Source organism: Prosthecobacter sp. Pr1 (assembly GCF_057652315.1).
The window spans coordinates 229829-276910 of record NZ_JBYFBS010000008.1 but is presented as its reverse complement, the minus strand read 5'-3'; the positions used below and the strand labels follow the sequence as shown (position 1 = coordinate 276910).

General features: G+C 61.4%; 50 protein-coding genes (1 of these 50 running past the window's edge). 30 read left to right on the top strand and 20 right to left on the bottom strand.

Going from position 1 to position 47082, the window contains the following annotated elements:
* Positions 1 to 212: 212 nt before the first annotated feature.
* Positions 213 to 497 (bottom strand): hypothetical protein, encoded by a 285-nt coding sequence (locus AC24GY_RS15635; RefSeq protein WP_487684793.1) that lies wholly within the window; start codon positions 495 to 497, stop codon positions 213 to 215.
* 94 nt (positions 498 to 591) lie between these two features.
* Here AC24GY_RS15635 and AC24GY_RS15630 point away from each other — a divergent pair, with 94 nt between their 5' ends.
* The 6 genes from AC24GY_RS15630 (at position 592) to AC24GY_RS15605 (ending at position 5894) form a co-directional block, all read left to right on the top strand.
* The gene (locus AC24GY_RS15630; RefSeq protein ID WP_487684790.1) at positions 592 to 1152 is read left to right on the top strand and encodes a hypothetical protein; all 561 of its coding nucleotides are present in this window, start codon (positions 592 to 594) and stop codon (positions 1150 to 1152) included.
* Positions 1153 to 1169: 17 nt separating this feature from the next.
* Entirely contained in the window at positions 1170 to 1781 is a 612-nt protein-coding gene (locus AC24GY_RS15625; RefSeq protein WP_487684787.1) for a hypothetical protein, read from the top strand.
* A 183-nt stretch (positions 1782 to 1964) separates the two neighbouring features.
* Positions 1965 to 2915: a hypothetical protein gene (locus AC24GY_RS15620; RefSeq protein ID WP_487684784.1), complete on the top strand. Its 951-nt coding sequence runs from the start codon at positions 1965 to 1967 to the stop codon at positions 2913 to 2915.
* 41 nt (positions 2916 to 2956) lie between these two features.
* Positions 2957 to 3676 (top strand): glycosyltransferase family 2 protein, encoded by a 720-nt coding sequence (locus AC24GY_RS15615; RefSeq protein WP_487684781.1) that lies wholly within the window; start codon positions 2957 to 2959, stop codon positions 3674 to 3676.
* A gap of 20 nt (positions 3677 to 3696) precedes the next feature.
* Positions 3697 to 4461 (top strand): hypothetical protein, encoded by a 765-nt coding sequence (locus tag AC24GY_RS15610; protein ID WP_487684778.1) that lies wholly within the window; start codon positions 3697 to 3699, stop codon positions 4459 to 4461.
* Positions 4458 to 5894, top strand: coding sequence for a class I SAM-dependent methyltransferase (locus tag AC24GY_RS15605; RefSeq protein ID WP_487684774.1), 1437 nt, complete (start codon positions 4458 to 4460; stop codon positions 5892 to 5894). The genes AC24GY_RS15610 and AC24GY_RS15605 overlap by 4 nt, the downstream gene beginning before the upstream one ends.
* Positions 5895 to 6452: 558 nt before the next feature.
* Here AC24GY_RS15605 and AC24GY_RS15600 read toward each other — a convergent pair.
* The 3 genes from AC24GY_RS15600 to AC24GY_RS15590 all read right to left on the bottom strand — a co-directional run bounded on the left by AC24GY_RS15600 (position 6453) and on the right by AC24GY_RS15590 (position 9331).
* Positions 6453 to 7337, bottom strand: coding sequence for a hypothetical protein (locus AC24GY_RS15600; RefSeq protein WP_487684771.1), 885 nt, complete (start codon positions 7335 to 7337; stop codon positions 6453 to 6455).
* 20 nt (positions 7338 to 7357) lie between these two features.
* A complete protein-coding gene (locus tag AC24GY_RS15595) occupies positions 7358 to 7972 on the bottom strand; it encodes a class I SAM-dependent methyltransferase (protein ID WP_487684768.1) in 615 nt (204 codons plus the stop codon).
* A 744-nt stretch (positions 7973 to 8716) separates the two neighbouring features.
* Entirely contained in the window at positions 8717 to 9331 is a 615-nt protein-coding gene (locus tag AC24GY_RS15590) for a class I SAM-dependent methyltransferase (protein WP_487684765.1), read from the bottom strand.
* A 631-nt stretch (positions 9332 to 9962) separates the two neighbouring features.
* Here AC24GY_RS15590 and AC24GY_RS15585 point away from each other — a divergent pair.
* From AC24GY_RS15585 to AC24GY_RS15560, 6 genes are all read left to right on the top strand, one after another.
* Positions 9963 to 10568 carry a DUF4919 domain-containing protein gene (locus tag AC24GY_RS15585; protein WP_487684762.1) on the top strand — a complete coding sequence of 202 codons (606 nt, stop codon included), beginning with the start codon at positions 9963 to 9965 and terminating at the stop codon, positions 10566 to 10568.
* Positions 10569 to 10849: 281 nt separating this feature from the next.
* Positions 10850 to 11209 (top strand): hypothetical protein, encoded by a 360-nt coding sequence (locus AC24GY_RS15580; protein WP_422315442.1) that lies wholly within the window; start codon positions 10850 to 10852, stop codon positions 11207 to 11209.
* 38 nt (positions 11210 to 11247) lie between these two features.
* The gene (locus AC24GY_RS15575) at positions 11248 to 11595 is read left to right on the top strand and encodes a hypothetical protein (RefSeq protein ID WP_422315440.1); all 348 of its coding nucleotides are present in this window, start codon (positions 11248 to 11250) and stop codon (positions 11593 to 11595) included.
* Between the two features lie 154 nt (positions 11596 to 11749).
* The gene (locus tag AC24GY_RS15570; protein ID WP_487684759.1) at positions 11750 to 12163 is read left to right on the top strand and encodes a low affinity iron permease family protein; all 414 of its coding nucleotides are present in this window, start codon (positions 11750 to 11752) and stop codon (positions 12161 to 12163) included.
* Between the two features lie 420 nt (positions 12164 to 12583).
* Complete coding sequence (locus AC24GY_RS15565) at positions 12584 to 13186, top strand: hypothetical protein (RefSeq protein ID WP_487684756.1); 603 nt, start codon at positions 12584 to 12586, stop codon at positions 13184 to 13186.
* Between the two features lie 93 nt (positions 13187 to 13279).
* Positions 13280 to 13498 carry a hypothetical protein gene (locus AC24GY_RS15560; protein ID WP_487684753.1) on the top strand — a complete coding sequence of 73 codons (219 nt, stop codon included), beginning with the start codon at positions 13280 to 13282 and terminating at the stop codon, positions 13496 to 13498.
* 109 nt (positions 13499 to 13607) lie between these two features.
* Here the strand turns inward: AC24GY_RS15560 and AC24GY_RS15555 are convergent, their stop codons facing one another.
* The 3 genes from AC24GY_RS15555 to AC24GY_RS15545 all read right to left on the bottom strand — a co-directional run bounded on the left by AC24GY_RS15555 (position 13608) and on the right by AC24GY_RS15545 (position 16727).
* Positions 13608 to 14408, bottom strand: a complete 801-nt coding sequence (locus AC24GY_RS15555) for an SMI1/KNR4 family protein (RefSeq protein ID WP_487684751.1) — start codon at positions 14406 to 14408, stop codon at positions 13608 to 13610.
* Positions 14409 to 14510: 102 nt separating this feature from the next.
* Positions 14511 to 14813, bottom strand: a complete 303-nt coding sequence (locus tag AC24GY_RS15550; RefSeq protein ID WP_487684743.1) for a hypothetical protein — start codon at positions 14811 to 14813, stop codon at positions 14511 to 14513.
* A 570-nt stretch (positions 14814 to 15383) separates the two neighbouring features.
* A complete protein-coding gene (locus AC24GY_RS15545) occupies positions 15384 to 16727 on the bottom strand; it encodes a HoxN/HupN/NixA family nickel/cobalt transporter (RefSeq protein ID WP_487684740.1) in 1344 nt (447 codons plus the stop codon).
* 726 nt (positions 16728 to 17453) lie between these two features.
* Between AC24GY_RS15545 and AC24GY_RS15540 the strand changes: the two genes are divergently transcribed.
* The 6 genes from AC24GY_RS15540 (at position 17454) to AC24GY_RS15515 (ending at position 22726) form a co-directional block, all read left to right on the top strand.
* Positions 17454 to 18062 carry a hypothetical protein gene (locus AC24GY_RS15540; RefSeq protein ID WP_487684737.1) on the top strand — a complete coding sequence of 203 codons (609 nt, stop codon included), beginning with the start codon at positions 17454 to 17456 and terminating at the stop codon, positions 18060 to 18062.
* Positions 18063 to 18633: 571 nt separating this feature from the next.
* Entirely contained in the window at positions 18634 to 19269 is a 636-nt protein-coding gene (locus AC24GY_RS15535; RefSeq protein WP_422316959.1) for an adenylate/guanylate cyclase domain-containing protein, read from the top strand.
* 133 nt (positions 19270 to 19402) lie between these two features.
* Positions 19403 to 19654, top strand: coding sequence for a helix-turn-helix domain-containing protein (locus tag AC24GY_RS15530; RefSeq protein ID WP_422316961.1), 252 nt, complete (start codon positions 19403 to 19405; stop codon positions 19652 to 19654).
* A complete protein-coding gene (locus AC24GY_RS15525; protein WP_487684733.1) occupies positions 19654 to 20955 on the top strand; it encodes a type II toxin-antitoxin system HipA family toxin in 1302 nt (433 codons plus the stop codon). The genes AC24GY_RS15530 and AC24GY_RS15525 overlap by 1 nt, the downstream gene beginning before the upstream one ends.
* A 113-nt stretch (positions 20956 to 21068) precedes the next feature.
* Positions 21069 to 22010: an alpha/beta hydrolase gene (locus AC24GY_RS15520; protein WP_487684730.1), complete on the top strand. Its 942-nt coding sequence runs from the start codon at positions 21069 to 21071 to the stop codon at positions 22008 to 22010.
* 272 nt (positions 22011 to 22282) lie between these two features.
* On the top strand, positions 22283 to 22726 hold the full coding sequence (locus tag AC24GY_RS15515; protein ID WP_487684727.1) for a hypothetical protein: 444 nt from the start codon (positions 22283 to 22285) through the stop codon (positions 22724 to 22726).
* Between the two features lie 370 nt (positions 22727 to 23096).
* Here the strand turns inward: AC24GY_RS15515 and AC24GY_RS15510 are convergent, their stop codons facing one another.
* Together AC24GY_RS15510 and AC24GY_RS15505 are read right to left on the bottom strand one after the other, a co-directional pair.
* Entirely contained in the window at positions 23097 to 23384 is a 288-nt protein-coding gene (locus tag AC24GY_RS15510) for a hypothetical protein (protein WP_487684724.1), read from the bottom strand.
* 122 nt (positions 23385 to 23506) lie between these two features.
* Complete coding sequence (locus AC24GY_RS15505) at positions 23507 to 24283, bottom strand: helix-turn-helix domain-containing protein (protein ID WP_487684721.1); 777 nt, start codon at positions 24281 to 24283, stop codon at positions 23507 to 23509.
* 155 nt (positions 24284 to 24438) lie between these two features.
* Between AC24GY_RS15505 and AC24GY_RS15500 the strand changes: the two genes are divergently transcribed.
* On the top strand, positions 24439 to 27393 hold the full coding sequence (locus AC24GY_RS15500) for an exo-alpha-sialidase (protein ID WP_487684718.1): 2955 nt from the start codon (positions 24439 to 24441) through the stop codon (positions 27391 to 27393).
* A gap of 129 nt (positions 27394 to 27522) precedes the next feature.
* On the opposite strand, the gene AC24GY_RS15495 is transcribed toward AC24GY_RS15500, so the two are convergent.
* The 5 genes from AC24GY_RS15495 to AC24GY_RS15475 all read right to left on the bottom strand — a co-directional run bounded on the left by AC24GY_RS15495 (position 27523) and on the right by AC24GY_RS15475 (position 32460).
* The gene (locus tag AC24GY_RS15495; RefSeq protein WP_487684715.1) at positions 27523 to 28374 is read right to left on the bottom strand and encodes a hypothetical protein; all 852 of its coding nucleotides are present in this window, start codon (positions 28372 to 28374) and stop codon (positions 27523 to 27525) included.
* 779 nt (positions 28375 to 29153) lie between these two features.
* The gene (locus AC24GY_RS15490) at positions 29154 to 29990 is read right to left on the bottom strand and encodes a hypothetical protein (protein WP_487684712.1); all 837 of its coding nucleotides are present in this window, start codon (positions 29988 to 29990) and stop codon (positions 29154 to 29156) included.
* Positions 29991 to 30217: 227 nt separating this feature from the next.
* Positions 30218 to 30595 carry a hypothetical protein gene (locus tag AC24GY_RS15485; RefSeq protein WP_487684709.1) on the bottom strand — a complete coding sequence of 126 codons (378 nt, stop codon included), beginning with the start codon at positions 30593 to 30595 and terminating at the stop codon, positions 30218 to 30220.
* A gap of 117 nt (positions 30596 to 30712) precedes the next feature.
* On the bottom strand, positions 30713 to 31030 hold the full coding sequence (locus AC24GY_RS15480) for a hypothetical protein (RefSeq protein ID WP_487684707.1): 318 nt from the start codon (positions 31028 to 31030) through the stop codon (positions 30713 to 30715).
* Between the two features lie 911 nt (positions 31031 to 31941).
* A complete protein-coding gene (locus tag AC24GY_RS15475; RefSeq protein ID WP_487684705.1) occupies positions 31942 to 32460 on the bottom strand; it encodes an RNA polymerase sigma factor in 519 nt (172 codons plus the stop codon).
* A gap of 143 nt (positions 32461 to 32603) precedes the next feature.
* Here AC24GY_RS15475 and AC24GY_RS15470 point away from each other — a divergent pair, with 143 nt between their 5' ends.
* The 5 genes from AC24GY_RS15470 (at position 32604) to AC24GY_RS15450 (ending at position 36731) form a co-directional block, all read left to right on the top strand.
* The gene (locus tag AC24GY_RS15470) at positions 32604 to 33071 is read left to right on the top strand and encodes an Rrf2 family transcriptional regulator (protein WP_487684702.1); all 468 of its coding nucleotides are present in this window, start codon (positions 32604 to 32606) and stop codon (positions 33069 to 33071) included.
* A gap of 33 nt (positions 33072 to 33104) precedes the next feature.
* The gene (locus tag AC24GY_RS15465) at positions 33105 to 33785 is read left to right on the top strand and encodes a class I SAM-dependent methyltransferase (RefSeq protein WP_487684699.1); all 681 of its coding nucleotides are present in this window, start codon (positions 33105 to 33107) and stop codon (positions 33783 to 33785) included.
* 612 nt (positions 33786 to 34397) lie between these two features.
* Positions 34398 to 35123: a MauE/DoxX family redox-associated membrane protein gene (locus AC24GY_RS15460; RefSeq protein ID WP_487684696.1), complete on the top strand. Its 726-nt coding sequence runs from the start codon at positions 34398 to 34400 to the stop codon at positions 35121 to 35123.
* Positions 35124 to 35845: 722 nt separating this feature from the next.
* On the top strand, positions 35846 to 36079 hold the full coding sequence (locus tag AC24GY_RS15455) for a helix-turn-helix domain-containing protein (RefSeq protein ID WP_487684693.1): 234 nt from the start codon (positions 35846 to 35848) through the stop codon (positions 36077 to 36079).
* A 67-nt stretch (positions 36080 to 36146) separates the two neighbouring features.
* Complete coding sequence (locus AC24GY_RS15450; RefSeq protein ID WP_487684690.1) at positions 36147 to 36731, top strand: HNH endonuclease; 585 nt, start codon at positions 36147 to 36149, stop codon at positions 36729 to 36731.
* 128 nt (positions 36732 to 36859) lie between these two features.
* Here AC24GY_RS15450 and AC24GY_RS15445 read toward each other — a convergent pair whose 3' ends face one another.
* Together AC24GY_RS15445 and AC24GY_RS15440 are read right to left on the bottom strand one after the other, a co-directional pair.
* Positions 36860 to 37228: a SpoIIAA family protein gene (locus AC24GY_RS15445; RefSeq protein WP_487684687.1), complete on the bottom strand. Its 369-nt coding sequence runs from the start codon at positions 37226 to 37228 to the stop codon at positions 36860 to 36862.
* Between the two features lie 133 nt (positions 37229 to 37361).
* Entirely contained in the window at positions 37362 to 37547 is a 186-nt protein-coding gene (locus tag AC24GY_RS15440) for a hypothetical protein (RefSeq protein ID WP_487684684.1), read from the bottom strand.
* Between the two features lie 185 nt (positions 37548 to 37732).
* Here AC24GY_RS15440 and AC24GY_RS15435 point away from each other — a divergent pair, with 185 nt between their 5' ends.
* From AC24GY_RS15435 to AC24GY_RS15420, 4 genes are read left to right on the top strand one after another with little or no spacing between them, the layout of a single operon-like run.
* Positions 37733 to 37960, top strand: a complete 228-nt coding sequence (locus tag AC24GY_RS15435; protein ID WP_487684681.1) for a hypothetical protein — start codon at positions 37733 to 37735, stop codon at positions 37958 to 37960.
* A 52-nt stretch (positions 37961 to 38012) separates the two neighbouring features.
* Positions 38013 to 38240 (top strand): hypothetical protein, encoded by a 228-nt coding sequence (locus tag AC24GY_RS15430; protein WP_487684678.1) that lies wholly within the window; start codon positions 38013 to 38015, stop codon positions 38238 to 38240.
* Positions 38241 to 38295: 55 nt separating this feature from the next.
* A complete protein-coding gene (locus AC24GY_RS15425) occupies positions 38296 to 38481 on the top strand; it encodes a CsbD family protein (protein ID WP_422316592.1) in 186 nt (61 codons plus the stop codon).
* A 48-nt stretch (positions 38482 to 38529) separates the two neighbouring features.
* Positions 38530 to 38724: a hypothetical protein gene (locus tag AC24GY_RS15420; protein ID WP_487684675.1), complete on the top strand. Its 195-nt coding sequence runs from the start codon at positions 38530 to 38532 to the stop codon at positions 38722 to 38724.
* A gap of 107 nt (positions 38725 to 38831) precedes the next feature.
* On the opposite strand, the gene AC24GY_RS15415 is transcribed toward AC24GY_RS15420, so the two are convergent.
* Entirely contained in the window at positions 38832 to 39143 is a 312-nt protein-coding gene (locus tag AC24GY_RS15415) for a hypothetical protein (RefSeq protein WP_487684672.1), read from the bottom strand.
* Positions 39144 to 39511: 368 nt separating this feature from the next.
* Positions 39512 to 39928 (bottom strand): hypothetical protein, encoded by a 417-nt coding sequence (locus tag AC24GY_RS15410; protein ID WP_487684669.1) that lies wholly within the window; start codon positions 39926 to 39928, stop codon positions 39512 to 39514.
* Between the two features lie 282 nt (positions 39929 to 40210).
* Between AC24GY_RS15410 and AC24GY_RS15405 the strand changes: the two genes are divergently transcribed.
* Both AC24GY_RS15405 and AC24GY_RS15400 read left to right on the top strand, forming a co-directional pair.
* Complete coding sequence (locus AC24GY_RS15405; protein WP_487684666.1) at positions 40211 to 42331, top strand: peptidoglycan D,D-transpeptidase FtsI family protein; 2121 nt, start codon at positions 40211 to 40213, stop codon at positions 42329 to 42331.
* 646 nt (positions 42332 to 42977) lie between these two features.
* Positions 42978 to 45062: a transglycosylase domain-containing protein gene (locus AC24GY_RS15400; protein WP_487684663.1), complete on the top strand. Its 2085-nt coding sequence runs from the start codon at positions 42978 to 42980 to the stop codon at positions 45060 to 45062.
* Between the two features lie 1001 nt (positions 45063 to 46063).
* On the opposite strand, the gene AC24GY_RS15395 is transcribed toward AC24GY_RS15400, so the two are convergent.
* Both AC24GY_RS15395 and dinB read right to left on the bottom strand, forming a co-directional pair.
* Positions 46064 to 46531 carry a hypothetical protein gene (locus AC24GY_RS15395; RefSeq protein ID WP_487684660.1) on the bottom strand — a complete coding sequence of 156 codons (468 nt, stop codon included), beginning with the start codon at positions 46529 to 46531 and terminating at the stop codon, positions 46064 to 46066.
* Between the two features lie 309 nt (positions 46532 to 46840).
* Positions 46841 to 47082 carry the 3' portion of a DNA polymerase IV gene (gene dinB / locus AC24GY_RS15390; protein ID WP_487684657.1) on the bottom strand. The gene runs 841 nt beyond the window's last position, so only the last 242 of its 1083 coding nucleotides appear in the window; its start codon lies off the right edge, out of view; its stop codon occupies positions 46841 to 46843.

Sequence of the window (47082 nt, the reverse complement as noted above, 5' to 3'; positions counted from 1 at the left end):
CAGTCTGACGGGTTCTCCGATGGACCATCGGACGGCTACTCGGACGGGCAGTCCGACGGGTACTCTGATGGATTCTCCGACGGATATTCGGATGGATATTCGGATGGACCTTCTGACGGTTATTCGTCAGCTTCAGATGGTTACTCCTCGGAGTCCAGTCAGAGCCTGCTTTCTTCGGAAAGCTCGCAGAGCCCACGCAGCAGCGAGTCGTCTCAGAGCAGCTTGAGCTCAAAGTCATCGGAGTCGAGTTCCAGCAGTTCATCGTCGAGCTCCAGCAGCTCGTCCTCGTCGAGTTCGAGCAGCTCCTCGTCCTCAAGCTCAAGCAGTTCGTCGTCCTCAAGCTCCAGCAGCTCGTCCTCGTCGAGCTCCAGCAGTTCGTCGTCCTCCTCAAGCTCCAGCAGTTCGTCCTCATCAAGTTCCAGCAGTTCATCATCCGAGAGCTCGCAGAGTGACACAGTCAAGGTCTCCAGCAGCAGTTCGGATGGTTGTGGCAGCAAGGGCGACCTGTATGACATCGGAGCCCCCACCATTGATAATACAAGAACGGCTGCGCAGATCTATGGGCTCTCCACGGATGGCGGCGGACTTGGAGTGACACGCTCCAGCAATTCTCGTGACAAAGTCGATGTGACGGCGAAGACCAAAAAAGACGCCAATGGCAAGTACGTGGGGTCTGTGTGCATCCCGCGCGTTCATACCAATGCCTACACCTGCTACATCGCCAAAACGCAGCTCAGCTGGACCTCGGGCAAAGCAGGCGCAGACACGGCGGACATCACCGCCAATACGGTGGCCGATGTGACGGAACACGAAAAGGCCCACGTGAAAGTCTATCAGGCAGTTGGAAGGCGAATCTCCAAATACTACGGGGAAAATGTGACCAAGATCAAGACCAAGCCTTATGCCACCAAGGAGGAGGCAGAGCGGAAGGTGAAGAGCATGGAGCAGACTTTCTGGCTCAAATGCAACAGCGCATTTGTCACGATGGCGAGCACCTACAATGCTCTTCATCTGCCTGCCAACACAAGGGCCTACAGCGGAGGATCGGGCAAGGAATGGTATGAGCCCACTCCGGACTGGTTTACCAGTCAGGGCCTGGATGCCAGGATCCAGGCGGAGCCCGTGAATGTGCCGGTGCCCACGGACCCCTGAACCTTTTGAACAAACCTATGACAACTCGTCTTCTCCTCCTCCTCCTTGCATGCTTTCTCATGACACCCCCCGGTCTCCCGGGGCAGACCCCCGGGCCGACGGTGTACACCGGTGCGCAGATCCTGCCTTTCTTGAGGCTCTATGATTTGCAGGGCCTGGGCGATTTCATCCACAAGGCGGACTCGGTCAGCTCCAAGGAGGTGGCCATTTCACTGGATGAAGACGCCTGGAACCAGGTGCCGTTCAAGAAAATGCTCGTGGCGGATGATTATGCGGCGCTCAAGACCGCTGATGACAGCTACTACGCCCTGTGCCCGTTTCTCCCGCCCACGCTGGAGAAGCTGTCAGAAGCACGCAGCTACCAGGAAGTGCTGCAGACCCTGCTGCCGCCGTCCCGCTCCGGCAATGAAGCCTTCTTTTCCATCATGGACGTTCCGACATCCACCCAGTCTCTGGAGGAGGACAAAAGCGCTTTTGATCTGAAACTGAGGGCGGCCTACCTTCAGCAGGACAGGATCGTCTGGATCGAGTGCAGCATGACCTACAAGGAGAGCCAGGTGGCGCGCTCCATGGCCACTCCCTTTTCCGAATCGGTGATCCAAATCCACGTCTCGCCAAAATACAAATGAGCCGTTGAAGGTCCATTCCGGGCACGTCTGTTCACGTCTCTGAGAGGGGCGCTGTTCTTTCCGCACAAAGAACGGGCGGGTGGACTGTCTGTTCTGACCGTCACCGCTGACTTCCAGAGTTCACTTCATTTCAAATCCAACACTTAGACAAACCGACCAATCATGAGCCTTCCCGGATCTTTGATGAAAGACCGCCCCGACCAAGTCGCCCTGCATTCGCCCGTGTGGCGGGAGCATGATGATGTGCCTGTGCGTACACCGCGTGAACACGTGCCTTTGTTTTACTCACGGGCAGGAGCGGGGCTGGCACTGGAGGGCTTGTACCGCGGAGGCCATGCCTTTCTGATGGCGGGGGGGCCTTCGGTGAAGGAGCTGGACCTGGAGCCGCTGCACCGCCGCTGGGTGATGACGCTGAACAACGGGGCGAAGACCTTCCGTGGAAACGCCAACTGCACCGTGGATGATCCCTCCCGCTTCAGCCTCTCCATGTGGATGGACCCGACCATCATGAAATTCATGCCGATGGCTCATTTTGAGAAACCGCTGTGGGACAACCGCTACCTGCATACCGAGGCCGGCTGGGTGCAGCGGTGGGGGGCTTCAAAGCTCAGGACGGGAGACTGCCCGAATGTGGTGGGCTTCCGGCGCAATGAAAAGTTTCACCCGGGCCGCTGGTTGAATGAGGAGACCATCAACTGGGGCAACCACAGCAAATTTGGCGGAGGCCGCAGTGTATTGCTGGCCTCGCTGCGCATCCTTTATTCCCTGGGCTTCCGCTCCGTCTATCTGCTGGGGGTGGACTTTGAGATGAGCGAAACGAAGCGCTACCATTTTGATGAGCAGCGTTCCGCAGGGGCCATCAAGGGAAACATGGAGACGTATGAAAAGCTCCAGACCTGGCTTGGGGAACTGCAGCCGCATTTCCTGAAGTCACGCTTCATCGTGAGGAACTGCAACCCCAACAGCAAGCTCACGGCCTTTCCCTATATGCCTTATGAGGATGCGCTGGCGCAGTCCGGACTGCGCCTGGGGGATCCTGGGCAAGAGCGCACGGAAGGCATGTATCTGGCGCCTGAAGTGAAAGCGGGGGGCGCGAGCAGTGGAGCGGCCGGAGAACAGAATGCAGCGAAATGAACCCCAAACCGGACACGCCGGCGACTGAGCTCCGACCCATCATGCATCTTGAAATTGTCACCCATTGCTTCCAGTACCAGACACTGCTGCGCTACCAGCTCAGCAGCCTCGTGGTCTGGCCCCCTGCAGGGATGCAGGTGACGATGACTGTCTTGTACACGGAGGAAGACAGGCCCACGAAGGCGGTGCTGGAATGGTTTGAAAAACAAAGTGTGCCCGGCGTCTGCTGGCAGTGGATCGCGCAGCCGGTGCTGGAGCTGTGCCGGCGCTCCATCGGGCGCAATCTGGCTGCGCTGAGGACGAAGGCGGACTGGGTGTGGTTTTGTGACGCTGACTACTGGTTTGATCATCAATGCTGGGAAAGGCTGCGCACGAAAGGACTGCCTGAAGACCAGAAACTGGTCTATCCATTTCCGATCCTGCTGCACCGCGATCACGAACATGGGGATCGTTGCATCGAGCAGGCGCGCCGGGTTGAGGGACTGGTGACAGCGGACAAGGCCGACTTTGTGCCCTTCAAGGTGGGCCGGGCCATCGGTGGCATGCAGATCGCCCGTGGAGATGTCTGCCGGAAATTGGGCTACCTGAAGAACTCCCGCACAGCCCAGTCACCGCAGGTAGAGCCGCGTTTTTTCAAGACGGTGGAGGACAAATGGTTCCGCCACAAGCTGGGCACCAGCGGCACCAGGGTGAGAATCCCTGGCATCTACCGCATCCGCCACTCGCAGGCGGGACATGAAACGCCGGGGATCACCCTTTGACCTCCGCACGAACGAACCTTATGAATTTAAAAGACATCACCCTCACCCTCGGCATTGACCGCCACCATTTGGAAGAACTGCGCTGGTCCTGGCCCACCTGGATGAAGTTTAAGCCGGAGATCCTCGAGATGCCGGCGCTGGTCTTCTATGACCCCGATGAGACGAGCCCTGCCCAGGCGGCCTTTCTCAAGGAACATCCGAACCTGCGCTTCATCCCCTGGAAGATGGCGAACGCCCGGAATCAGCGGGAGGAGATGATCAGCGGCTTCGTACATGTGCCCGCCCGCGAGGTGCAGACGCCCTGGTATTTGAAACTGGACACGGACGCCATCGGCACAGGTCCCGGACCGTGGATCAAGCCCGAGTGGTTTCTGCCAGACAGCAGGGGGCAGCTCCCGGTGTTTGTCTCCTGCAAGTGGCACTACTCAAAGCCGCGCTATGTGATCGATCTGCTGGATGACTGGGGCGACAAGACAGCGCCGCTCTCAGACCATCCACGGTTGAACATCCCCTATACCTCAGAGTCACGCCGGGTGCGCCACAAGCGGGTCATCTCGTGGATCTATTTTGGCAATACTGAATGGACGCGCAAGGTGGCCGGGCTGTGTGATGCTGACGGGCGGCTGCCTTACCCCTCCCAGGACACGCTGATGAGCTACTGTGCAAAACGACTGGACTGCCACATTGTGCGCGAGCGCATGGCGCTTCATTATCATTGGTCGCATTTGAGGTTTGTTAACCTGAAACAACGCGTCCTGTCCATGGGACTCTCTCCAGCAGCATGAAAAAACGAGGCGTTGTCTACTATAACACGGGGACCAGCTGCGGCGTGCGGCTTTTGGTCTCACTTCACTCCCTGCGGCGGCATTACTCGGGGCCGGTGACCATCCTCTCCGAGGGGGAGGAGTCTCATTCGCTGTGCGCGAAGATTGCCTCAGCCCTGGACGCTGAGATGGTCGAATGGGATTGCGGCGTGCCCCCAGGGGCAAACCGCGCTTACCTGGCCAAGACAAGGTATCATCTGGGGTCACCCTACGACACCACGCTGGCGCTGGACTCTGACACGCTCGTGACAGGGCCGGTGGAGGAGCTGTTTGAACTGGCGGAAACGCATTCCTTCTGCGTGGCGCAAATTTCCAACTGGCGCACCAGCGGGCCCACGATCTCACGCCGCATCCGGGAGTGGCAGGCTCACTATCCGCAGGATGTGGCCGCAGCGCTCCAGTTTGGGCCGGCCATCAATTGCGGCGTGGTGGCCTTCACCCGGGATGCCGCCCTTTGTCGTGACTGGTGTGACACCGCGCTGCCCGGGCGGGAGTTTTTCATCCCGGACGAAGTCTGCTGTCAGTTGATGTTGCATCGTTATCCGCATCACATCCTTGATGGACGTTGGAACCGCTCCTGCAAGCATGACGACCCCGGCCTGCCGGACACCCGCATCATTCATTATCATGGCCGCAAGCACTGCCGCCCCGGGCTGCCCTATCATGGAAATCTATGGGCGGATGTTTTTGAACGCGTGCGGTCTTTAAACCTGGCAGGACTTCGAGCATGGCTGCCCGCAGGAGACCGGATGCTCCGCCGTTATCTTCAGAGTCATCCACCCAAAGAGGAAAGGCAGGAGAATGCAATGACGGCAGACTCTCAGTTGACTGAGTTGAAGCAAAGGGTGGCGGATGCGCAAAGCATCAAGCTCGTCGTGGGGGCGGGGAAAACCCGTTACCCGGGCTGGATCAGCACCAATCGAAACGAAATCGATGTGACCAAGGTGCAGGAATGGAGGGAATTGCTGGGAGCGCGCCGTGCTGATCGGCTGCTCGCTGAGCATGTGTGGGAGCATCTCACCTTCGATGAAATGAACGTTGCCAACAAACTCGCGTTTGAACACCTGGCGCCGGGAGGCGGACTGCGAATCGCTGTCCCCGATGGGCTGCATCCTGACCCGGAGTACATTACCCGTGTCAAACCCGGGGGCACAGGTCCTGCGGCAGACGAACACCAGCAGCTTTTGACTTATCAGGTGCTTGCCGCCGCGCTGGAAGCCGCGGGATTTCAAACGGTGCTGGTTGAGTATTGGGATGAGGGAGGTGCCTTTCACCACCGACCCTGGCATTCAGAAGACGGGCATGTGAAACGCTCACTGTTTCACGACCGTCGCAACCGCCGCGGAAAAGCCGGTTACACCTCGCTGATTGTGGATGCCATCAAGCCACTTTAGAGCCTGCAATCAATCTTGAACAGCGCGGCACACCGCAGAGCCACCATGCTCTCCCGCGCCGGCGTCCCCCTCGATCGCCTCATCCTCATTGCCGCCAAACAGATCACCGAAATGAAAGCGTAGGGCAGGGGAGGGCGCAGTTCGTACTCGTTCTCCTACTCGTCCTCGATCAAAGCGCCCCGCAAACACCCGAGGCCCCCGCCGGAGATACCATGTCATGGTAGGGAACCGCTGCGCCGGGTCCCTGATTTCGGGTCTATGGCACCGAAGGCGCTAAAAAAGGTTCGCCGTCTCGGAGCTTTCGAAGGCGTGGCGTTTTGGTTTTAGCCGCCTGCAAACACCTTGGTCACCGCTGAACCATGCGGCACCGAGTTCACCACGGTACCTTTTCGTATTGTAGTACCGGCTTTAGCCGGCTCCGGAATCTCCCCGAAGGCCAACGGCCTTCCGCAACTAAGCCCAGGGTTCGCAGAACACTGGGGCACCTCACCACCCACCAAGCTCTCAAGCGCCAACACCACCGGTGTTGCGTCCATCTCCGCAGCATCGAACACCACCTCACGTCCACCTCTTGGCTGGATTCATTTTCGGACACCGCGCCACCACCTCCTCCCACGACCCACGCGACTCGCCATCAGCCGCCATCTCAATCACGGGCCACACCAACGTCCTCACCTTGTCCATCTCAACATCGCGGGCAGGATACAAATAAATCGACATACCTTCTTCGATGGTCCCCAAAGAAAACGCCATGCCGTCAAAGTCCCCCAGGCCGCAGTCCTTGAGCGACCGCTCACCACGGCAGATTTCACTCAAGGCCTCTTTAGTCTCATTCAAGTCCGCACTCGCCGGCAATGGAATCAGAGCATACAGCCGGTAGTACGTTCCAGGATCAAAGTACACCATCGCAGCGATGTAATTTCCCCTGTCAGTCTGAATGATGCCAGACACAAAGCCATCGTACCATTCGGTGAGCACGTAATGGCTCACAAAGTAGGGTTCGTTCATGTCCATAAGCTGTCGGGGTTCCTTGCCACTTTCATCCTGCCTTCTCGCCCACTCCTCGGCAATCCCCCGAATATCCGCATCCGCATGCCCGGCACAGCGTTGCAGATGCACCGGCAGCAAACCCGGCGCATGCAGCTCCAGAAACTCCGCCATCCGCCGGTACTCCCATTCATCGTCAGTGGCTAGATGAGGCGCGCCCATCTCCTCCCAGCACTCCGCCAGCACTTCCTGCGGCACCCGCGCCAGCGCCTCCTGGCCCAGCGTGATATTCATGTCATTCTGACACGCAAAGGCCAGCTCCGCGAGGTAATGCAGCACTGCCATGCGCCTGCCATGCTCCAGACTCCCCAGCTCCGCCAGGTCGGCCAATTCCGCCAGCCCCAGCCTGATAAGCTCTGTCGTAAATCTTTGGATGTAAGGACTTTCTGGTGTCATCTGGTATGACGTTTACCTCCTCACCCCGCCTTCTCCGCCTCCACATAAATGCTGTTCTCCGGCCGGTTATCAATCCGCTCCAGGTCCGCGCATTTCCCTTCGCGATACTTGCACGCCCGCGCGTTCACAAAGCCATGCTTCTCCAGCAGCTTGCACAGCGACGACTCCGTGTACATCCACTGGTGCCGGTTCTTCACTCCCGTGCCATCGTATTCCAGGATGCCCAGCAGCATCGCCGTCGGGTCCTCCGGATCATAGAGCTTCACGTAGTGGTCCAGGCTCGGGATCACAAAGCGCACCACGCCGCCCGGAGCCAGCACGCGCAGGATCTCGCCCAGCAGCAGCGGCACATCCCATACAAAGATGTGCTCAAACATGTGAGAGCTGAAGACGCACTGGCAGCTGTTGTCCGCCAGCGGGAAGCGCTTCGTCACATTCAGGTAGTGCAGCTTTTTAAACACACCCTGCTCATGCTCCTCCAGCCGCGCCTGCGTGATGCGCCCCACCTTCCGCAGCAGCTGCGGCAGCCCCGGAACCATCGTCACCCAGATATGCGGAGTGATGTCCGTGTTATACCACCCCTCCTGCGGACAATTGAAAGCCCCGAGATGAAGTTTGAGCAAAGGTGAAGTCATGTGCAGAAACCTAGGCCGCGCCCTATCCTCCGTCAACGCCCGCGCCTGCTTCAATACTCACACATTCCATGCCTCATATCAGGGGCCACTGAAAACAGGTCTGCATCTGAGCCGGTGAAGCCTCTGCGCTCGAAAGTGTCACAGCACCTTTTTATAGCGGTTCGCAAAACTCATTTCCGTTTAGCAGGCTGCTTCTTGCTCGAAAAATCTTGGGCATCGACGGCGGCTGGTTGAGGACAACCAGCCCTGCCCGCGAGGGGCATTCGAATGTCCAGCGCGAGGTAGGGCGGCTTGTCCTCAAGCCGCCGCCGAGCGTCGCCACGCTCGCTTTCCAGAAATCAGTTTCGCAAAACGCTATAGATTCAGAGGCCAGGTGAAAGAAGGCGCATGCAGGGCCGGCAGGTGCGCTGGGGGCGGGGCGTTTGAAAAGGGGGCATGCGATGTGGCAGCAGCCCACGATGGGACGAAAGACTCCACGGACGCGCACAGCGCATCCCTACCATCCAGAGCAGCGCGCGCCGCAGCGCTGGTATGGAACCGCTGTGCGGGTCCGAAGTTTCGGGTCTGCGGCGTCGCGGGCGCTGAAAATGATGCGCCGTCCTTGGAACGTGGAAAGGCAGGAGATGATGGGCACGCTGGTTTGCAGTGTGGGAAATGCCACCACCGATGGAAAACAGGTCTCCATCTCAGCCTGTCTGCTCAGGGTATAAGCAGCCGCGCTGAATTCGCATCTGCTCCAGCACCTCACACCCGCTGCACCACCACAAACACATGCTTCTCCGGATGCTGATCATACTCCAGGTGACGGCACACGCAGCCCGCCGCCGCCAAAGTCTGCAGCGTCTGTGAGACCCCCAGCGTGCTGTAGTTCACCGGCACCCCCATGCTCGCATCCACCCGCTCCTCCGGCGCGTCCAGCCCGCCGAAAGTGAAGATGAAAACCCCGCCCGGCGCCAGCGCCCCGCACAGCTTCGTCAGCACCTCCGCATTCCGCGCCAGCGGCAGATGCCACAGGCAGTCCCACGCCGAGATAAAATCGTAGCGCCCCTCCGGCTCCCATTCGCACACATCCGCATGGTGAAACGTGACGTGCGGCATCCGCTCACGCGCCAGCGCGATCATCCGTGCCGACACATCCAGCCCCTCCACCGCATAGCCCCGCAGCTCCAGCAGCCGGAGGAAGCGCCCGTGGCACCCGCAGCCCACATCCAGCGCCCTGCCGCCCGGATGCGCAGCAAACCTCAGAGCCAGCTCATGCTGTGAAATACCATTGCTCTCCAGGTGCGGCTCCAGCCACCGCTCCGCGATCTCATCATAGCTCCGGCCAAGTTCATCAGGCTGCATGGCGAAAGGAGTCATGGCGCGGGAGGCGGGTGGCAAGGGCGGGGTTTTTGTTCTCGGTTCACCGTTCATTCCGCAGCCTCAGGTGCGTCAGCTTTTCGCTTTCTTTCTTCGGACGCATTGGATCAGCCATTGGATGGAGGCCACCCCACATAAGGACAAACCCAGCATCATGTTCGCACGTCTGACGGGATACTCCACCGCTCGAACATAATCCACCTCATTGGAATAGAGAGCTCGATCGGGAGTAACCGTGTAGTGCGCCATGTTGGCGGCGACCAGCAGGAAGACATTGAATGCAATTATGCCCAATCCTGCGATGAGCAAACAATAGGGCGCACATGATCGGGCGCTTTGGGGTGGATTTGATTTCATGGGCTCTGATCACTCAAAGGTTCATCCGTGCCTGTCACAGGCCGCCTATTCATGACCCAAAGCGATGAGTGAAGAAAGCCAAATCACTGCCGTCATTGGGACAGACTGACTGCGGATGCTGAGCCGTCATTGATCTGCCCCCACCTCACCACCCCGCAAAGCGCTGCAGTTCAATGTTCAGTGTCCAATGTTCTCGTTCCCCTTGCATCCCCGCCGCCCCGCCTAGCTTGCCCATCGGCCCCCATCGCTCGCTCATCAACCACACCGCATCGCCATGAAAGCCGCCCGCCTCGCCGCCCTGCTCGTCCTCACCCTCGCCAGCATCAGCCACGCAGAGCCCAAGGCGGCACCTGCGCCCAAAGTCCCCGCCTTCGCCAGTGTGGAGGATGTCACCGCCCTGCGCATGGCCTATGCCGCGCGGCCGGACTTCGACGGCTTCTGGAACCTCGACCCCGAGCGCGAGGCCGTGATGGCCGCGATCCAAAGCAAGGACTTCCCCAAGGCCATCGCACTCGCCAAGCCCTGGCTGGAGAAATTCCCCATCGATGCCCAGCTGCACTACCTCTGCGGCCATTTTCTCAAGAAGGCCGGAGACATCCCCGGCAGCATGCACCACTTCCACTGCTTCTACGGCCTCATGCGCTCCATCACCGCCAGCGGAGATGGCAAGTCCGCCAAGACCGCCTGGAAAGTCATCTCCGTCTCCGAAGAGTACGCCCTGCTCAACGAGATCGACGCCGAGCTCATCGATCAATCCCTCGTGGACTCCTGCGACAAAATGCACGTCCGGCTTTCCAACGGCACCGAGACCGACCTCTACTTCGATGTCTCCCTCTCCCTCGCCGCCACCGCCCGCCAGTTCGCGCCCGGTAAAAAATAAAGCGCACACCGCAGCTCAAAAATCCCGCGTGCTCACCTCGCAAACACACGCACATCCTGCCTCGTTCCGCTCTTTCAAAAAATCATTTTTACCGCATCGAATAAATACAAATTCACCGGTAATTAGCGGGCTTGCAGTTGCCATTCCGCGCACGCTCTGCCACGTTTCCGCCGCCCATGTATAAGGGAAGTATTAGAATTATCGGAGGGTTGCTGTTAGGAGCTCTCCTGCTATCTCTCGCCGCTCATTTTTCCACCGGCGCCGGGCCCAGCAGTTCATGGATGCATCAGGCCGTCCTGCTCAAGTTCAATCATCGCTTCTTCCTCGAGTACCGCACCCAGAACGCCGGGCGCTGGCCCGTCAAATTCGCCGATCTCGACCACGCCGTGGCAGACGCCAAAGACGCCGGCAGGCCCGCCCCCTTTGTCGATCCAGACAGCGGCCTGAGCACCCCCTGGCTTCTCTTTAATCCCACCCGCTGCCTGCCGCACCCCGAGCACGGCCACATCATCTCCGCCGCCCCGCGCACCGGCGGCTATGATCTCACCCACCATCCCTACAGCCGCCTCGTCCTCTTTGAGAGCGGTGTCGCCACCTGGATCCCCGAGTCCGATTTCATCGCCGCCACCCAGGTCCAGTAGCTGATGAGGATGGTGCTCCACTTCGTCTCCCAGCCCCCATGCACCACAGCAGCACCGCATTCGTCGCACGCTTCATCGGCCTGGGCATCTGCCTCTTCAGCACCTGGATCTCCGCATGGGGCACCCTCGTCATTCTGGCCGGAGTTTCGAACGCGGGCCTCCGTGACGTGCCGCCCCAGCCTCCCGATTGGGAAGCCATCGTCGCATTTGCACTCCTCGGTCTCTCGGCTTGGTCCATCACTTCCCTGGGCGAATGGTTCTGGTCCTTTGAAGAAGGTTGGTTTCGCCTGCAGCGCGCCCTCCGCCTCATCCAGTGCACCCTCATCCTCGGCGGCATCGCCTGCGCCATCACCTTCCGCATCGCCCACGAGTTCCACCCCCTCTGAGCCCCGCATCTCAGGGAAAAAGCATGGGGCAGGGGAGGCCCGTTCCCGCCGCCCCGCCCCTGCGCATATGGTCACGTCTCCTCAGCCATCGCTTTGCGATATAGCTTTCAGAAAGAAGCGCGCCGCCACCCCCCAGCGCTTCTCATTCCCCCCCATGAGCACACCCCACCCCCAGTCCTGGTTTTCCCGCCTGGCCAAGTTCATCGCCCGCGCCACCGGCAGGCCCGCTGCATTCGGCCTGGCAGCCGCCACCATCCTTGTCTGGGCGCTCACAGGACCCTTGTTTGGCTATAGCGATACCTGGCAGCTCGTCATCAACACTGGCACCACCATCGTCACCTTCCTCATGGTCTTCCTCATTCAGAACAGCCAGAACCGCGACTCGGAAGCCATGCACCTCAAGCTCGATGAAATCATCCGCTCCCTCTCCGGCGCACAAAACGAGCTCCTCGATCTGGAAGACATGGAAGAAGAAGACCTCGACAAAGTCCGCGCCACCTACGCAGCGCTCGCTGAGAAGGCACGCCTCACCCTCGAAAAAAAGAGCGGCAAGTCCGCCAAGGAATGACCGCATCCTGCATCCACCCACGAGCCTCCAACACCGAGCACCGAGCACCGAGCACTGAGCACTGAGCACTGAGCACTGAGCACTGAGCACTGAGCACTGAGCACTGAGCACTGAGCACCGAGCACCGAGCACCGAGCACCGAGCACCGAGCACCGAGCACCGAGCACCGAGCACCGAGCACCGAGCACCGAGCACCGAGCACCGAGCACTGAGCACTGAGCACCGAGCACCGAGCACCGAGCACTGAGCACCGCCCCCCCCTCCGTCAGACTCATCACCGCTGCCTCCTCAATGAACTCGTGCAAAGCCACCAAACTGTGGCATGCATGAGCTCCACATCTGCTTCCTGCCAAAGACCCGCGCAAAAGAGTGACGGCACTCATCGGCTCCTGCCAGCACCGCCGAGTCACCACGCACCCCATGCCTCACACCCCCACATCCACGAGGCACCGCCATCACCGGCCCGCCGCGCGCGCACACCCGCGTCGCATCGCCCTTCACGCCCAGCCTCTGCTCGCCGGCCTCATCGGCCTCAGCCTCATGCTCATCGCCTGCGGTCCGTCCAAAAACGCAAACGCCCAGGCCCTCACCCATCTGGAGGCGCCGCATCAGCGCGGCCTCGCCGAAAACCCCCGCCGCATCCTCCTCGGCATGCGCTCCGTCGGCGAAGACTGGATCTGCTTCCGCAGCACCCCCGCCGCAGGCGACGAGTGGCTCATCGACCGCGCCCATGACAAAGCCGCCGTCAAGCGCGTCCGCCATGACGAAGCCGGCAAGCCCACCACCGAGACCGATGTCTATCTCAGCGGCCGCCGCTACAAAGATGAAGAAGGCACCGAAGCAGACGAAGAACTCCGCGTCACCTGTGACTGGACCACCGGCACCCTCGCCCTCGCCTACCTCGGCAGCGACCCTGCCGTGAAAAAATCCCTCGCAAAACTCCCACCCTTCGCCCCGCAGCACCGCGTGCAGTACGTGGACACGGTCGACCAGATCGTCCAAAAGTGGAACCTCACGAAATAGACCGGCCTCCATTCCTCGCGTCGTCCACCGCCACGACGCCAGCGCCGTCGCGTTGACAAACGTCTCCGCTTTGCCAGCATCCAGGCCATGGCAATGAGCGCCCACCTGAAAGTCCATCTCTGCATCATCCTCAGCGGAGTGGGTTGCCTCATTGCAGCCATGCTGTGCCCCTACGGAGTCCCCTTGTTCATTGGCTGGATCATCCTCGCCCACATCATCACCTGGACACTGGCGTGCGAGAAGTGCGGCAGGCGCATGACCACCAACACACTGCCCTTGGTCACCCGCTGTCGTCCCCGTCAGAAAAAGTAGCCGCCTCGGCGCAGGGTAGGGCTGCTTGTTCCCAGCCTTTGGGCGCATGTTCACTGCGCATGAAAAAGTCGCGAATCACACACGCGTCGTTTTATTGGAGCACCTTGGCTTATGCCCGGCCTTCGTTTTCCCGGTCAAATTCCTTCCGGAATTTGGAGGCTGCCCAGTCAAAGGTTCCTTCCATTTCCCAGCAATAGGATTCCAGAAAGCCGTGCTCATCGGTTCCGTCCCAAAGCGGCTGACTGAAACAGAACCGGCTCCACTTCGCCATCCAGTCGTCGATGCTTGTCGCCAGGAAGACACTCGGATAATAGCCGTCAGACATTCGAACATCGTGATAACGAATCTCTCCGTGCCCCTCATTACCATCGATGCAGAACGTGTACCCGCCTCCGCCGATGCCAAAAATAGGAATCCAGTTCATTCGTTTTCGTGATTCCGCTTGGCATTCGTCTGTCACGCAGGAATCACTTTCTCCCGCGATGTTGCGTGTCAGGTCTTCTCGCATCCCGTGGCGGACACGGACAATGTCTTCCAGCCAGTCAATCATCCAGCAGAACTCGTTTTTCCTGTTTCGGGTGACTGGCTCTGCGGAATACCAAAGCTGGAATCCATCGCCCATTTCTTTGAAATAGCGCCGAAGTTCGCCAGGAAGAGTGATCTGCATCACTCTTTCCGCCTCCACCAGCTGCTCCTCGGTCACCGGGGTGCCTTCTCGAATCTGCGGGGCAATGCCAAGCTTCTCCAGATGCTTGCAGGCGATCTCAATGTGACTTCGGAACGACATGTTCTTGGGGTGCGTTTCGTGGATTTGCTGGCTCGGAGCCAGGTGCGGAAAGTTTGTACCCTGCAACAGCCAAAGAGTTTTTGGAAGGATAAAATGCCCGCCATGCAGCTCGGGGGCGTTCATGGCATGCAGCAGGTGAGGGGGCTAAGCCTAGGCGAAAACCCCACGCTCCACCAACGCCGCCCAAATGCAAGTCCCAGCGCCCTTCTTCAGCCGCTGACCACCTCAGCCCTTCTTCGACGCCTCGATGAACACAAACCCGCTCAGCGGCCGCGAACAATCCGGCCACTCCGCCACCTCCAGGCATTCATCGATCAAAAGCTCCGGCGCGTTCTCGGGCGTATTCCGCACCATCTTCCTCGTTTTCATGAGCTCTCTCACCAGCTCCAGCGCCAGGCCCTCCGCCGCCTCGGCCGTTTCAGCCTCCGGATACGCATGGATGTAAAACTCCCTCAGCCCCGGAAACTTGTCCTCCTGATCCTGAATCAGAAAGTTTCGACCATGAACGATGACAGCAAATTTTTTCATAAAGGAATCAGGCACAGAGAAAGCGTGAGCACCAGCGTGGCGCAGTGACACACCGTGTTCAAGCCCGCTTGCAGCCCTCTTTGGCAGTGCCTGCCTGAAGCCAGCAGGCCTCTTCAAAGCCGCGCGTCTCTCAAATCACCCTTCACCTCCGCACTCCAAATTCGCCCTGCAAGCTCACGCCTCTGATATGGACTGCGGTCGCGAAGTGAGGAACGAACGCAGCTACCGCTTTCGACGTTCTCGGCGACACCGCATACCACAAACCACCCGAATGCGGCAGCCGGTGAATCTTCGCAAGCCCCATCACCCCACGCCCGCCAGGAGACGCTCGAAAGCGGTAGCTCCGATGCAGGCTTGCGCCGTGCATCTGCGCGACCGCACTCTAAATTCGCGCTGCAAGCTCACGCCTCCCATATGGACTGCGGTCGCGAAGTGAGGCACGAACGCAGCTACCGCTTTCGCCGTCCTCGGTGACTCCCGCATACCACAAACCACCCGAATGCGGCAGCCCGTGAATCTTCGCAAGCCCCATCACCCCACGCCCGCCACACCCCTTCGAAATCCACAGCCTCAATGCCCATGCCCGGGCCCGTATACCAGCCCATGCCATCCGGCCCACGCCATGTAGCCCGCCAGCACCGTCAGCAGCACGCATGACACATACGGCGCCTTGCGCATCCACTCACCAAAGCCGCTGAATCTCTTCTGCGCATGCTGCACGCTCCACGCCGCCGCCGCGCCCACCGTCACCATCGTCAGCGCCAGGCCAAAGCTGAACGCCCCCACGATCGCAAAGCCCAGCGCCACCTTCTTCAGCTGCAGGCACACCAGCAAAATCGTAAACGCCGCAGGGCAGGGCATCAGCCCGCCCGTGATCCCAAACATCACGATTTGCGGCGTCGTCACGTGCTTGCTGCCAAACCTCCGCGCGATGTCCTCCGCATGCGCCCGCTCATGAGCATCCTGGTACACATCCCCCTCCGGCCGCACCTCCTCCGCCACCACCGGCGCGTGACTGTGGCCCTGCCCAGGCTCGTGCCCGTGCGCCGCCTCCGCAAACTTCAGCCGGTACGTGTGCGCGTGGTCCGCATGGCCCAGCGTCAGCGTCGCCATGAATTCATGCGGCTCCGGCAGCATCGCCGTCGCCTCCCAGAAGCCCGCCCCCGGCTCAAACTGAAACACCTGCGTGCTCCCATCCAGCCGCGCCGTCTCCAGCGTTAACAAATTGCCCTTCGGCAGCGGCACCGCAGCACCGCCCGCCGTGCACGGATAGATCCGAAAGCGTGGCGGCACCCCGTCCTCATGCACCGCGATCTCCAGCCACCCATGCCCCGTGTCCAGCAGCATCCCCCCATGCGCCCCATGCGTGCGCTTACCGGCCGCCCTCAGGCTCGGCACCTTGAATCCCACCGGCAGCGCCACCTCATGCGCAAACTCCCCCGCAGCACCATCTCCATCGCCATGCTCATGAGAATGCGCGTGCCCATGTCCGTGCGAATGACCATGCGCATCTCCGTGGTCATGCCCATGTGAATGCGAATGCCCATGCCCCATCCCATGCGCCTCAGCCTCCGCCACCTCACGCCGCGTCCTGATAAACATCCACACCGCCAGCGCCAGGATCAGCACCGCAGAGCCCAGTTGCAGATACGGCTCCACCGTCTCCGCATTCCAGTGCCCGCCGTAGTGCAGCGCCACCGCCGCCAGCACCCAGATCAGCAGCGAGTGCGACGCCGCCGCAGACAGCCCCAGCAGCACCGCCTGCCACACCGTCCCCCGGATCGCGATGATAAACGCCGCCATCATCGTCTTCGAGTGCCCCGGCTCCAGCCCATGCAGCGCCCCCAGCAAGATCGCCACAGGCACATACAGCCACGCATGGCCGCTGCTCAGGTAGTCAGAGAAAGAATTCATCGCAGGAAAGTAGTGGTGAGCTTTAGCTCACTCTGGGGGGGGCGCAGGTAGAAACGTTTCAAGACGAGCCAAAGCTCTAAACAAACTTTGAGCCGCAAAAAAAAACATCCACTCCAAGCACCACCCCACACTCTGCACCCACTTCCTCCAGCCCGCCGGACCCATTTTCAAAATTCCTTTCATCCTCAAAGCCCCAACGTCTTTACCCCAAAGCGAGACAAAGCAGCACCGACAGCCATTCAATCTCTGCTCCCTCTGCCTCTTTGCTCCTCTGCGGCAAAAACGAACGTCCCATCCCTCCATCCCCAGGATCTCTCTCCATCACCCCCAACGCCCCGCACAGCCATGGTAGGAACTGGTAGGGACGCGCTGCGCCGCGTCCGTAGAATCCTTCCTCCCATCGCCACCTGCCACCCAAAGCCCACCCCCTTACACAAAGCCCCCGCCTCAAACACCGCCCACCGCTCCGTCGAACCAACAACCAAGAACAGCCCTCCAAAAATTTAATTTGCATTTCACCCGCCCATTTTCGCCGCCCATCCCGCTTGCTTATCACCTCCACACCATGCCTTGTACCCGCAGGTGCACCCGCCCGCGCATGAAGAACCGCGCAGGCATCGCCGGAGATCATTCCGTCGCTCACATCACATCCCACCACGAGCCCAGCCCGCTCGTGTCCAGCTCATTGACAACCCCACCACCCCCAGAACGCACCCAGCCCCGCCCATGACCCCCACCATCGCCACCGAAACGCTCCTCTCAGACCTCGGCCAGCTCAGCGACATCGACCTCGCCAAAAAACGCCTTGAGCCCAAGAGCGCCCGCAGCATCGAGCTCACCAAAGACGCCACCGGCATCCGCACCCGCATCCCCGCCTCCGTCCTCCTTCACTACGACGCCCGCCTCTCCCGTGGCAAGCGCGGCGCCGCACGCATGCGCAACAACACCTGCGGCGGCTGCAATCTCGCCCTCCCCAGCGGGCAGCTCGCCGACATGCGCCACGTAGACGCCGCCCTCGTCCTCTGCTGCAACTGCAGCATCTACCTCCTCCCCTCCCTCCCGGTCGAGGCCGACCCCGCCGCCGAAGTCGCCAAGCCCGCCGCCGTCAAGAAAGTCGCCGTCAAAAAGCCCCGCAAGCCCAAGGCCGCCAAAGCCCTCGCCGCAGACGAGCCCGCCGCCGCAGCCGAAGAGGAAGAACTCGAAACCGAAGTCGAAGCCGACGCAGCGGAGGAATCCGAGGCCGAAGACCCCGCCACCACCCCGGCAGAAATCCCCGCCGAAGCACAGGTCGAAGCCGAAGTAGAAGCCGAAGCCCAGATCGCCCTGCCAGCCTAAAGCCCGCGCCCCCGGCCAGCCCGGATAGCATCAAATACCAGCCCATGGAATCCCCCATGGCTGGTATTTTTTTGTGCTCACAAAGCGCTCCCTGCAAAACTCCTTCAGGCGCTCACCTGCCCATGCTCAGCCCGGAGAGGGATCGTCCCGATCCTTCAGCGCCTCATCTCGCCCTCCACCCCGCCACACACCAGCCCCAACGGGGCTGCGCATCATAGCGAAGGGTTGCCGAGCCTCAGCGAGGCTACCCTGGTACTCGACATCAAATCCGGGAAGCAAACCCAGCACCCTCGCCACACCCCGCGCCTACCAGCAGCGCCTTCACTGCGCACCGCCACGGCATGCCACCCAGCGCTTTCTTGCTCACCTCCACCACGACTCCTCCCAATCACCCTCACCATCAAAGCCCGCCATCATCCTCTCTCCCCACCCCAAGAACCCCTTGGCATCCCCACCTGGAAAGCTAGCATCCAGCCCTCTTCCAAATCCTCCACACCCGCCGTCCTCCCATCCATCACCGCGCCGCACCGGCCCCGCACCCACCACCCCGTTTTTTTGAATGCAGCCCCTCATGTCCTCCATCCACGAAGTCGGCATCCACGCCTCGCAGGAGCGTCTGGAAAAACTGCTCGCAGAGCGCCTCACCCCCGGCGCAGACCGCGCCGCCGTGGACGCACGCATCTGGAATCTCTTTGGCGAGACCTGGGCCATCATGTTCACCGATCTCTCCGGCTTCTCCCGCCACGTCGCCGAGTTCGGCATCGTCCACTTCCTGCAGGTCATCTATGAAGCCCAGCGCATCTTCACCCCCTGCGTGGACAGCAACGACGGCATCCTCTTGAAAGTCGAAGGCGACAGCATGCTCATCATCTTCCGCACCGTCGCCAGCGCCCTCCAGTGCGCCATCGACATGCAGCGCACCGCCAAAGCCTACAACGCCGGCAAGCCCCAGGAGGAGCACATCCTGCAATGCATCGGCCTCGGCTACGGCCCCGTCCTCCGCATCGGCGACTACGATGTCTTTGGCCGCGAAGTCAATGCCGCCAGCAAGCTCGGCGAAGACACCGCCCAAGCTTGGGAAATCCTCGTCACCGAATCCGTCCAATCCGCCGCCGAAGCCGCCGAAATCCCCGGCCTCCAGTTCGAATCCATCCCAGACCTCCCCCCCGGCGCCAGCAGCGCCGCCCGGCTGCTCTACGATCTCTGAAAAAGCAGCGCCACTCGCAAGCATCGCCAGATCTAAACAGATTGTTCCACTTATGTGATCTAACGCATAATATCATTTTATGTGCCATTCACGATATTGACATCATATCGCCTTCAGCGCATAATGTGAGAACATGAGTGACCTCGCCCGCGATCCAAAACAAATGGGCGCCATCATCCGGCGTGCGCGCAAGCGTTGCGCCTTGAGTCAGCTCCAGCTCGGTAAAAAGGCCGGGCTGCGGCAGGAAACCATTTCCTTGATCGAGACCGGCAATCCTGCGGCCAGGCTCGAAACGCTGCTGGCCGTTCTCTCCGCGCTCGATCTTGAGCTCCACGTCGGCCCCCGCTCCAAAGGCTGGAGCCAGGACCTTGAGAAAGACTTCTGATGCCACGCAACCGTCAACACGCCCCCCTGCGCGTCCTCCTCAACAACCGCCTCGTCGGGCATCTCTCGAAAGAGCCCGGTGGCGTCATCTCCTTTCGCTACGCTGAGAGCTGGCTGGCGCTCGAACGCGCCAGTCCCGTATCGCTCTCCCTGCCGCTGCGTGAAGACGCCTACAAAGGCGCTCCCGTCCACGCCGTCTTTGAAAACCTCCTGCCCGACTCCGAGGCACTCCGGCGGCGCATTGCTGAGAAGGTCGGCGCTGATGGCACCGACTCTTACAGCATGCTCTCACGCATCGGGCGCGACTGCGTCGGCGCTTTGCAGTTCATACCCGATGGCGATCCCGCTGCGAGCGACACCACCAGCATCGAAGGTCAGCCCGTCAGCGACCGGGACATCGAGAAACTTCTCAACAATCTCGCCCAGGCACCTCTCGGGCTGGATCAAGACAAAGACTTCCGCATCTCCGTGGCCGGTGCGCAGGAAAAGACCGCGCTGCTCCGCCACGAAGGAAAATGGTGGAAGCCCCACGGCACCACGCCCACCACCCACATTTTTAAAACCCAGCTCGGCACTCTCCCCAATGGCCTCGATCTCACCCACAGCGTGGAGAATGAATTTTACTGCCTCAAGCTCGTGGCCGCATTCGGCCTCCCCGTGAACGCAGTGAAGATGCGCCGCTTTGGGAAAACAAAAGCCGTCGTCATTGAGCGCTTCGACCGGCGCTGGACGCAGGACGGGCGGCTGCTCCGCGTTCCGCAGGAGGACTGCTGTCAGGCCCTGTCCATCCCGCCCACTCGCAAGTATCAAAACGAAGGTGGCCCCGGCATGGTGGACATCCTCGCTCTGCTCAAAGCCAGCGACACCCCCGCCGCAGACCAGAAGCAATTTTTAAAGGCGCAGGTGCTCTACTGGCTCATGGGCGCCACGGATGGCCACGCCAAAAACTTCAGTCTCTTTCTCGGCCCCGGCGGCCGCTTCATGCTGACACCCATCTATGATGTCCTCACCGCGCAGCCCAGTCTGGACGCCCGCCACATCCTCAAGAAAAACATGAAGCTCGCCATGTTCGCAGGCGACAGCCGGCACTATCGTATGGACTACCTTCAGGGCCGCCACTTCATCCAGACCACCGAGCGCGCCGGTTTGCCCGCCGCGCTCGCGCAGGAAGTTCTCGATGACGTTGCCTCGCATGCAGCCGCCGCTTTGACAGCCGTGGAAAAAGAGCTGCCCCCCGGCTTTCCTGAAGAGATCCACGCCTCCGTGCACCGGGGATTTAAATCCCGGCTTGAGAGAATCTGATGGAAATGCTTCGAGAGGGCAGGGGATACGACACGTCAAAACTCCGCTGCTCAATCCCACCCCTCTCCCACGTACTCATCTCGCACCTCTTCTTCCTAAACACTTTCTCTCCCATGCGCCCCTTCACTCTCTCCTGCCTCCTCCTCATCGCGCTCAGCCTCACCTCACTCACCCCCGCCGCTGAAGCCCCCGCAAAGCCCATCTCCTCAGCCACCCCACCCGCACCCAAGCCCACTCCCACCGAGCGCATCGCCCTCTGGCCCGGCAAAGCCCCCGTTGGCGATGGCACCTTCGAAGCCAGCACGCACGAGCTGCAAGTCTTCCTCCCGCCCGCCGACAAAGCCAGCGGCATGGCCATCGTCCTCTGTCCCGGCGGCGGCTACATCCGCCACGTCACCGACCGCGAAGGCTACCCCATCGCCGAATGGCTCAATGAAAAAGGCATCGCCTGCATCATCCTCGAATACCGCCTGCCAAAGCTCCGCCACGCCGTGCCCCTCCTCGATGCCCAGCGCGCCATCCGCCTCACCCGCGCCAATGCCACACGCTGGCATATCGATCCCCAGCGCATCGGCATCCTCGGCTTCTCCGCCGGCGGCCACGTCGCCTCCACCGCCACCACCCACTTCGATGCCGGCAAGCCCGACGCCACCGATCCCATCGAGCGCCTCAGCTCACGCCCCAGCTTCGCCTGGCTCATCTACCCCGTCGTCACCATGGGCGAGTACACCCACACCGGCTCCCGCAAAGAACTCCTCGGCGAACATCCCTCGGACGCCCTCGTCCGCCTCTACTCCAACGAGTTCCAGGTCACCGCAGACACCCCGCCCGTCTTCCTCGCCCACGCCATCGACGACAAGCCCGTCCCCATCGAAAACAGCCGCCAGTTCGCCTCAAACATGCAGGCCCACCACCTCCCCGTCGAGCTCCTCGAGCTCCCCACCGGCGGCCACGGCTTCAACGGCTGCAAAGGCCCCCTCTGGGAGCAGTGGAAAACCGCCGCCCACTGGTGGTTGTACAAGCAGGGCATCCTTCGCATCACTCCCATCGACTAGCCCCATCATCAAAACACCCGGCCGCCAATCAATGTGTACATACCAGTAGATACCAGTAGATACCACGCGTCCGCCCATTTTAAAAGCCACCCATCGCCCAAAGCAGGGCAATAACATACTTGGCGCTTAACTGGGTGTCGGGGGTATTTTCCAGTTTACTACTCTTACGAACAGTGAATACATACCGGAAGCGCTTTCGGTTTCACGTGGTATGACTTTTTTAAAGTTTCTCTTGCCTGATGCGGAACGGGGTACATACTCCAATCAACACCATGGCCAAAAGAAACCCTCCAGTCGAAAAGCCCAACTCTATCAAGGCGGCCCTTCAAGCCCAGATGGATGAATTGGCGCGCAAGCTGAAGGTGGTGACGCAGTTCGAGGAGTTGAAGTTGGAAGTAGATCGTATCAACGCAGAACTGGCGGGTGCCGTTGTGATCCCTCCTGTATCCGCTGTACTTGTTGAGCCTACCCCCCCAGTTAACAATTTCGCTGCCCTCACCAAAGCCGCTGCGGCGGCTTGCGTGATTCGGGAGAATGGACACGCTCTCTCGCTTCCTGCGCTGTACCAAGCTATGAAGGAAAAAGGGCACCCGGTAAAGAATCAGAACGCCCTGCGCGCAATGCTCGTGAGAGAGAAAGATGATAGGGGTACCTTCTCCAACGCCGCTGCCCTCTGGGATCTCACTCCGCACGGGAGGACTCTCTATGGTTCCTAACATTTTCATCACGATGAAACCAATTTCCAGTAACCCAGCAGGCCGTGGTGTAGGGCAGAAAGCACACCGCCCCGAAGGTGACACTTCGAGGCGGAGGGCGCGGGTGCAAGTCCCGTAGGACGCGCAATAGGGTGCTGGATCAAGCGGCCCGGTGACGAAAGTCGCCGGGCCGTTCTGTATTTATAGAATCATGGACAATTGGCTTTTTGTCAAGGATAACGCAAGCACCGCCCGGGCAGCAACCTGCCAAAGATGGCTGACGAAGCATCCTTCCTGAATGTCCTAGGTGAGAGAAGGCCGCTGGCAGGTCCACAAAGGCACTCAAGACTGTGATAGGCGTCTCCATGAAGCACCTCATCGCGCGCCCCCCTCACCACAGCAGCGGCGTTTTCCCCTGCGGCGCCCGAAAACTGCGCAGCTCCTCCAGCGCCACCTTGCCCGCGCAGAAGTCCCAGCCCAGCCCCAGCGCCGCGATCTGGCCGGGCGTGATGTGCGCCCGCCGCAGCTCCTCCGTGCGGTCCACATCAAAGCACCCCGCACGCACATACGCCGCCGCGTCCCCCGGCGAAAAACCCGCCTGCAGCCACTGGCGTGCGGCGACTTCCGTACCTTCGATTGCGGCGGCCATTTCAGCAAGATCATGGGGACTCGGGCTCATGCGGCACCCTATGGCACAGGTTAAATAGCTGTTCAAATAAACAGTTCTTTAAAATTCACTCCCCGGCACCCGCCAGCGCCCATTCATAGAGCGCCCCGCCTCGTTTGTCCACGGCCTCGCCGTCATTCCCCCTTCGCTGAGCTCCGGTACCTCGCCGGCGAATCCTGAAAGCAGCGTTTAAAGTGCTGCCCAAAGCGCGACACATCCCGGTAGCCCACCCGATGCGCGATCCGCGCCACCGGCAGCCGCGTGCTGCGCAAAAGCTCCGCCGCTTTCTCCAGCCGCAGCTTTTGCAGGTATCCCTGGAAGCTCATCCCGTGGTGCTTGCGGAAGAGGCGGGATAAATTTCCAGCGCTGGTAAAGGCCACCTTCTCCGCCACTTCCGTCAGCCGCAGAGGGCACTGCATGCGAAAGGCCAGATGCGCCACCGCACGCTGCAGCGGGTCCGCCTTCTGCGTGGCCGCGCCCTGCTGCTCCGCCAGCCGAAACCACACCGCCTCCACGTGGCTGCGCGCCGCGTCCTCCGCAGCGGCAGGATCACCCAGCGCCAGCGTCTCCACCAGGTGCTCATGCTCCGCGCTCAGAAAGCGCGCATCCGGAAAGCACTCGTCAAAAGCCTCGCGGTGGAAGCCCTGCAGCGCGCTCCACACCGACTGCCACGTTTCGTTCAGCCGGGGCACGGCGGCCAGCGTCACGATGCCCGCATGCAACTCATGATCCGCCGCACGAAAGGCCGCGTAGTCGCGCCGCCGCGTGGCGGAGGTCAGTCGTTTCAAAGTCGCGCGCATCGCCTTCATCGCCGCCGCGTCCTTCACCGCATGCGCCGCCGCATGGCGTGCCGCAAAGCCTTCCAGCAGCGCGCGGAGTTCGGACAGCCGGCGGAGTTCCATGTCAGTCATGCGGCATCCATAGGCGAAATCCGGCCTGCGTCTATGCGGCAGCGTTCATTCTCCCCAGGCTCAGACACGGAGTGATGGAAATGCCGCACCTGCAGACGTTAAAGGGAGCACCTTCGGCCTCGCTATGCCGAATCGCACATCGGAGACCTCCCCCCATGCCCCTGCCACACCACGCCCAGCCTGCCACCCGTTTTGTCCATTCCATGATCCGTCTCACCTCCCTCCTTTGCGGCGCGCTTTTCGTCACCTCACTCCTGCCTGCCGCAGACGCCACCCCTGCCGCCATCCCCGCCGTTCCCCAGACCTCTCCCGGCCCCGCCTACGCAGACAGCGCCCGTCTGTTCCAGGGCGTGGCAGGCATCGAGCGCGCCCCCAATGGCCGCCTCTGGGCCACCTGGTACGGCGGCGGTTTGACCGAAGACCATGAGAACTACATCCTCCTCTCCACCAGCGCCGATGACGGCCGCACCTGGCAGACGGCCATGGTGCTCGACCCCGATGCCGCCGGCCCCGTCCGCGCCTTTGATCCCTGCCTCTGGCATGATCCGGACGGCAAGCTCTGGCTCTTCTGGGGGCAGGAGATGACGCAGCCCAGAGGCCGCGATTTCAGCACCTTCGTCACCTTTGCCATCACCACCTCAGACTCCGGCAGCGCCACCGCCTCATGGTCCGCCCCCCGGCGCATCTCCCACGGCGTGATGATGAACAAGCCCACCGTCACCAAGGACAGCCGCTGGCTCCTCCCGCTCTCTTCCTGGTACACGGATGGCAGCTCACGCGCCGTCGTCTCCACAGATCACGGCCAGACCTTCACCGAACTCGGCGCAGCCAATCTGCCCGACAAAAAATCGCGCAACGCAGACGAGCAGATGATCATCGAGCGCAAAGACGGCTCCCTCTGGATGCTCGTGCGCGGAAAGTTCGCCACCGAAGGGAAGGGGTGCACCGGCCTCGGCGAGAGCACCTCCACAGACGGCGGCAAATCATGGTCAGACGTGAAAGCCAGCGCCATCCCCCACCTGACCACGCGCTTTTTCATCCGCCGTCTCACCAGCGGCCGGCTCCTGCTCGTACGGCAAAATCCGCCTGCAGGTTTTAAGGGGCGCTCCCACCTCACCGCCTTCCTCTCCGAAGACGACGGCCACTCCTGGCAGGGCGGCCTGCTGCTGGATGAGCGCGATGGCGCCTGCTACCCGGACGGCGTGCAGTCCGCAGACGGTCGCATCTCCGTCATCTATGATTTCCAGCGCGGCAAAGACAAAGAGATCCTCATGGCCCTCTTCACCGAAGACGAAGTCCTCGCTGGCAAACTCACCGCCCCCACCAGCCGCCTGCGCGTGCTGGTGAACAAAGCCACCGGCGTCAAGAAAACCACGCCTGTCACCGCGCAAACCTGGCCGCTCGATGCCGTGGATGCCCTCATTCAAGTCCACGGCGGCAGGCCCAAAGCAGCCCCCGGTGCCCATGGCAAATCACTCGTGCTCGATGGCAAAACCGTCATCGAACTCAAGGAGACCGCCGCACTCAATGGCGAAACCGGCTTCACCTTCTCCCTCTGGCTGAATCCGCACGCCTTGGATGCCGGCCAGCAAATCATTGCCGCCAAGAACCGCTACTCACTCAAAGAGCGCCAGTGGAGCCTCGCCGTGGAGGAGGGCGGCATCCTGCGCGCCTATCTCCAGCAGGACAAGTGGCGGACCATCACCGCCAAGCCCCTGCTGCAGGCCGGCCACTGGCACCACGTGGCCCTCACCGTCTCCGCCACCCGGGCCGTGCTCTATCTCAATGGCCAGCCCGTCGGCGAGACTCCGCTCAGCAAACCTCTGCCCGCCACCCAGGCCCCCATCACCCTCGGCGGTGTGCGGGATGGCGACCGCCTCACCCAGCAGCTTCACGGCGCGGTGGATGACGCACGCTGCATCTCCCGCGTCCTCACCGCCGCAGAGATCGCCAGGAGCTACAAGCCCGTCACCGCCACCCAGCAAGTTCCCAAGCCCATCGCCCCTTCCGAGACACCGCTGTGGGATGCCACCGCAAAGCTGCCCAAAGCCGCCGAGGCACCCGTGCTGGACGGCGTGGTATTTCATGTCATCCAGCCACATGCCCCCGAAAAAGACGGCTACATCTGGCTCCACGGCGTCGGCCTCGGCTGGCACAAAGGCAAACTCTACGCCTCCTTCGGTCACAACAAAGGCGAGGAAAACACCCCCGGCGAGCAGGCACGCGGACGCGTCAGCAGCGATGGCGGCCAGACCTGGGCGGACACCTTCACCATCGGCGCCGGCGAGTCAGACGACCACGCCGTCAGCCACGGCGTCTTCCTCTCCCACGACGGCGCACTCTGGTCTTTTCACGGCTCTTTCTACGGCCACCACCTCACCGACATCGACAGCAGCAAGGTCCACACCCGCGCCTACCGGCTCAATGAAACGACTGGCACGTGGGAAAGCCAGGGCACCGTCATTCAGGGCGGCTTCTGGCCCCTACAGGAGCCGGTGAAAATGACCGACGGCAACTGGATCATGTCCGGCATCAGCGTCGGTCACGGCCACCCCGCCGCCGTCGCCATCAGCCATGGCGCAGATTTCACCCGGTGGGATCTCGTCGTCATCCCCGCCGCCGAAGGACTCAGCATGTGGGGCGAAAGCAGCGTCATTGTCGATGGCGCAAACATCACCAACATCGCCCGCTACGGAGCCAAACCGCAGGCGCTCATCTCCCTCAGCAAAGACCACGGACGCACCTGGAGCACCACCGCGCCGAGCAATCTGCCCATGGCCACCTCCAAGCCCTCCGCCGGCATGCTCAGCACCGGCCAGCGCTACCTCGTCTGCACCACCACCGCAGACAGCGGCGGACGCCGCACACCCCTCACCATCGCCGTCAGCAGGCCCGGCTCATCCGTGCTCAGCCAAGTCTTCGTCATCCGCCCCGCCATCTTCCCCCACGGCCCCGGAGACGTCGCAGACAATGCCTCCCTCTCCTACCCCTGCGCCATCGAGCACGAAGGCAAACTCTACATCGGCTACTCCAACAGCGGCGGCCGTCGGGGCAATCACAACAGCGCCGAACTCGCCATCATCCCCATCTCAAAACTCAGCGCCTTTTAAAACAGCCAGGGCAGGGGACATCCCGCAGTTCCGCCCCTCGCCCCGCTCACGAAGTGCAGTCGCACCGCAAAAAAAAACGCCCGGCAGGAGATCCCGCCGGGCGTTTTTTCACACATCAAACATCACACCTCAGCAGCACTCGCAGCTGCACCCACTTTGGCAGTCTTGCGGCGGCGGCGCTTCCTGCGCAGGCGCCGTGTTCGTGGATCCCGCGCTGTTCGTGCCGATGAAAGTCGAGTTCACATTGTCCGGGTCATCCTGGCGGTGGCGGTCCTTCAGCGACTTGTCCCCGCCGAAGTAGATGCGCATTCCGCCCAGCAGATGCGCGTAGCCGTTCTCACCCACGCCTCCGTCCGCGTAGATCGCCACACCCTTCATCGGCGTCTGCCACTCCACATGCGCCATGTAGAAGTTGTGGTTGAAGCGGCTCTGGTACTCCAGCCGCACCATCAGATCCTCCACCGGATACACCGCCGCGTAGAGGCGCGCCGCCACAAAGCTCTGGTGCGTCGCCAGCCCCGGAAACGTCGTCGGCACATGCGAGTCATAGTTGTCATACCCCGCCACCGCACCCAGCGTCACCCGCTTGAAATAGTACTCGCCCTCCGCGCCCACGATCACATCCGTAAACTTCTGGCTCGTCGTCCAGCTTGAGACCAGGCCGATCAGCCCCTTGCCCGGATCACGCGCAAAGAAGTGCGTGCCCACGCCGAAGATGTTCGTCGCGAACCCATGCTGATACAGCCCGTCAAACTGCGCCCCAAAGCGCTGCCCCAGCGGCACGGAGAGCGTCCCCGCCACACCCCGCGTGGAGCTGCGGTTGATCGCCCCGTAGTTCGCATCCAGCTTGCCATTGAGGCCCGAGACCGCAGGCTCCGTGGCCGCCGCCGCGATCCCTTTCACAGGTTCGCCCGCACAGAGTTGAGTCACAGATGCCGCAGCCAGGGCCGCGAAAAGAGGGAGGGTAGGGAAGAGTTTCATCGGAGTGAGAGGCTCGTACCATCTCTTTCAGTCCATCAGGATTCAATAAGACTCTGATTTAAACGCTCTAAAACTAGCCTTATGCCACGATCCACTGAAAACAGGTCTGTATCTGAGCCTGTGAAGCCTCTGCGATCATCACTGCACCATGGCCCCTCTTCAGACCCAGATGGAAGGTCAACCCTCCAGAGCAGCGCGCGTCGCAGGGTGGGTAGGGAACCGCTGTGCGGGTCCGAAGCTTCGGGTCTGTGGCGTCGCGGGCGCTGAAAAAGGTGCGCCGTCCTTGGAACGTGGAAAGGCAGGGGCGATGGGCCGTTGCTGCGAGGGGTTGCGGATGGGGTGAAATGCCACAGCCGAGGGAAAACAGCTCGGCTTCTCAGGCTCTCCACTTGAGGCTGCATCAAGACTCCTTTTCAACTGCTGATGATATAGCAGTTCGCAAAACTCCTTTCCGTTTAGCAGGCTGCTTCTTGCTCGAAAATCTTGGGCTTCCTTCTTCGCTAAAGCTGCGCAGGACAAGTCGACGGCGGCTGGTTGAGGACAACCAGCCCTGCCCGCGAGGGGCATTCGAATGTCCGGCGCGAGGTAGGGCGGCTTGTCCTCAACCAGCCGCCGAGCGTCTCCACGCTCACTTTCCGGAAATCAGTTTCGCAAAACGCTATATCAGCTCCATGCGCCCCCGTCCATTCGCACAAAAAAACGCCCGGCAGGGGTTCCCGCCGGGCGCTCTTCAAAATCTTAACCGAGGTCCAGATCAGCAGACCCGGCCCCACACCTCATCAGGGTGGGGGTGGTGGCGGCGGTGGTGGTGGGCCACCCGCAGGCGCTTCGCCCACATCCGTCGAGCCCGCGCTGTTCGTGCCCAGGAAGGTCGAGCCCATGTTGGACGGGTCATCCTTGCGGTGGCGGTCCTTCAGCGGCTTGCTGCCACCGAAGTACACGCGCACACCGCCCATCACGTGGGCGTAGTTGTTGTCACCCACGCCAGCATCCGCAAACACCGCCACACCGCTCACCGGCGTCTGCCATTCCACATGCGCCACGTAGAAGTTGTGGTTGAAGCGGCTCTGGTACTCCAGGCGCACCATCAGGTCATCCATCGGGTAGATCGCCGCATACACGCGCGCCGCCACAAAGTTCTGGTGATCCACCAGCCCTGGGAAGGTCGTGTTCACATGCGAGTCATAGTTGTTCCACCCGACCACCGTGCCCAGCGTCACCTTGTCGAAGTAATACTCGCCTTCCATCCCCACGATCACGTCTGTGAATTTCTGGCTCGTCGTCCAGCTCGATGCCAGGCCGATCAGCCCCTTGCCCGGATCACGCGCAAAGAAGTGCGTGCCCACGCCATAGATGTTGGTCGAAAAACCATGCTGATACAGCCCGTCAAACTGCGCCCCAAAGCGGTGGCCCAGCGGCACCGAGAGAGATCCCGCCACACCTCGTGTGGAGGCGCGATTGATCGCGCCATAATTGGCATCCAGTTTGCCATTGATGGCAGACACAGCGGGTTCGGAAGCAGCCGCCGCGATGCCCTGTGGGGGCGGCGAGCCAGCGTGGATCTGCGTCACCGAAGTGACCGCCAGAGCGGCGAGGAGTGTATTCAGGATCTTCATACTCAGTGGTTGGTTGATCCGCGCTGCACTGGCATCGCGAGCGGCCAGACTGGCAGAGCACCGCCTTATGGCAATCAAGATCGGTTTAATAATCGTTTAGTCACGCACCCTGCCCACCGCTACTCCTCACCACCTGCGCACCCGCCGTCAGGGCAGGGGGAAACCCTCCGCAACCTCCCGACCCGCAATTTCACAACACACACCCGCCTCTGCAAACGGCCCCGCAGTCACTCCGCCAGCATCATTCCCACCGCCCCCACCAGCAGCAGCGCCCCCGCCGCATGGCACCAGCCAGCCAGCCGCCGGTACCGCCTCAGCCTGCCCAGGCCCTCCGCGCACCCCGCAAAAGGCTCCTCACCCACCGCCCCCCATTTCTCATAAAGGCCGCTGCGCACAAAGCCCGTCATGAAGCCCCTGCGCGCACCGCGCGGCACCCAGAAAAATCCGCACGGCTTCCCCAGCTTCATCCACTCCTCCTCCGAATCCGCCCAGACCCGCCGCAGCAGGCGATCAAACGCCACAAAGCTCAGCACCGTGAAAACGCCGCCCGCCAGCATCCACGCAATCGCTGAGACAAAGACGATGAGAAACACAAGATCAAACATGACCGCGCCCCGCCTTACTTCGCCCATTTCGTGAGGTCAATATAACGCTGCGCACTCACCGCCCGGCTTCTTCGCCCCAACTTCATTCCGCGATCTCCGCCCTTAACCGAATGCCCTTCATGCCTGATAAGGTTTCCAACTCGAGTCATGCCATGAGATTCCGAGCATATCGTACACAGCGATCCACTTTGCCTCCATCGTCTGACCATCCTCCAAACGAACCCTCAGTCCGTGCCCGGCTATCTCATCATCAATCCCTTCTGCGAAAACAAACGACTGGCCGCTCACTGCATCGTCCAATTCATCAAAGAGCCGCATCAGTTCGGCAGGGAAACCATGATCGCTGATTTGCCCCGACCAAATTCGGCTCTCCAGCAGCTCCGCCTCCCCCTCAGCCACGCAGCCTCCTTCACGGTTCAAAATCTGAAATTTCATCTCAAGTGTTCTGCAGGATTCATAGGCGCACGGCACTACGGTGTCAAAAAAATGGCAGGCATGAATGGCACTCAGTTAAGAGCATGGATCGTGGGTTTGGCGACCAGGGAGCCAAGCCACGCGACAGCGTCTTGGAACCGGAGCGTGGCGGAGATAGACAGCCGCAGGCTGCCCGAAGGGTGAGCGCAGCGAATCAATGCGTGCGGCAAGCCTTGGCGCGACGCCGCTTTCGCAAGCCGGACGGTAATCTCAGACCAACGGAACGCGCTACACCCCCGCGAAAGCGGTGTCGTCGATGCAGGCTTGCGCCGTGCATCTCAGTCACCGCACTCCAAGACGCTGTCGCGTTGGCGTCAGCGCCTTACCAAAACACTGCCTAGACCGACTCTCAAAAATCTTGTCACATTGCCCGGGCGGCGGAGCGGCCCCATTGGCTGCGTCGTGTGCTTGCCTGTTATTTCCAAATAGCAGGCGGCGCACTCTCCTTGCCACTGGGGCCGCTGCGCTCGCCGGATCAAAATGACAATCTTTTTGAGAACCGGTCTAAGGGACTATGAAAACGAACGACGGCCCGCCTTAACTGAGCGCCATTCATGGCAGGCATGAACGGCGTCAGGCTAAGTCGCGGCATCGTGCATTTTGACATCTTCCAGCGCATTGTTCGCTGCGCGCTGGAGTCTCCTGTCTGATAAACATCACCATGCTGCCCGCCACACACCAGCCCCAACGGGGCTGCGTATTTGAGCCCAGGGTTAGCCGAGCCTCAGCGAGGCAACCCTGGGTTTCCGCCATCCAATCCGGAAAGCAAACCCAGCACTCCGCCGCACGCATAGACCACCAGCAGCGTCTGCAAGACGTCCCGCCACACATGAGCATCGCGATCACACACCTCTCCGCACCTCCCTCTCATCCTACCCGCAGTCGCAGTCCAGGCACCCATGCGTCGCGCAGGTCCGGCACACACGCTCCACCTGCTCGCGCAGTCTCCTTCGCGCACGCAGCAGCCGCACGTTGATCGTGTTCACGCGCTGATCCATCTCCGCCGCCACCGCCGTGGCCGACTCCCCGCCCAGGTCGATCCTTCTGAGCAGCTCCGCATCCGCCTCCGGCAGCGCCGGCAGCAGCTTCATCACACACTGGCACAGCGTCTTCTCATCCTCCGGCTCCAGCGCCTCCGGCAGCTCATGCACCAGCTTTTCCAGCGCCGCATCCCGCGTCGTCCGGCGGCGGTGCGCGTCGATGATCGCATGCCGCAGCACCCGGTAAAACCACGTCACCACCCCCTCCGCATCCTCCGGCACGTGGTCCGCCTTCAGCGCCTTCATGAGGCATTCCTGCACCAGATCCGCCGCCAGCTCCGCATCCCCCGTGCGCTGCCGCGCAAAGCCGATGAAAGCATCCAGATGCTGAAGAAGCGGGTCAGTGCGCATGTCTTTTTACCATACGCGCCCCGGCGCCCAAAAAACACCCTGTAACACATTTTCACCTCATGCGTGTGCAGCAATGAAGACGCGAATCATCACGAGGAAGCACCGGGCTTGACAGGTGCATCACATGTAACAATGTAAGTTACATGAAAAGAAACAGTCAGTTGTCCGGCGTTCTCCACCTTCTGCTGCACCTCGCAGAGCAGCGTTCTCCGGTCACCTCCGAGGTGTTGGCCAGGGTCAATCAGACCAACCCCGTCGTCGTCCGCCGAACCATGGCAGGGCTGCGGGACAAAGGCTACGTGCGCTCAGAAAAGGGGCACGGCGGCGGCTGGACGCTGGCCTGTGATCTCTCCACCGTGACGCTGCACCACATCCACACCGCCCTCGGCAGCCCGTCCCTTTTGGCCGCCACCGCTCCGTCAGAGGCCGCAGGCTGCCTGGTGGAGCAGGCCGTGAATGCCGTTTTGCACCAGGCATTCCAGGACGCAGAGCACCTGCTTCTGACACGGTTCGGCCAGGTTTCCCTGGCCATGCTGAGCGCCGATGTCCACGCCCGAAGTCTCGCGCGCGGCGGCTCCCCGCATCATCTCGATCACCCTCATCAGGCCTAGCCTCTTCCACCCTCCATCCCCCCCTTTGTCATCATGCCCGAACTGCACCAACCCTTCTCAAATCCCCAGCTCGTGGCAAAGTATGCCGAAGGCCCGCCGCGTTTCGTTCCCGGTCACGCGGGCATGTTAAGCATGACCAGGCTGCTGCTTGCAGAGCGTGCCGTAAAGGATGCACGCGTGCTGGTTCTCGGTGCCGGCGGCGGTCTGGAGCTGCAGGCATTTGCCCAGGCCCAGCATGGCTGGACCTTTGATGGCGTGGACCCCTCGGCCGAGATGTTAGACCTGGCCCGGCAGACTCTGGGGCCGCTCATGCCCCGTGTCCGGCTGCACCAAGGCTACATCCATGACGCCCCGGAAGGATTGTTCGATGCCGCCACCTGTCTGCTGACGCTGCACTTCGTGCCTCAGAGCGACCGCCTGCGCACCGTGTCTGAAGTCCGCCGCCGTCTCAAGCCGGGCGCCCCCTTCGTGGTCGTCCATTTCAGCTTCCCGCAGGGGGAAGGGGAGCACGCCCTTTGGTCATCACGCTATGCCGCCTTTGTCGCCGCATCCGGCATCGATCCCGAACTCGCCGCAAAAGCAGCCAATGTGCCGAAACAGCTCCCCATCCTCACGCCTGAGCAGGACGAAGCAATCCTGCGCGAAGCCGGCTTCTCCAATGTCACCCTGTTTTATACCGGCCTCACCTTTCGCGGCTGGGTGGCCTATGCCTGAAGCCCTCCGCAGCGCGCACCCGCCCGCCTGAGCTGGATGGAGGCAGGAGGCTGAAATCAGATGTCATTTGATGTCATGACCTGATAGCCCCCCTCCGCATCCTCCGGCACATCGGAGGCCTGCAGCGCCTTCATGAGGCATTCCTGCTGGTCCTGCACTTGCACGAACGCGACAGCGTCTTGGACTGCGTGCGGCAAGCCTGGGCGCGACGCCGCTTTCGCAGGCCGGACAGCAGGCTCAGGCCAAGGAACATACAACACCTCGCGAAAGCGGTGTCGTCGATGCAGGCTTCCGCCGTGCATCTCTGTCACCGCATTGATTGATTCGCTGCGCTCACCCTGCGGGCCCCTTTCAGTCGTCTGACTCACTTCGTTCGGCTCGCTCTGCTCACCCTTCGGGCAGCCTGCGGCTGTCTACCTCCGCTGCGCTTCGGTTCCAAAACGCTGTCGCGTGACTCGGGTGCCCCAGACCTCCAGAACGCACAACAACACCCCTTAACTGAGCGCCCAAAAAAACACCCTGTAACACATTTTCACCTCATGCGTGTGCAGCAATGAAGACGCGAATCATCACGACAGCGCCTCATCCACCCTCAACACTCCACCCAAACCCATGACACACTCCCAAACCTTCCCCCTCACCGGCCTCACCTGCGCCTCCTGCGTGGAAAAAGTCACCACCCGCCTCCTTCTGCACACCGACATCACCGCAGCCACCGTCACCCTCAGCCCCCCGCAGGCGCAGATCAGCACCCGCACCCCCTTCAGTGACGAGTCGCTGAACGAATGGCTGCAGCCCCTCGGCAAATACCGCGTGCAGTCAGAGACCCCGGCTGCTCCCGCATCCGCACTGCCGGAAAAAAGCGTGCAGACCTACCGCCCGCTCCTCCTCCTGCTCGCCTACCTCCTCCTCGTCATCGCCGCCCTCAGCATCAGTCACGGCACCCTGGATCTCCCCCTCGCCATGCGCCTCTTCATGGGCGGCTTCTTCGTCACCTTCTCCTTCTTCAAGCTGCTCGACCTCCGCGGCTTTGCCGATGCCTACCGCAGCTACGACCTAGTCGCCAAAGCCGTGCCCGGCTACGGCTATGTCTATCCCTTCATCGAGCTCAGCCTCGGCCTCGCCTACCTCATGAACCTCAGCCCCCTTTGGGTGAATGGCATCACCGCCCTCGTCATGGCCGTCAGCCTCGCCGGCGTCCTGCGTGCCGTCATCTCCCGGCGTGCCATCCGCTGCGCCTGCCTCGGCACCGTCTTCCAGCTCCCCATGTCCACCGTCACCATCATCGAAGACGGCCTCATGCTCGCCATGGCCCTGGGCACCTTGCTCCAGTCCTGAGCAACTCCGGCTGTAATCATAATGCGCAGGCTTCAAATTAGCCTGCTTTGGCTTGCCGGGTCGAAGCAGGACATGGTGAAGGCAGCCCCTTCATGCGACCGGAGTTGCATGAAGGCTATCATCCTCAGCTACGCTATCTCCGAAATACCCAGCGGTTTAATTGCTTTGGCCTAGTTGATGTATGGGATGTTGTTGATGCGCCGCATGTGAATGACGGCACAGAGTCGGAGTTGATTGGAAAGGCTGGCCGCTGTTTTGGGGTGTGCCGTTTCCGTCTAGTGTTTATCTCTCGCTTTTGGCTGTGTGATTGCCGGGATAATGAGGTGTCATTCTTTGCAAGTGAACGAAGGCCCGATACGCAGGTGGAGCATAATGTTGTGATGTTTGTCTCCAAAACTGCACGATGTGGCTGCGGAGGCGCTACAAATCCAACGGAGAGCTGAATGGGTCGGTGCCGATAGGGGCAGATGTCCGTTTCATCACATCCACACATCTGACAGCGACGGTGCTGTTTTTGTATCACAGCTTGGACAAGAGAATGGTTTTTTTGACATTGCCAATGAGTTAATGGCCAGGGGTAAATAATGTTCTTCATTCGAACGAATGTTCTTCATAAGAACACGTTTCGCAATCGGTTTTGCTATTTAGTGTTAATGAAGAGCCCGCGGAGCGGAACGGCAGCGCCCAGAAATATCATTGCAGGCCGAATGCGGCAGGCCCGTATGGCGTTTTTTCCTCCTCTGACCCAAGATGATCTTTCTGGGCGGCTGGCGGCAAGTCGGGCTTTCCTGGACCGGGTTGCCATCACCAAGATCGAGAATGGCCAGCGTTGTGTTTTTGATTATGAGCTGGCTGCTCTCGCGGAAATCCTCAAAGTTGATGTGCGCTGGCTGCTAGGAATTCAGGACGTCGGTGGACCGTCGAAGAAGAGGAAAGGGGCTGCCGGTGAAGTTTGATTCCGCTCTTGCTCTGAAAAGTGCCACTGGTCGCGCCAAGTCGGACGTCGCAAACAAACTTGTTAGCATGTTCCTGCACGAAATCAGCCGCAAGGCCTGCCTGGCAGGAAGTGGAAATGTTTCGTCCCCTTCCTATTCCACGGCTGTCGTTGAGGCGTTCGGACATCGGTGCTTGTATTGCAGTCAGAATTTGGAACATGACCGCGCCACAGTGGAGCATTTGGATGGCATGAACCGTTTTCGAGGCGGTTTGCATATCCCAGGCAACGTCGCTGTTGCATGCAAGCGCTGTAATAATGAAAAAAGGAGGGATGACCAGAAGCCCGTGCTGACTATGGCTGCTACTGGCTGGGAGTCTTTTCTTTCCCATGATGGTATTCACTGCTCATCCGGATGTAAAACCTGTACGTATTGGTCGCAGTTGTGGCCTGATAGCGCCACCAGGATCAAGGCACTGAAGGAGGTCGTCATTCGCATAAAACAGTTTCGGCAACCATTCAGGCACTTCATTCAGTGGGCTGACAACGAACGACCGGCCATCCAAAAACTCGCTGAATCTCTCTACCGTTCCTGTCAGGATTTTGCGACTAGCCAGATCGAGGGATTGACCTCCGAATTGGACTTCGATTTTGCAATACTCGCAGTGAAATGACTATCTTGCCGTAACCGAAGCGCGCCGAGGATTTTCAACTATTAATGACCCGAGATAATACTGAAGCTTAGCCTCAAGTCTGTGTCTAATCAGAGGTTAAAATTTTACCAAAACATGCCTCGCACCCCTCACCCCACCAGCCACTCCAGCGCCTCCTTCTCATCCACAAAAACATTCGCCTCCATCCCCGCATTCGTCGCCACCGTCACGCCAAACCGGTTCGGGTCGATCATCTCCGCCCGGCTCACCACCGCCACGCGTACCTTCCCCTCGGAAGCCCTCGCCCACTCCCGCACCATCCGATACCGCGCCGTCAGCTTCGGCGGCGGGTAGCCCGTCACCTCCGTCAGCACCACCATCAGCCGGCGTTCCCCCGTGGCACGCGCATAGGAGATCGCAGCCGTGACCATCTCCCCCATCTGCGCCAGCTTCAGCACGCCAGCAGGCCGAAAAATCGCGTGCCCTTCCAATTGCTTAAAGTATTTAGGAATGTCCATGTGCCATGGTTAAAAATTACTGCTCGAAAGTAAATGGCGGCGACAAGCCAGCCACGCCGTTTGGGTCCTCCCCCACGTGACCTCAGACATCAGGCGGAACAGGGCAGAACCCCCAGCCACCTCGGCGTCAGCCTCAAGCCTCTGATTTATAAGACGGCTCCTGCCGCTGCCGGTCATCACCCTCTTCATCCCGCTCATTCTCCGCATCCACGGAGCCGCCCGAAGGCTTCTCGGGCTCGGTGCCCATCACACTGAGACTCAGCATGGCCAGGGAGCTGAAGAGCAGCCCGGTGGAGGGTGGGAAGAAGTGGTATTTCATGGTGGGCCGTCGGAGTGACACCCATCCTTCGCAACCATTCCCGAATCTGGCTGCATCAATCCGCAGCCCTGCCCCATGACCATGCGCCGCCCTGATTCAGCCGTGGCACCCTCAGGCTTCCCCTGAACTCCGGGGCAGGGGCGGATCGGGTTGTGAGCACGCGCCGCCGTACCGAGTTTTGCCCCATGAAGAGGATCTCACCCACAGCCGCAGCCGACACGCCGCCACCCCCTGCCAAGCCGGGGGCACCCCTCACACCGCCACCGCTGGAGCCCGAAGAAAAGCCCGTCATCGTCAACGATCACGGCATCGACACCGATGAGGAGCACGACATTGACACAGCCGCCGGAGACGAAGGAATCGATGATGAAGTAGGCGATGACTTCGACAACAACCGCGGCCGCGAAAAATAAGCTCCGCCCATCATCACCCGCTCCCCATTCACCCCTCCCGAGTTTTGAAACCATGAAGACGATCTCACCCACAGCCGCCGCCGACACTCCTCCACCGCTCCCAGAAAAGCCGGAGCCCATCATCACACCACCACCTCTCGAACCCGAGGAAAAGCCCATCATCGTCCGCGATCACGGCGTCGACACCGATGAGGAGCACGACATTGACACAGCCGCCGGAGACGAGGGCATCGATGATGAAGAGAAGGGCGAGTTCACCGACCCCTCAGCCGTCGACTGACCCACCCGCCGCCTCAGCCATTTTCCGCCCATTCACCCCTCACCATCCAAATACCATGACCAAGCTCAAATTCAACGGCACCTGGCACGAGATCAAAGGCAAGCTCAAGCAGAAGTACGCCCAGCTCACCGATGATGATCTCCTCTTCTCCGAAGGCAAAGACGAAGAAGTCCTCGGCCGCCTCCAGCAGAAGCTCGGCGAGACCAAGGAAAGCCTCCGCGACACCATCGCCAAGCTCTAGCCCACCGCGAACCTCCCCCGCAGTCGCAGCCCTTCACTCCTCACTCCCATGAACCTGCTCAAAAACTGGCTCCATCCAAAGAAGGCGGCACCCTCCGCTTCCAAGCCCGAGGTCGAAACCGAGGAAGTCCCCACCATGATCCTCGATGGCGAACAGTTCTACACCTACCGCCGCTTCCGCACCGCCAGCACCACCGCCCCGCAGTCCACCCCACCCGTGGTGCCCCTGCATCCTTCGCGATGATGGGGACTCAGAAAATCCTGTTAATCCTGTCCACTCTGCCTGTGGATGTCTGCCATGCTCATCGCCCCAGATTTTGACAGGATTAACAACATTCCAGGATTCCAAGATTAACAGAATGGGAATGGCATGGTTTTTGAAATCTCGGCAGTAATGCGGACTGTTGGATGGGGATTCAGAAAATTCTGTGAATCCTGCATCCTGTGAATCCTGTCCAAATCTGCCTGCGGATGTCTGCCATGCTCATCGTCCCAGATTTTGACAGGATTAACAACATTCCAGGATTCCAAGATTAACAGAATGGGAATGGCATGGTTTTTGAAATCTCGGCAGTAATGCGGACTGTTGGATTGGGACTCAGAAAATTCTGTGAATCCTGCATCCTGTGAATCCTGTCCAATCAGCCTGCGGATGTCTGCCATGGTCATCGCCCCAGATTTTGACAGGATTAACAACATTCCAGGATTCCAAGATTAACAGAATGGGAATGGCGTGGTTTTTGAAATCTCGGCAGGACTGGGGACAGTTGGATTGGGATTCAGAAAATTCTGTGAATCCTGCATCCTGTGAATCCTGTCCACTCTGCCTGCGGATGTCTGCCATGCTCATCGTCCCAGATTTTGACAGGATTAACAACATTCCAAGATTCCAAGATTCACAGAATTGGGAGGCAGTGGTTTTTGAAAGCTTGGCAGGTATGCGGACTGTTTGATTGGGATTCAGAAAATTCTGTGAATCCTGCATCCTGTGAATCCTGTCCAAATCTGCCTGCGGACGTCTGCCGTGCAGATCACGCCTCTCTCTCCCCATCCTCCACTTCCTCCCGCTCCTTCTCCTCGTGATCGAGTACCTGCTCCGTCTCCTCCTGCAGCTCCCGCAGTTCCTCTTCCGCCTCGTCCGCACCTTCCTCAGCAAAGATCTCCGGAAACTCCGACTCATCCTCCGCAGCCTGCGGCGCCACGCGGTACCCTGACTCCATCGCAGGCGCGTCCCAGGTCTCCAGCTCCGCCAGCCGTGGCGACACAATCTCCGGCGGCAGCGGCAGATTCCCCAGCTCATCCTCCGCCAGCAGCGCCCGCGCCTCCGGATCTTCCACCACCGTCGGCTGCGGCATTTCCACGTTGGATGCCGTGGCAGGCCGGTCCGCCGCCGGAGCCGATGAGTCAGCCTCCGTGGCCTGTGTCTGAGATGAATGCTGGGTTTTCATGGCAAATGATTCTTTCCTTCAAGCCATCGCGCCCCACCGCCCCTCCGCGTCTATGATTCTGTCCCCGCAGGCAGGTCAGGGCAGGGGAGTGAAACGCATTCAGCCGAAAAGAAAGTGAAGCCCCCACCCCTCCTCCGCGTCAGAGAGCCGCCGCATCCCCTCAAAATTGAACTCCCACCCGTTCCGCGCGTCCAAAACAGCCGCACACACGATAGATAGCAGCCGCCGGTTTTGTTGGCGGTTTGCGCACGTCCGCCGTATTCTCCTCCTCATTTCCCGCCTGTGATTTTCCCCTCGCCTTCCGCCCCCCTCGCAGCGCTCAGTCATCACCGATGGCTCGCGCCCACTGCCCCCTGCTCACCCACAGGCAGCTCCACCCGGCTCAGGCACCTCTTCAGCGCGCTCACTGCCTGCGCCCTCACCCTGGCCACCGCACAAGTCCACAGCGCAGAGCCCCCCGCTCCCGCCACGAAACCCCTCACCGCAGCACCCGCTCCAGCCGCAGAGCTTCCAGCCGCCGCACCCGCTGCCACTCCCCCCGCAGCCGCCGACACACCTGCCCCAGTCCCAGAGCCCCCCGCAGGCTTCGTCCCCGGCACCGGCTCCCGCTCCGACGTCAAGCCCTTCTACTTCGCCATCCCCGCGCCCCGTGGCCAGATCCTCGATCGCAAAGGCCGCCCCTTCGCGCAAAACACCACCGTGCGCCGTCTCCAGTTCACCGTGCCCGCAGACAAGCGCAGCACCCTGGAGACCTACACCGCCTGGCTTCAGCAGGAAATTGACGCCACCAAGGCCGATCTCCCCGTCGCACGCCTGCCCGATGCCGAAACCCTCAAGCGCCACTACGAATCCCGCCGCGAGCTCCCCATCACCGTCAGCGATGCCTTCACCCAGGACCTCGTCATCCATCCGCAAAAGCACGCCCACGCCAGCCTCCGCACCGAGTACATCCGCCACTACCCGCACAAAGGCATGGCCGCTCACGTCCTCGGCTACGTCTCCTCAGACGGCGCACCGCCCGCCGGCGCCATCCTCCGCAATGAACCCCTCTGGCAGCGCACCAAAGGCGCCACCGGCCTCGAAGCCGCGTTCAATAAACAGCTCACCGGCACCGATGGCACCCTCTGCCTCATGATGGCAGATGCTGGTAGCGTCGCCTACCAGCAGGTCTTCGCCCCGCCCGCCGCCGGGCGCGATGTCGTCACCACCCTCAATCTCGAAACCCAGCGCCTCGCCGAGAGCGCCCTCTCCCAGTCCAAGCACCGCTGCGCCATGGTCATCGTCGATGCCTTCACCGGAGACATCCGCGCCATGGCCAGCCTCCCGCACTACGATCCCAACGCCTTTGCCGGCGGCATCTCCTCCGCTGATTTCACCGCCCTCACGCAGGACATCGACGGCCCACTCTTCGATCGCTCCCTCCTCGGCACCTACCCCCCCGGCTCCATCTTCAAGCCCATCGTCGTCCTCGCCGGACTCCGCGCCGGCACCGTCAGCGCCGAGATGGAGTTCGACTGCGGCCCCTCCCTCATGATCGACGGCCGCGAATTCGACAACTGGTCCAAGGACGATCACGGCTTCTTCAATGCACGCGCCGCCCTCATCCGTTCCTGCAACACCTACTTCTACCAGTCCGCCATGATCACGCGGGATCGCCCCATCCTCTACATGGCGCACGAGTTCGGCCTCGGCACCGCCCCCGTTTTCCCCCTGAAAACCGCCACCGGAAATCTCCCCCGCACCGCCCCCTCCAATCACGACCTCGCCAATCTCTCCATCGGCCAGGGCGTCACCGAGACCTCCCCCCTCCAGATGGCCATGGTCATGGCCACCCTCGCCAATGGCTCCTGCCGTCCGCGTCCCCGCCTCGTCTCCCACACCCAGTCCCAGACCGGCCGCCTCGGAGACGTCAGCATCCCCTGCCGTGATGCCCTCATGCCCGTCAGCCAGATGGACCTCGAAACCGTGCGCAGCGGCATGTTCGGCGTCGTCAATCACGCTCGTGGCACCGGCAAAGCCGCACGCCTGAAAAAAGTCGCCGTCTTCGGCAAGACCGGCACCGCCCAGTGGGTGCTGCGCGGCGCCAAGGCCAACGTCGTCTGGTTCGCCGGATTTGTGGACACCAATCCACCCCTCGCCTTCGCCGTCATGGTCGAGGGCAATGCAGGGCAGGGCGGCCTCTCCGGCGGCGGCACCGCCGCCCCCATCATCGCCAAAGTCCTCCACGACATCGAAGACCGCCCCACCGCCCACGACGTCAAGATCACCCCCTCCAACGTCCTCGAAGAAAACGACCCCCTCACCCCCGAATTCGTCCAGCCCCCGCCCGGCTACTACGGCGGCACCCCTCAATACAACGAGCCCCCCGGCATCGGCGGCTTCTTCCAGCGCATCTTCCGCTAAGCCCTCCTCCTCAGCGCCCACCATGCCACACCTCCGCACTCAAGCCACCCAACGCATCGCCTCAGGCTGGTAGGGACGCGCTGTGCCGCGTCCGTAGAATCCTTCGTCCCACCGCCACCTGCCCACTCAAAGCTCTCCCCTTTCCAAAACCCCTCCGTCTCTGCCTCTCGCACCGCCAATCACGCATGCCATCCCACGACTCATCACCTCAAGGACGGCGCACCTTTTTCATCGCCCGCGACGCCACAGACCCGAAATCACGGACCCGCGCAGCGCGTCCCTACCATTCCCAACGCACCACGCCCGGCTGGTAGGGACGCGCTGTGTCGCGTCCCTGGAATCCTTCGTCCCACCGCCGCCTGCCCACTCAAAGCTCCCCCCTTTCCAAAACCCCTCCGTCTCTCGCCACGTGATCCCCATCGCACCACCAGTTCTTCAGCCCCAAAGGGGCTGCGCACCATAGCGAAGGGTTGCCGAGCCTTAGCGAGGCTACCCTGGCACCCGCCAACAAATCCGGAAAGCAAACCCAGCCCCCCCGCCACCCCCCAAGCTCACCAGCAGCGTCTTCCAAACGCCCCGCCGCACCCCCTCCGCCCTCCGCATTCGTCATTCGTCATTCGTCATTCAGGTTTCGTCCTTCCGCCTCATGCCCGCCCCCCGCGCCCTCCTAGCCTCCCTCCCGCGCCTCCTCACCTCCCTCCGCGCACGCTACCTCCGCCTCCCGCGCTGGTTCCGTTTCATCGGCATCACCTGCGCCGTGTTCGCGCTCATGGGCCTCATCACCTTCGGCTTCATCTGGCACCACTACTCCACCCTCGCCGCCACCTACGACATGGCCTCCCTCACGCGCGGCCAGAATGAAACCCTCATCAAAGACGCCAAAGCCCAGCCCATCGGCAGCGCCAGCGAGATCGAGCGCGAGATCGTCACCCTCAATGACGTCCCCATCACCCTCGTCCAGGCCATCATCGCCACGGAGGATGCCCGCTTCTTCTCCCACCCCGGATTCGACATCATCGGCCTGACCCGCGCCGCCGTGAAAAACTTCACCGCCAAAGGCATCCGCCAGGGCGGCAGCACCATCACCCAGCAGCTCGCCCGCAATGCCTTCGGCCTCCAGGGCCGCAGCTACGAGCGCAAGATCACCGAGATCTTCCTCGCCATGCGCATCGAGCGTGAATACACCAAGGAGCAGATCCTCACCCACTACATCAATCGCATCTACCTCGGCACCGGCTGCAGCGGCGTCGGCGCCGCCGCCCGCACCTACTTCGGCAAAGACGTCCACGACATCTCCCTCGTCGAGTCCGCCACCCTCGCCGGCATCATCAAGGCCCCCGTCGCCTTCTCCCCCATCACCCAGCCCGCCCTCGCCAAACAAAAGCGCGATCTCACCCTCCAGCGCATGGTGGAGACCGGCAGCATCACCGAAGCCGAAGCCACCGAAGCCCGCGCCCAGCCCGTCACCGTCAGCCATGACAAAAGCCGCGTCCGCACCGGCTACATGCTCGCCGCCGCACGCGCCGAATTCCAGCGCCTCGGCCTCAAGCCCGGCACCCCGCCCGAGATGACCATGACCCTCCGTCTCGACTGGCAGCACCAATTGAACACCCTCGTCCGCAAGCACCTCGACACCGTCGCCCCCAAGGACAAAGACCTCCAGGGCGCCGTCATCGTCCTCGACAACACCACTGGCGCCATCCTCGCCATGCAGGGCGGGCGCGACTTCACCACCAGCCCCTTCAATCGCGCCCTCGAAGGCATCCGCCCCGTCGGCACCGCCTTCCTCCCCCTCGTTTACGCCGCCGCCCTCACCGCCCAGCCAGACATCACCGACGCCCCGCAGATCGACGGCCCCCTCGACAACAAGCAGGCCATGATCGGCGGCCTCACCGGCACCCTCGGCGAATGGGGAGCCGAGGGCGATCCCGTCGCCTACACCGGCACCACCATCACCCCCAAGCAGTCCCTGCTCGAAGGCCGCACCGCCGCCACCGTCCGCCTCGGTTATCAGGTCGGGTTGGAGCCCCTCCGCACCGCCCTCAACCGCTGCCGCTTCACCAATCCCCTCCGCACAGAGGCCGCCTTCACCCTCGGCCAGAGCCCCCTCCGCCTCATCGAAGTCGCCCACGCCTTCACCGCCATCGCCAATGACGGCCGCACCTGCTCCACCCCCCACCTCCTCGCCGGTCCCACCGTGCGCAGCAGCGAGATCTTCACCCCCGCCGCCGTCGCCCATGTGCGCGATACCCTCATCACCGGCATGGAGCGCCCCGAATACCGCAAGCCCCTCCTCGCCCACGGCCTCGCGAATAAAAGCATCGCCGGCTACGGCGGCATCACCTACGACCGCACCGACGCCTGGTTCATCGGCTCTGATCGCCAACGCACCTGCCTCGTCTGGATCGGGCATGACAAAGACATCCCCATCAGCGCCACCACCACCGCCTCCACCGCCGCGCTCCCCCTGTGGGCCGCCGTCTTCGCCATGGTCACCGAGGGCAAACCCAAAGGCTGGGACGGCAAAGCCCCCGCCTCCCAGCTCCTCGCCACACCGCCCCGCGCCCTCTTCGTCGAAGGCGAAGCCCGCGTCATCCCCGTCACCCCCGTCTCCGGCGTCGTCCTCGGCATCGACCCCTACCAAAGCACCAGCGCCCCCGGCGGCGTCCCTGCGGCCATCCCCGTCCCCCAAGACGACTACATCCCCAAAGCCATCCCAGTGCGCCAGTAACTCCTTCGAATCGTCCTCGTTCTCGTCCTCCTACTCGAACTCGTCCTCGATCCTCCCGCTCCACAAACACCCAGCGCAGCGAGAAACACAGAGCCCACGAGTCCACTCTTCTTCGTATTGTAGTCCCGGCTTTAGCCGGTTCTGGTCTCTTATACCACGCGCCATTGAAAACGGGTCTGAGCAGGTTTGTACGGGTAGCGTGGCGCTCCGGTCGTAGGTTGGATGTGTTTGGTGTCGCAACCGCCTCTTCGCTCCACAACTCCCTCCGCCAAACCGTCCGACCACGAGGGTGTTCGCACGCCCCGATGTTTGCGGAACGCTGATGGACGGGCGGGCTGTCGCCACACCCATCCTACGTATGGCGGGCATGCAAGCATTGGCTGCCCGGTTTGCCTTGAAGTCTGCAACTGAAAACAAAGTCTCTTCTTCAGAGCCGAACTTTCATCGGCTCCGAAACAGACCCGTTTTCAATGTATTGTGGTATTATAGCCCGCTCCACAAACACCCAGGACATCGAGAAACCAGTGCCTCCCCATATGGACTGCGGTCGCGCAGTGAGGAACGAACGCAGCTACCGCTTTCGCCGTCCCTCGGGGCTCCCGCCTACCACAAAATACCCGAAAGCGGCAGCCCCCAATCCCTCGCAGCCCGGTCACCCCACGCCAACCACGCGACTTATGGCAGGGGAATCGAAACCGATTTTCGAAAAGCCGCAAGAAGGCACACTCCATCAGATCGTTTAAAAACCGGAGGCAACCTTCGGTTCTGCCGCACAGTGGCAGAGCAGCCTGGAAAGCACAGCATAGATCCCATCTCTGCTTCCTCTGCCTCTTTGCCCCTCTGCGGCCAATCGAACGTCCTCATGCCCGCCAAACCGGAATTGAGTTTTACGAACTGATATAAAACACGCAGGCCAAAGCACGCCGCACATCGCGCGCAGTCCACGCCTCCACCTTAGGCACACACTCATCCCGCAGAGAGACCGCCCCAAGCCCCCACTCTCACTCAGATCCCGACCCCGGCGCTGCAGCAGGCGTCGCACCATTCCCACGCCGCGCAAAGATCCCCGGCTTGAACGTCGTCACCCACACCGGTGCACCCCACGACGAAGGATAGCGCGAAGTATACCGCACCGTCTTCTCCTTCAGCGGCGTCCCCGACGCCGGATGCGGCGCCTCCATGTCATGGTAAATGTACTCATACGAACCATGCGGCGAAGCCACACGGTCATAGTACCCCATCCCGCCCGGGCGCGATTCACTGTACGGGTAGAACCCGCTCCGCTCATACGGCCGACCATGCGGGCGCAGACCGCTCACATACGCCGGAGATCCAAACGCAGGCGGAGCCACCTTCGCCGAAGTCGCCGTCGTCCGCGCCGGCACCGTGCGCCGGTACAAATCACCCGTGCAAGACACCAGCCCACCGGCCATCACCAAGGCGCAAACAAGCAGAAGAGAAGTTTTCATAAAAGCGAAGCCGTAAAATTTCAGAACAACAGCAGCACCAGAGTAACAACCCCAAGCCCTCCTGTCTCTCACAATAATCGTCTCCCGCCCGCCGATTGCGCGCCTCCAATCAGATCCAGAAAGCCCCCAGCGCCCCAGGAGCGCGGATCTCCGAACCCGCAGCATTTGCCACCCGCCCAGCGCGCCACCTTTCCCCACACCAATCCTGTCAATCATACAATCCTGTAAATCCTGTCCATTCATCCCGCATCTCACCACCCACCGCAAACCAAGAACCTCAAACCAAGAACCAAGAACCAAGAACAACCCTCAAATCCCCAGCCTCAACTGCCGCCTCTGCTCCGGCGCCACCAGCGTCGAAACCCCGATCCCGATCAACCGCAGCGGCCCCGTCACCAGCCGGTCCCGCGCCAGCAAATAGCACGCCATACGGTAGATCTCCCGCTCCGTCGTCACCGGCTCCTCCAGCCGGATCTGCCGCGTCAGCGTCGTGAAGTCACTGTAGCGCACCTTCACCTGCACCGTCATCGCGCCCACCCCGTGTTTCCCCA

Bases quoted from the DNA above. Each gene is read 5' to 3' on its own strand.
- AC24GY_RS15625 (WP_487684787.1), top strand. From the start codon at position 1,170: ATGACAACTCGTCTTCTCCTCCTCCTCCTTGCATGCTTTCTCATGACA.
- AC24GY_RS15620 (WP_487684784.1), top strand. From the start codon at position 1,965: ATGAAAGACCGCCCCGACCAAGTCGCCCTGCATTCGCCCGTGTGGCGG.
- AC24GY_RS15615 (WP_487684781.1), top strand. From the start codon at position 2,957: ATGCATCTTGAAATTGTCACCCATTGCTTCCAGTACCAGACACTGCTG.
- AC24GY_RS15610 (WP_487684778.1), top strand. From the start codon at position 3,697: ATGAATTTAAAAGACATCACCCTCACCCTCGGCATTGACCGCCACCAT.
- AC24GY_RS15605 (WP_487684774.1), top strand. From the start codon at position 4,458: ATGAAAAAACGAGGCGTTGTCTACTATAACACGGGGACCAGCTGCGGC.
- AC24GY_RS15600 (WP_487684771.1), bottom strand. From the start codon at position 7,337: ATGACACCAGAAAGTCCTTACATCCAAAGATTTACGACAGAGCTTATC.
- AC24GY_RS15595 (WP_487684768.1), bottom strand. From the start codon at position 7,972: ATGACTTCACCTTTGCTCAAACTTCATCTCGGGGCTTTCAATTGTCCG.
- AC24GY_RS15590 (WP_487684765.1), bottom strand. From the start codon at position 9,331: ATGACTCCTTTCGCCATGCAGCCTGATGAACTTGGCCGGAGCTATGAT.
- AC24GY_RS15585 (WP_487684762.1), top strand. From the start codon at position 9,963: ATGAAAGCCGCCCGCCTCGCCGCCCTGCTCGTCCTCACCCTCGCCAGC.
- AC24GY_RS15580 (WP_422315442.1), top strand. From the start codon at position 10,850: ATGCATCAGGCCGTCCTGCTCAAGTTCAATCATCGCTTCTTCCTCGAG.
- AC24GY_RS15575 (WP_422315440.1), top strand. From the start codon at position 11,248: ATGCACCACAGCAGCACCGCATTCGTCGCACGCTTCATCGGCCTGGGC.
- AC24GY_RS15570 (WP_487684759.1), top strand. From the start codon at position 11,750: ATGAGCACACCCCACCCCCAGTCCTGGTTTTCCCGCCTGGCCAAGTTC.
- AC24GY_RS15565 (WP_487684756.1), top strand. From the start codon at position 12,584: ATGCCTCACACCCCCACATCCACGAGGCACCGCCATCACCGGCCCGCC.
- AC24GY_RS15560 (WP_487684753.1), top strand. From the start codon at position 13,280: ATGAGCGCCCACCTGAAAGTCCATCTCTGCATCATCCTCAGCGGAGTG.
- AC24GY_RS15555 (WP_487684751.1), bottom strand. From the start codon at position 14,408: ATGAACGCCCCCGAGCTGCATGGCGGGCATTTTATCCTTCCAAAAACT.
- AC24GY_RS15550 (WP_487684743.1), bottom strand. From the start codon at position 14,813: ATGAAAAAATTTGCTGTCATCGTTCATGGTCGAAACTTTCTGATTCAG.
- AC24GY_RS15545 (WP_487684740.1), bottom strand. From the start codon at position 16,727: ATGAATTCTTTCTCTGACTACCTGAGCAGCGGCCATGCGTGGCTGTAT.
- AC24GY_RS15540 (WP_487684737.1), top strand. From the start codon at position 17,454: ATGACCCCCACCATCGCCACCGAAACGCTCCTCTCAGACCTCGGCCAG.
- AC24GY_RS15535 (WP_422316959.1), top strand. From the start codon at position 18,634: ATGTCCTCCATCCACGAAGTCGGCATCCACGCCTCGCAGGAGCGTCTG.
- AC24GY_RS15530 (WP_422316961.1), top strand. From the start codon at position 19,403: ATGAGTGACCTCGCCCGCGATCCAAAACAAATGGGCGCCATCATCCGG.
- AC24GY_RS15525 (WP_487684733.1), top strand. From the start codon at position 19,654: ATGCCACGCAACCGTCAACACGCCCCCCTGCGCGTCCTCCTCAACAAC.
- AC24GY_RS15520 (WP_487684730.1), top strand. From the start codon at position 21,069: ATGCGCCCCTTCACTCTCTCCTGCCTCCTCCTCATCGCGCTCAGCCTC.
- AC24GY_RS15515 (WP_487684727.1), top strand. From the start codon at position 22,283: ATGGCCAAAAGAAACCCTCCAGTCGAAAAGCCCAACTCTATCAAGGCG.
- AC24GY_RS15510 (WP_487684724.1), bottom strand. From the start codon at position 23,384: ATGAGCCCGAGTCCCCATGATCTTGCTGAAATGGCCGCCGCAATCGAA.
- AC24GY_RS15505 (WP_487684721.1), bottom strand. From the start codon at position 24,283: ATGACTGACATGGAACTCCGCCGGCTGTCCGAACTCCGCGCGCTGCTG.
- AC24GY_RS15500 (WP_487684718.1), top strand. From the start codon at position 24,439: ATGCCCCTGCCACACCACGCCCAGCCTGCCACCCGTTTTGTCCATTCC.
- AC24GY_RS15495 (WP_487684715.1), bottom strand. From the start codon at position 28,374: ATGAAACTCTTCCCTACCCTCCCTCTTTTCGCGGCCCTGGCTGCGGCA.
- AC24GY_RS15490 (WP_487684712.1), bottom strand. From the start codon at position 29,990: ATGAAGATCCTGAATACACTCCTCGCCGCTCTGGCGGTCACTTCGGTG.
- AC24GY_RS15485 (WP_487684709.1), bottom strand. From the start codon at position 30,595: ATGTTTGATCTTGTGTTTCTCATCGTCTTTGTCTCAGCGATTGCGTGG.
- AC24GY_RS15480 (WP_487684707.1), bottom strand. From the start codon at position 31,030: ATGAAATTTCAGATTTTGAACCGTGAAGGAGGCTGCGTGGCTGAGGGG.
- AC24GY_RS15475 (WP_487684705.1), bottom strand. From the start codon at position 32,460: ATGCGCACTGACCCGCTTCTTCAGCATCTGGATGCTTTCATCGGCTTT.
- AC24GY_RS15470 (WP_487684702.1), top strand. From the start codon at position 32,604: ATGAAAAGAAACAGTCAGTTGTCCGGCGTTCTCCACCTTCTGCTGCAC.
- AC24GY_RS15465 (WP_487684699.1), top strand. From the start codon at position 33,105: ATGCCCGAACTGCACCAACCCTTCTCAAATCCCCAGCTCGTGGCAAAG.
- AC24GY_RS15460 (WP_487684696.1), top strand. From the start codon at position 34,398: ATGACACACTCCCAAACCTTCCCCCTCACCGGCCTCACCTGCGCCTCC.
- AC24GY_RS15455 (WP_487684693.1), top strand. From the start codon at position 35,846: ATGGCGTTTTTTCCTCCTCTGACCCAAGATGATCTTTCTGGGCGGCTG.
- AC24GY_RS15450 (WP_487684690.1), top strand. From the start codon at position 36,147: ATGTTCCTGCACGAAATCAGCCGCAAGGCCTGCCTGGCAGGAAGTGGA.
- AC24GY_RS15445 (WP_487684687.1), bottom strand. From the start codon at position 37,228: ATGGACATTCCTAAATACTTTAAGCAATTGGAAGGGCACGCGATTTTT.
- AC24GY_RS15440 (WP_487684684.1), bottom strand. From the start codon at position 37,547: ATGAAATACCACTTCTTCCCACCCTCCACCGGGCTGCTCTTCAGCTCC.
- AC24GY_RS15435 (WP_487684681.1), top strand. From the start codon at position 37,733: ATGAAGAGGATCTCACCCACAGCCGCAGCCGACACGCCGCCACCCCCT.
- AC24GY_RS15430 (WP_487684678.1), top strand. From the start codon at position 38,013: ATGAAGACGATCTCACCCACAGCCGCCGCCGACACTCCTCCACCGCTC.
- AC24GY_RS15425 (WP_422316592.1), top strand. From the start codon at position 38,296: ATGACCAAGCTCAAATTCAACGGCACCTGGCACGAGATCAAAGGCAAG.
- AC24GY_RS15420 (WP_487684675.1), top strand. From the start codon at position 38,530: ATGAACCTGCTCAAAAACTGGCTCCATCCAAAGAAGGCGGCACCCTCC.
- AC24GY_RS15415 (WP_487684672.1), bottom strand. From the start codon at position 39,143: ATGGCAGACATCCGCAGGCTGATTGGACAGGATTCACAGGATGCAGGA.
- AC24GY_RS15410 (WP_487684669.1), bottom strand. From the start codon at position 39,928: ATGAAAACCCAGCATTCATCTCAGACACAGGCCACGGAGGCTGACTCA.
- AC24GY_RS15400 (WP_487684663.1), top strand. From the start codon at position 42,978: ATGCCCGCCCCCCGCGCCCTCCTAGCCTCCCTCCCGCGCCTCCTCACC.
- AC24GY_RS15395 (WP_487684660.1), bottom strand. From the start codon at position 46,531: ATGAAAACTTCTCTTCTGCTTGTTTGCGCCTTGGTGATGGCCGGTGGG.